Annotated in this window: 48 protein-coding genes and 2 riboswitches; of the genes, 2 read left to right on the forward strand and 46 right to left on the reverse strand. The window is 54.0% G+C overall.

The window, feature by feature from the left end; genetic code table 11:
- The 11 genes from D7Z26_RS20265 to D7Z26_RS20315 all read right to left on the reverse strand — a co-directional run.
- Nucleotides 1-1,469 (reverse strand): Ig-like domain-containing protein (locus D7Z26_RS20265; protein ID WP_199731749.1); only part of this gene is annotated, 1,469 nt, incomplete at its 3' end.
- Between the two features lie 1,098 nt (nt 1,470-2,567).
- The gene (locus tag D7Z26_RS20270) at nt 2,568-2,780 is read right to left on the reverse strand and encodes a hypothetical protein (RefSeq protein ID WP_120978859.1); all 213 of its coding nucleotides are present in this window, start codon (nt 2,778-2,780) and stop codon (nt 2,568-2,570) included.
- A 413-nt stretch (nt 2,781-3,193) separates the two neighbouring features.
- On the reverse strand, nt 3,194-4,765 hold the full coding sequence (rlmD, locus tag D7Z26_RS20275) for a 23S rRNA (uracil(1939)-C(5))-methyltransferase RlmD (RefSeq protein WP_233567079.1): 1,572 nt from the start codon (nt 4,763-4,765) through the stop codon (nt 3,194-3,196).
- A complete protein-coding gene (locus D7Z26_RS20280; RefSeq protein ID WP_233567080.1) occupies nt 4,762-5,712 on the reverse strand; it encodes a diacylglycerol kinase in 951 nt (316 codons plus the stop codon). Before D7Z26_RS20280 ends, rlmD begins: the two co-directional genes overlap by 4 nt.
- A gap of 23 nt (nt 5,713-5,735) precedes the next feature.
- A complete protein-coding gene (locus D7Z26_RS20285) occupies nt 5,736-6,530 on the reverse strand; it encodes a sirohydrochlorin chelatase (protein WP_120978862.1) in 795 nt (264 codons plus the stop codon).
- A gap of 173 nt (nt 6,531-6,703) precedes the next feature.
- Nucleotides 6,704-8,209, reverse strand: a complete 1,506-nt coding sequence (locus tag D7Z26_RS20290) for an ABC transporter substrate-binding protein (protein ID WP_120978863.1) — start codon at nt 8,207-8,209, stop codon at nt 6,704-6,706.
- Nucleotides 8,210-8,307: 98 nt separating this feature from the next.
- On the reverse strand, nt 8,308-9,234 hold the full coding sequence (locus tag D7Z26_RS20295) for a carbohydrate ABC transporter permease (RefSeq protein WP_120978864.1): 927 nt from the start codon (nt 9,232-9,234) through the stop codon (nt 8,308-8,310).
- A gap of 15 nt (nt 9,235-9,249) precedes the next feature.
- Complete coding sequence (locus D7Z26_RS20300; protein ID WP_120979110.1) at nt 9,250-10,236, reverse strand: ABC transporter permease; 987 nt, start codon at nt 10,234-10,236, stop codon at nt 9,250-9,252.
- A 155-nt stretch (nt 10,237-10,391) separates the two neighbouring features.
- Nucleotides 10,392-12,005 carry a response regulator transcription factor gene (locus tag D7Z26_RS20305; RefSeq protein ID WP_120978865.1) on the reverse strand — a complete coding sequence of 538 codons (1,614 nt, stop codon included), beginning with the start codon at nt 12,003-12,005 and terminating at the stop codon, nt 10,392-10,394.
- Nucleotides 12,006-12,031: 26 nt separating this feature from the next.
- Entirely contained in the window at nt 12,032-13,804 is a 1,773-nt protein-coding gene (locus tag D7Z26_RS20310; protein WP_120978866.1) for a cache domain-containing sensor histidine kinase, read from the reverse strand.
- A 170-nt stretch (nt 13,805-13,974) separates the two neighbouring features.
- A complete protein-coding gene (locus D7Z26_RS20315; RefSeq protein ID WP_120978867.1) occupies nt 13,975-14,295 on the reverse strand; it encodes a YerC/YecD family TrpR-related protein in 321 nt (106 codons plus the stop codon).
- Nucleotides 14,296-14,469: 174 nt separating this feature from the next.
- On the opposite strand from D7Z26_RS20315, the gene D7Z26_RS20320 reads away from it, so the two are divergent.
- The gene (locus tag D7Z26_RS20320; RefSeq protein ID WP_120978868.1) at nt 14,470-14,898 is read left to right on the forward strand and encodes a tyrosine protein kinase; all 429 of its coding nucleotides are present in this window, start codon (nt 14,470-14,472) and stop codon (nt 14,896-14,898) included.
- A 53-nt stretch (nt 14,899-14,951) separates the two neighbouring features.
- On the opposite strand, the gene D7Z26_RS20325 is transcribed toward D7Z26_RS20320, so the two are convergent.
- The 4 genes from D7Z26_RS20325 to D7Z26_RS20340 form a co-directional block, all read right to left on the reverse strand.
- Nucleotides 14,952-15,896 (reverse strand): DUF1861 family protein, encoded by a 945-nt coding sequence (locus tag D7Z26_RS20325; RefSeq protein ID WP_120978869.1) that lies wholly within the window; start codon nt 15,894-15,896, stop codon nt 14,952-14,954.
- Nucleotides 15,897-15,945: 49 nt separating this feature from the next.
- Nucleotides 15,946-16,947, reverse strand: a complete 1,002-nt coding sequence (locus tag D7Z26_RS20330; protein ID WP_120979111.1) for an inorganic phosphate transporter — start codon at nt 16,945-16,947, stop codon at nt 15,946-15,948.
- Nucleotides 16,948-16,977: 30 nt separating this feature from the next.
- A complete protein-coding gene (locus D7Z26_RS20335; protein WP_120978870.1) occupies nt 16,978-17,592 on the reverse strand; it encodes a DUF47 domain-containing protein in 615 nt (204 codons plus the stop codon).
- A gap of 189 nt (nt 17,593-17,781) precedes the next feature.
- Entirely contained in the window at nt 17,782-18,669 is an 888-nt protein-coding gene (locus D7Z26_RS20340; RefSeq protein WP_120978871.1) for a TetR/AcrR family transcriptional regulator, read from the reverse strand.
- A 156-nt stretch (nt 18,670-18,825) separates the two neighbouring features.
- Between D7Z26_RS20340 and D7Z26_RS20345 the strand changes: the two genes are divergently transcribed.
- Complete coding sequence (locus D7Z26_RS20345; protein ID WP_407643537.1) at nt 18,826-20,325, forward strand: DHA2 family efflux MFS transporter permease subunit; 1,500 nt, start codon at nt 18,826-18,828, stop codon at nt 20,323-20,325.
- Nucleotides 20,326-20,397: 72 nt separating this feature from the next.
- On the opposite strand, the gene D7Z26_RS20350 is transcribed toward D7Z26_RS20345, so the two are convergent.
- From D7Z26_RS20350 to D7Z26_RS20505, 31 genes are all read right to left on the reverse strand, one after another.
- A complete protein-coding gene (locus D7Z26_RS20350; RefSeq protein WP_120978872.1) occupies nt 20,398-21,474 on the reverse strand; it encodes a DUF3048 domain-containing protein in 1,077 nt (358 codons plus the stop codon).
- A 127-nt stretch (nt 21,475-21,601) separates the two neighbouring features.
- Nucleotides 21,602-22,423 carry an alpha/beta hydrolase family protein gene (locus D7Z26_RS20355; RefSeq protein ID WP_120979113.1) on the reverse strand — a complete coding sequence of 274 codons (822 nt, stop codon included), beginning with the start codon at nt 22,421-22,423 and terminating at the stop codon, nt 21,602-21,604.
- Nucleotides 22,424-22,795: 372 nt separating this feature from the next.
- Nucleotides 22,796-24,061 carry a phosphoribosylamine--glycine ligase gene (purD, locus tag D7Z26_RS20360; RefSeq protein ID WP_120978873.1) on the reverse strand — a complete coding sequence of 422 codons (1,266 nt, stop codon included), beginning with the start codon at nt 24,059-24,061 and terminating at the stop codon, nt 22,796-22,798.
- A gap of 181 nt (nt 24,062-24,242) precedes the next feature.
- Nucleotides 24,243-25,790 carry a bifunctional phosphoribosylaminoimidazolecarboxamide formyltransferase/IMP cyclohydrolase gene (gene purH / locus D7Z26_RS20365; protein WP_120978874.1) on the reverse strand — a complete coding sequence of 516 codons (1,548 nt, stop codon included), beginning with the start codon at nt 25,788-25,790 and terminating at the stop codon, nt 24,243-24,245.
- Between the two features lie 15 nt (nt 25,791-25,805).
- The gene (gene purN / locus D7Z26_RS20370) at nt 25,806-26,462 is read right to left on the reverse strand and encodes a phosphoribosylglycinamide formyltransferase (RefSeq protein WP_120978875.1); all 657 of its coding nucleotides are present in this window, start codon (nt 26,460-26,462) and stop codon (nt 25,806-25,808) included.
- Entirely contained in the window at nt 26,459-27,505 is a 1,047-nt protein-coding gene (purM, locus tag D7Z26_RS20375) for a phosphoribosylformylglycinamidine cyclo-ligase (protein WP_120978876.1), read from the reverse strand. Before purM ends, purN begins: the two co-directional genes overlap by 4 nt.
- Nucleotides 27,506-27,941: 436 nt before the next feature.
- Nucleotides 27,942-29,438, reverse strand: a complete 1,497-nt coding sequence (gene purF / locus D7Z26_RS20380; protein WP_120978877.1) for an amidophosphoribosyltransferase — start codon at nt 29,436-29,438, stop codon at nt 27,942-27,944.
- The gene (gene purL, locus D7Z26_RS20385; protein ID WP_120978878.1) at nt 29,435-31,690 is read right to left on the reverse strand and encodes a phosphoribosylformylglycinamidine synthase subunit PurL; all 2,256 of its coding nucleotides are present in this window, start codon (nt 31,688-31,690) and stop codon (nt 29,435-29,437) included. Before purL ends, purF begins: the two co-directional genes overlap by 4 nt.
- Nucleotides 31,668-32,360 carry a phosphoribosylformylglycinamidine synthase subunit PurQ gene (gene purQ / locus D7Z26_RS20390; RefSeq protein WP_120978879.1) on the reverse strand — a complete coding sequence of 231 codons (693 nt, stop codon included), beginning with the start codon at nt 32,358-32,360 and terminating at the stop codon, nt 31,668-31,670. The genes purL and purQ overlap by 23 nt, the downstream gene beginning before the upstream one ends.
- A gap of 7 nt (nt 32,361-32,367) precedes the next feature.
- Entirely contained in the window at nt 32,368-32,610 is a 243-nt protein-coding gene (gene purS / locus D7Z26_RS20395; RefSeq protein ID WP_120978880.1) for a phosphoribosylformylglycinamidine synthase subunit PurS, read from the reverse strand.
- Nucleotides 32,611-32,746: 136 nt separating this feature from the next.
- Nucleotides 32,747-33,649, reverse strand: coding sequence for a phosphoribosylaminoimidazolesuccinocarboxamide synthase (locus D7Z26_RS20400; RefSeq protein WP_120978881.1), 903 nt, complete (start codon nt 33,647-33,649; stop codon nt 32,747-32,749).
- Nucleotides 33,650-33,678: 29 nt separating this feature from the next.
- Nucleotides 33,679-34,974, reverse strand: a complete 1,296-nt coding sequence (gene purB / locus D7Z26_RS20405; protein WP_120978882.1) for an adenylosuccinate lyase — start codon at nt 34,972-34,974, stop codon at nt 33,679-33,681.
- A gap of 6 nt (nt 34,975-34,980) precedes the next feature.
- Nucleotides 34,981-36,237: a 5-(carboxyamino)imidazole ribonucleotide synthase gene (gene purK, locus D7Z26_RS20410; protein WP_120978883.1), complete on the reverse strand. Its 1,257-nt coding sequence runs from the start codon at nt 36,235-36,237 to the stop codon at nt 34,981-34,983.
- Complete coding sequence (gene purE, locus D7Z26_RS20415; RefSeq protein ID WP_120978884.1) at nt 36,234-36,722, reverse strand: 5-(carboxyamino)imidazole ribonucleotide mutase; 489 nt, start codon at nt 36,720-36,722, stop codon at nt 36,234-36,236. The genes purK and purE overlap by 4 nt, the downstream gene beginning before the upstream one ends.
- 181 nt (nt 36,723-36,903) lie before the next feature.
- A riboswitch (purine riboswitch) is annotated at nt 36,904-37,002 on the reverse strand.
- A gap of 257 nt (nt 37,003-37,259) precedes the next feature.
- Complete coding sequence (locus tag D7Z26_RS20420; protein ID WP_120979114.1) at nt 37,260-38,681, reverse strand: NAD-dependent malic enzyme; 1,422 nt, start codon at nt 38,679-38,681, stop codon at nt 37,260-37,262.
- 24 nt (nt 38,682-38,705) lie between these two features.
- On the reverse strand, nt 38,706-39,212 hold the full coding sequence (locus D7Z26_RS20425; protein WP_120978885.1) for a DUF2179 domain-containing protein: 507 nt from the start codon (nt 39,210-39,212) through the stop codon (nt 38,706-38,708).
- 76 nt (nt 39,213-39,288) lie between these two features.
- Nucleotides 39,289-40,404, reverse strand: a complete 1,116-nt coding sequence (locus D7Z26_RS20430; RefSeq protein WP_120978886.1) for a Zn-dependent alcohol dehydrogenase — start codon at nt 40,402-40,404, stop codon at nt 39,289-39,291.
- Nucleotides 40,405-40,425: 21 nt separating this feature from the next.
- Nucleotides 40,426-41,922: an aldehyde dehydrogenase family protein gene (locus D7Z26_RS20435; RefSeq protein WP_120978887.1), complete on the reverse strand. Its 1,497-nt coding sequence runs from the start codon at nt 41,920-41,922 to the stop codon at nt 40,426-40,428.
- 1 nt (nt 41,923) lies between these two features.
- A complete protein-coding gene (locus tag D7Z26_RS20440) occupies nt 41,924-43,246 on the reverse strand; it encodes a lyase family protein (RefSeq protein WP_120978888.1) in 1,323 nt (440 codons plus the stop codon).
- Between the two features lie 15 nt (nt 43,247-43,261).
- Nucleotides 43,262-44,215 carry an ABC transporter ATP-binding protein gene (locus tag D7Z26_RS20445; protein ID WP_120978889.1) on the reverse strand — a complete coding sequence of 318 codons (954 nt, stop codon included), beginning with the start codon at nt 44,213-44,215 and terminating at the stop codon, nt 43,262-43,264.
- A gap of 136 nt (nt 44,216-44,351) precedes the next feature.
- Nucleotides 44,352-45,272 carry an ABC transporter substrate-binding protein gene (locus D7Z26_RS20450; protein ID WP_120978890.1) on the reverse strand — a complete coding sequence of 307 codons (921 nt, stop codon included), beginning with the start codon at nt 45,270-45,272 and terminating at the stop codon, nt 44,352-44,354.
- Nucleotides 45,273-45,291: 19 nt separating this feature from the next.
- Nucleotides 45,292-45,930, reverse strand: a complete 639-nt coding sequence (locus D7Z26_RS20455; protein WP_120978891.1) for an ABC transporter permease — start codon at nt 45,928-45,930, stop codon at nt 45,292-45,294.
- Between the two features lie 14 nt (nt 45,931-45,944).
- Nucleotides 45,945-46,565: an ABC transporter permease gene (locus tag D7Z26_RS20460; protein ID WP_120978892.1), complete on the reverse strand. Its 621-nt coding sequence runs from the start codon at nt 46,563-46,565 to the stop codon at nt 45,945-45,947.
- A 312-nt stretch (nt 46,566-46,877) separates the two neighbouring features.
- Nucleotides 46,878-47,801 carry an ABC transporter substrate-binding protein gene (locus tag D7Z26_RS20470; protein ID WP_120978894.1) on the reverse strand — a complete coding sequence of 308 codons (924 nt, stop codon included), beginning with the start codon at nt 47,799-47,801 and terminating at the stop codon, nt 46,878-46,880.
- On the reverse strand, nt 47,798-49,072 hold the full coding sequence (locus D7Z26_RS20475) for a sigma-54-dependent transcriptional regulator (protein ID WP_120978895.1): 1,275 nt from the start codon (nt 49,070-49,072) through the stop codon (nt 47,798-47,800). The genes D7Z26_RS20470 and D7Z26_RS20475 overlap by 4 nt, the downstream gene beginning before the upstream one ends.
- A complete protein-coding gene (locus tag D7Z26_RS20480) occupies nt 49,069-51,129 on the reverse strand; it encodes a PAS domain-containing sensor histidine kinase (protein WP_147423880.1) in 2,061 nt (686 codons plus the stop codon). The genes D7Z26_RS20475 and D7Z26_RS20480 overlap by 4 nt, the downstream gene beginning before the upstream one ends.
- Before the next feature lie 107 nt (nt 51,130-51,236).
- Nucleotides 51,237-52,670, reverse strand: a complete 1,434-nt coding sequence (locus D7Z26_RS20485) for an FGGY-family carbohydrate kinase (RefSeq protein ID WP_120978897.1) — start codon at nt 52,668-52,670, stop codon at nt 51,237-51,239.
- A 13-nt stretch (nt 52,671-52,683) separates the two neighbouring features.
- Nucleotides 52,684-54,126 (reverse strand): FAD-binding oxidoreductase, encoded by a 1,443-nt coding sequence (locus D7Z26_RS20490; RefSeq protein WP_120978898.1) that lies wholly within the window; start codon nt 54,124-54,126, stop codon nt 52,684-52,686.
- Nucleotides 54,127-54,195: 69 nt separating this feature from the next.
- Entirely contained in the window at nt 54,196-54,972 is a 777-nt protein-coding gene (locus D7Z26_RS20495) for an SDR family oxidoreductase (RefSeq protein ID WP_199731751.1), read from the reverse strand.
- A gap of 199 nt (nt 54,973-55,171) precedes the next feature.
- Nucleotides 55,172-55,738, reverse strand: a complete 567-nt coding sequence (locus D7Z26_RS20500) for a glycerol-3-phosphate responsive antiterminator (RefSeq protein WP_120978899.1) — start codon at nt 55,736-55,738, stop codon at nt 55,172-55,174.
- A 187-nt stretch (nt 55,739-55,925) separates the two neighbouring features.
- Entirely contained in the window at nt 55,926-57,335 is a 1,410-nt protein-coding gene (locus D7Z26_RS20505) for an NCS2 family permease (protein WP_120978900.1), read from the reverse strand.
- Nucleotides 57,336-57,477: 142 nt separating this feature from the next.
- A riboswitch (purine riboswitch) is annotated at nt 57,478-57,578 on the reverse strand.
- Between the last annotated feature and the right edge of the window lie 93 nt (nt 57,579-57,671).

Here is a 57,671-nt window from a genome sequence, read left to right on the forward strand (position 1 = left end):
GTCACCGTTACGCTGTCAGTCGTATCCGTCGCCGTGTACGTCACCGCTTCCGCTTTCACGCTTGTCACCGTGAACGTCGCCACGCCGCTCGCGTTCGTCGTTCCTTGCGTCGTCGTTGTCGTCGAGCTGCCTGTTCCTTGTGCCAGACTCACCGCTTTACCGCTCACGGCGTTACCGTTCGCGTCCTTCAGCGTCACCGTCACAACCGCGCTGTCCGTTCCGTCCGCTGTTACGGTCGCTTTAGACGCCGTTATCGTAGATACCGATGCGCTGACTGCTCCCGGTACGAACGTCACGCTCGCCTTCTGTGTTACTGTCACGCTGTCCGCTGTTACGGCTGCTGTATACGTCACTGCCTCTGTCTTCGTACTCTTCACCGTAAACGTCGCCACACCGCTCGCGTTCGTTGTCCCTTGCGTCACGGTGATCGTCGAGCCGCCTGTTCCTTGCGTCAGGCTTACCGCTCGTCCGCTGATCAGGTTATCGTTGGCGTCCTTCAACGTCACCGTGATGACCGATGTATCCGTATCATCAGCAGCTACATTCGCCTTCGACGCCGTTACCGTCGATTTCGACGCGTTTGCCGCCCCCGGCTGGAACGTTACGATCGCCGTTGGTGTCACCGTTACGCTGTCAGTCGTATCCGTCGCCGTGTACGTCACCGCTTCCGCTTTCACGCTTGTCACCGTGAACGTCGCCACGCCGCTCGCGTTCGTCGTTCCTTGCGTCGTCGTTGTCGTCGAGCCGCCCGTGCCTTGTGCCAGACTCACCGCTTTACCGCTTATCGGATTGCTGTTTGCATCCTTTAGCGTCACCGTTACAACCGAGCTGTCCGTACCATCTGCTACCACTGTCGCTTTAGACGCCGTTACCGTCGATTTCGATGCGCTGACGGCTCCCGGTACGAACGTCACGCTCGCCTTCTGCGTTACTGTCACGCTGTCCGCTGTTACGGCTGCTGTATACGTCACCGATTCCGCCTTTGTACTCTTCACCGTAAACGTCGCCACGCCGCTCGCGTTCGTTGTCCCTTGCGTCGGCGTGATCGTCGAACTGCTGCCAGCGCTTGGCGTCAGGTCCACCACTTTGCCGCTGAGCGGGCCATCGTTTGCATCCTTAAGCGTTACCGTGATGACCGACGTATCCGATCCATCAGCAGCTACGCTTGCCTTTGACGCCGTTACCGTCGATTTTGACGCGCTTGGGGTAGAAGGTTGGAATGTCACGCTTGCCGTCTGCGACACCGTTACGCTATCCGCTGCTACCGATGCCGTGTATGTCACCGTTTCAGCTTGCGTGTTCTTCACTGTGAACGTCGCTACACCGCTCGCGTTCGTTGTCCCTTGCGTCGCTGTGATCGTCGAGCTGCCCGTTCCTTGCGACAAGTTCACTGTTTTCCCGCTGAGCAAACCACCGCTCGCGTCCTTCAGCGTCACTGTAATCGTCGATGAATCTATGCCGTCTGCCATTACTGTTGTCTTCGAGGGTGTAACACTCGATTGCAAAGCGTCCGTTTTAGAAGCAACTTCATTAAGAGTAGGATTGTTAAAAAAAATCTGAATTTGTTCTGAAGATTGTGCAACAGACCCGACTCCTGTAAGCAAAAACCTTGCTTTCTGCCCGGCTTTCCCGGCAACCGCACTTGTGACATTGATTTTCACAACATCGTTGAGACTAACGTTGTCCTGAAATCCTTGCAACACATACAGCGACGTATTCCCTAATTCATTTGTACGAGGCCAACCAGTATCACCATCTGCGAAAACAGGAATCTTACTGCCTTTATACTCATAAACATTTACAATCTTCTGAAGCGCATTGTTATTAGTGGAAATACCCGTAATTTTAAATTGCATCTCAACTTCATTTCCGGCGGCTGGATAACCTGCCGGAATATTATACTCCACAAAAACATGAAATTCCTTACCTTGACCGCCATCGAAGCCTACCCCGATATATGAATCATCATACCCGTAAGCGAAATCGTGCGAGGCAATAGCCGCAGGGCTTATGGGAGCAGCAAGCGCAGATGGAACGAATACAACTAAATTCGCTCCCAATAGAAATGCAAGAAATAATAAAGCCGCGCGTTTTAGTAACATCTGAAGTCCACCTTTTCAATATTCATTCGATTCCAAGCACATCTATGTAAACTTGTTGTTGATACACCTTTTTTCTGGCATAACATAGTCCAAGAGCCACGTTCCATTTACGTTAACGAATAAGTTACCCTCCGATTTTATCATGGTAGATGGGACCACTTTTGAATTACAAAGAAAACTTTAAGTTTGCGCCGATGGGCGAGCTGATCGCCGAGAACCGCAAGCCGAAAGAAGCGTAATATTCAATAAAGAAGCCCCCCAAGGAATCTCCGATTGCTTCGGGGGAGCTTCGATGTCGCGAACGCCGACTCTCGGGAACTGAACCTCTTGAGGATCATACGCTTAATTCTATTTGCGACGGATCGCGCGGTTAAACCAAATCCTCCTGCGCGTGGTTCGCGATGGTGATGTTCTCGCCATGAAATCCCGAGGAGGTGCCAAGCGTATACCAGCTGCCGTTCGCGCCTAAGCCGGTCGCGCCCCTCTCGCCGCGGTTGCCCGCGATAATCGCGTCTGTAGCATTCCCGGTAAGGCCGATGAAAGAGATGTTTCGCCCAAGATGCTGAGACCGATATTCGGAGCTTCAATTACGCCGCCTTCCCTATACGTCAAGTTCCGTCCAGTACACGCCGGGGGCAATGTATACGTCGCGCCCGTTGGCAGCGTCAGATCGCGCATTCACGCCATCCCCCCCCCCTAATTACAAATGTCGTCACATGCAATGATGCCTTGGACCCCATGACAGCTAGCTTTTCTTCGTCAAAAACCTACAAATCTTACTTCTAATTTATCATGGTAGATTGCTCCATATATGAAATGTAAAGAAAACTTTAAGTTCCCGCTTGCAATGCACCAAGGCAACCAGCATATATCTTGTCCCCTGATTCGTAACAATTCTCTCAGGAATGACGGGGTCAGTTTCGTGGGCCAGCCCAATCATAAGATAAACCATATGCAGAACAATCATCACGCTGATGGGGGGGCCTCTTAGCCTCCACTTCTTTCGTTCGATCCGGTTGGCGCATAACAAAGAAACCCAAATATTAAATACATTCGGGCTTCAATATACAGGTAAATGCGGCTCCTAACTACTACTTCCTTACAAGCGACACACAGCACTCCACATGCCCCGTATGAGGGAACATATCCACCGGCTGAACCTCGACCGTACGATAGCCTCCATTCTCGAGCAACCGCAAATCCCTAGCCAGAGTCGAAGGGTTACAAGAAACGTAGACGATCCGCTCCGGACGGAGCTCTAGCATCGTCTCCAACAAACGCGGGTCGCAGCCCTTGCGAGGAGGGTCGACGACGATGACGTCGGGCGACACGCCTTCCCGTTGCCACTTCGGCATCACGACTTCGGCTGGGCCGACGGCGAACTCGGCGTTCCGGATGCCGTTCAGCACGGCATTCCGACGCGCATCTTCGATGGCTTCGGGGACGATCTCGACCCCATACACGCGCGCAGCGTGGCGGGCGAGAAACAGCGAGATCGTGCCCGCTCCGCAATATGCGTCGACGACGGTTTCTTCGCCGGTCAGCGCCGCGTACTCGACGGCTTTGCCGTACAGCTTCACCGTTTGCTCCGGATTCACTTGGAAGAACGAGCGCGGAGAGATCGCGAACTGGATGCCGCCGATCTCGTCGTAGATGACTTCTTCTCCCCACAACACGCGCGTTTCTTCACCGAATACGACAGGTGTAATCGCCGTGTTTACGTTCTGGCAGATGCTTACGACACCCGGCACCGATTCGCGAATAAGCGAAACGAGCTCCAACCCGTGCGGAATATCACGACCGTTCGTGACGAGCACTACCATCCGATGCCCCGTCGTCCGGGCATGCCGAACGACGACGTGTCGCAGCAGACCGCGTCCGGTCTCGCGATTGTAGGCGGAGATCGCCAGCAATCTCGCAGCCTCTTTCACCGCGCGAACAAGTTCTTCGTTCTCTTCCTGCTGAATTAGACAACTATCCATCTCTACGATGTCGTTGCTTCCCATCTCGTAGAAACCGCCGACCAAACGGTCAGCGACGACTCCGATCGGCACTTGCGCTTTGTTCCGATACCGCCAGGGATCGCTCATGCCGATCGTGGGGTGAACGATTACGGCTGGACGTGCCGACTCCATAGATCCCGACTCTTCCGTCTTACCTGCCAAGCGCGTTTCTCCCTGAACAGAGAGCTTCCCGATCCGCGTCAGGTTGTCGACGACATGCTGCCTCTTCCACCGCAGTTGCGCCGCGTAATCCATATGCTGCAGTTGGCAACCTCCGCAGGAATCATAGATCGGGCAGGGAGGCTCCACCCGAATCGCGGTTTCCGATCCTCCGTCCACTATCTCGCGAACGACCTTCTCCATTCGCGCTTTCCCAAACGACTTGCCTATGCTAATGACGACCGCCTGCACCAGTTCCCCGGGTAGAGCGCCACGAACAAAAAGGGTATAGCCGTCGACGCGGCCTACCCCTTCTCCATCGTGCGTGAGCCCGACGATCTCGCAGGTTACTCGCTCCCCGGCGGAGACGGGTACCCCTTTCAGAGTCGTACGTTCATTCTCTCTCGAATTCTCGCTAGCTCTTGTATTCGATCTTCCATTAGATCCTGCCTTAGATCTTCCATTCGATTTCCCATTCAACCTCGACTTCACTCCGCTCATAACATCAACGCCCGATTCGGGCCGCCGTTTTTCCGATAGGACGATACGCCAAGCTCGTCTACGATGACCTGCAGATGCGCGGGCAAGATCGAGAATTCGCATGGCAGCGTCCCGCCGAATTCCCCGTCCAGATTCAACTGAACGCGGTCATTCGTCTCAACCACGATTCGCTTGCTCTGGAAATGAAGAAAGTGCTGATCGTTCGTGATCAGCTCGCCGCGCATGACCATCGTGGCGATGCGGAGAAACTCCGCCAAGTTACACTTGCGCAAGGCTAGCACGTCGAACACCCCGTCGCTCGTGCTGGCGTTCGGAGCAAGCCGATCGAATCCCGCCACGGAATTGCTGTTCGCGATCAAGAAAAGCATGAATTCCTCTTCGAATTCCCCGACGCCTTCCGCCGAGATTTTCATATGGGTTGGATGAAGACGCGTGATCTTCTCCAATCCCTTCATATAATAGGCAAGCTGTCCGACCATCGTCTTCAGCTTGCTCGGTACTTCATAGGTCAATTCGGTTAACGAGCCGCCGCCGGCGATGTTAATGAAGTAGCTGTCGTTCGCGCGGCCGACGTCCACCGGGGTCGTGAATCGCTTCGTGATCAGATCGCATGCGTGCTCCCACTTGCGCGGAATCCCATGCGCGCGCGCGAAATCGTTCGTCGTGCCAAGAGGCAGAATTCCTAGCGAAGGTCTGCGTTCGTGGCCGGCCATTCCGCTTACGATCTCGTTCAGCGTACCGTCCCCGCCCGCCGAAATGATCATGTCGAAACCGCGCTCGACGGCCTCCGAAGCGGCTTTCGTCGCGTCTCCCTTGCATTCCGTAGCATGACAAGACGTCTCGATGCCCCCGCGTTCCAACCGTTGCAGGATCGCCGATAACTTACGTTTGACTTCCTCGCGACCGGAAGTCGGGTTATAGATTAATCTAGCTCGAATCGTATCCAACCGAATCCCCTCTTCATCTCTGTTCAATCGCCTATGCCTTCCGACCATTCCCGCGCCTGCCGGACAATCCAATCCGCGACGCTAGGATGCGGCATAAGCGCGCTTCCCAAGTAACGGCATTCCTTCGCTAAGCCTGAGCTTTCCAACCGCTTAGGAACGACTTCCTTAGTAAAATAACCAACGCTTAAGAATAAGGCCATCACCAACACTTGACGGTCCGGATAGTCGGCCTTTAACAGCTCCAACTTCTTTTGTACCTGGTTCGGAAGCAAAAGTGCCGTTGAGCAGGCCTCATATCCTCCAACCTTCATTACCTCGAACGCGATTGCGTCAAGTCCCCGTTCCCAGGCTTCTCGGAAACCCGCCTCATCGCTCCCATGACCGACGAGGAGCACGCTTTCCCGAGACGTATCCACCGACATTTCATTTAATCTATCCAATACGATTGTTATTAACTCCGGAGCATCGTCCATTGGCTGACCATAAGTAAGCTTGAGCTTCCCGGATATCCGAAGCTTCTCTAGCTCCGTCTCCGTTCCGGGTTCCGGATAGGCTCCCAGCGCCCACCCGATCTCGTCCACATGCGTACTGCCCGACGATACGAACAGCGGCAACGCGAATACGTGCGTAACGCCTTCGTTGACCAGCCTGTCTAGGCCATCCTGAATGAGCCGACCTTCCACTAATTCAAGGAACGCGGCTTCGACGAGGATGGCGGATCCGAGTCTGACACGTACGGTCTCGATCGTCTCATCCACGAGAGTTACCCAGCCTGCGTCTTTTGATCCATGACTTATCACAAGAAGGCCTAGCTTCATGAACGAGCTTGCCCCTTTCAATGCCGTCTACTACACATCATCTTATCATGCTAGCGAAACGTAAAGCCAATGTCAACGCCGACAATCGTTCGAACAATTCGATTGCTCCGCCTAAAGAAAAGACCGTCAGACCAGAGGTCTGACGGTTGACTTACGATTGATTTAGAAGCGGATTATTTCTTCGCAGCCAAGAATGCGTTCAATTGTTTTTGTTTCTCTGCAAGCACTTTATCCAGTCCGTTCGCTTGCTCTTTTTTCTGGAATTCCGCCGCTTTGGACGGGTCGATCGATCCTGTCTCTAATCCGGCGATATATTTGCTGCGAACGGTAACGAGCGCGGCCACTTGCGATTTTACGGGTTGAGCGTTAAAAGTGAAGCCCAGTGCCGGAGACAATTTAGCGCCTCTGTTGAAGTTTTTGAATTGCGCCCATTTGTTCGAAGCTTCCGTATCCCATACGTAGTTCAGGAATTGGTTACCGAACATCCAAGTTGCGCCTGGGTTGTAGTTCGCTGCGCTTGGGCCTGCTTTGATGATCTCGCTGGACACTTTTACGTAGTGCTCGCCTTCGATACCGAAGTTGAGCAGGTTGTTCAAGTATTTGTCGGAGTGAAGCAAGTTAATGAACATCATGGCGCGAGCCGGATCTTTGGACGTCGAGGAAATACCGAGCATGGAACCCGCTGTTTCACCGGTCGATACGGTACGATCGGTCATGTTGATTTGTTTCAGCTTGCCTGCCAAACCTGCAGCAAGAGCTGTTTCGGCGTCTTTACCCGGTTTCAAGGAAGCGGTAATCATGAAGACATTGCCTTTTTTCAATGCGTCTTGACCGGACAATTGCGTTGTCGCCGCATCTTTGTTGATATAACCTTTTTTGAAGAATGAGCGCGTAAGAGCCAGTTGATCCATATACTGCTTGTCGTCGAATCTCGTAATGACTTTCGTGCTCGTGCCGTCTTTACGGATTAGACCTTCAATCGTCGTGTCGCCAAGGAAATCTTCTTGAATGAAATAGTGAGCGTTGAAGTTATCGCCGTCGCGAAGGAACAGCGGGGTCATTCCAGGTTGTTTCGCTTTAACCGTAGCCAGGATCGGATCGAGATCGGCGACTGTCTTAACGGCATTCAGCTTAGCGGTCAATCCAAGCTTGTCGGCGATGTCTTTGCGATAGATAACGCCGCCTTGCGCAGCCAGTTCTTTGTTCGTAGGTACGCCGTAGTTATGGCCGTTTACTTTGGCGCCCGCCAAGAAAGCAGGATCAAGGGATTTCGTGATATCTTTGCCGTATTGCGCCAGCAGGTTGCCTGCAGGACCGCTTGCATCGTCGAGCGCCAGGAACACGTTCTTGGCTACGTCGTTGGCATGGCCGTTCCATTGGGCCGTGAAAATAATGTCCATCGGCTCGCGGCTTGCTTTAAGCAGGTTCATTTTGCTGTCCCATTGTCCCCAATCGATCGGTTGCAGGTCGATGGTCGCATTGATTTTCGTTTTCAAGTACTCGTTAATTTTGGCTTCGATCTTAGCTTCGTCTTTCGCCGGTGTACCCGGATAGTAGAAAGATAATTTGTATTCCGGAAGCGAGGAAGCAGCGTTCGATACGGAAAACGTCGGTAGGAGCAAGGATGCTCCCATTATGACGGCCAAACTTTTTCTAAACTTGATTTTCCCTTTTAACATGCGGTATTGCCTCCCTTTTCAGATAGGTGCGAATGTATACTCAACCGGCCGGTAACCGGATCGAGCCGAACATAGTGTGACGCTAATCCCTCGGTTGGTTAGCCCTTGACCGCGCCGACCGTCAACCCTTTAACGAAAAAGCGTTGGAAGAACGGATAGGCGAATACGATAGGACCGATACCGACGACGGCCATGGCCATCGTTACCGTCTCCGTAGGTAGTTGGAAATCGGGATTCTGGGCCAGGATCGCCGAGTACGCCGTTGAGTTGGCGCTGAGGAACGTAATGTCCAATAGAGCCTTATACATTTTGAATTGGATGCTGACCAAGCTGTCTTGATTGATAAACAGCAAGCTCATAAACCAATCATTCCAGTAAAGGAGCGTACAGAAGAGACCGACGGTCGCGAGCACGGGCAACGAAAGCGGCAGCACGATCTGCAGGAATATCCGCCATTCTCCCGCGCCGTCGATTTTCGCCGATTCCATAAGAGCCGGGGGTACCGAATTGGTGAAGAAAGTACGCAGGATGAGAACATAGAAGGGTTGCACGAAGTACGGAATCATGAGTACCCAGATCGTATCCCGCAAATGAAAACCTTGCGTGTATAACAGATAGAAGGGAACCAATCCACTGTTGAACAGTAAGGTGAAGAACATGATGAAGGAGAAAATTTTGCGATGCTTGAAGTCCTGCCGGGAAATCGGATAGGCGTATAGGGCCATCGTGAGGAGCGCGATTAGCGTTCCGACAACCGTGACGAATATCGACACCCCGTAAGATCTTACGATGCTTACCCAGTCGCTTATTAAGAAGTCGTAAGCCCCTGTGCTGAACTTCTCGGGCCAGAACTTATAACCGTTAATCAATACCAACTTCTCGTCCGAGAAGCTGACCATGATGACGAGGATGAGCGGAAGCACGCAAATTGCCGTATAGATCCAGAAAAACCCGTTTATGAAGAAGTTGGAAATGCTCGATATTTCGTTCACGTTTTTACTTCGTTTTGCCGAAACTGTCGCCATGAATGCTCACCCCCCCTAGAACAATGCGTCATCTTTGCTGATTTTACGGATAAACAAGTTCGACATGAATACCAACACGAAACCTACGACTGCTTGATAGAGACCTGCCGCGGAGGACATCCCGATGTCGCCGCTTACGATGAAGCCTTGATACACGTAAGTATCGATGACGAGCGTCGTATCGTAGAGGATTCCCGAGTTGCGGGTCACTTGGAAGAACAAGCCGAAATCCGAGTAGAAAATACGGCCGATTTGCAATAACGTCAAAATAATAATGACCGGACGGATGAGCGGAATCGTGATACTCCAGATTTGACGCCATTTCGAAGCTCCGTCGATCGTTGCGGCTTCGAAGTACTCGTTATCGATTCCGATGATTGCCGCCAGGAACATAATCGCGTAATATCCGATATATTTCCAGGTGTTAACGAGCGGGAGAATGAACGGCCACCACTTCGACTCCGTATACCAATCGATCGGATTCAGCCCGAACCAAGGAAGAACGACCTTGTTAATAATCCCGATGTCCGAATTCAAGAAGGCATATACTAAGTAAGAAATGACGACCATCGACAGGAAATAGGGGAGGAACATCGTCGTTTGGTGAAACTTGGCCCACCGCCGGCTCCTCATCGCGTTGAACATGAGCGCCAACGCCACGCCGATCACGATGTTCAAGAAAATAAATACGGCGTTGTATCCGATCGTGTTTCTCGTAATCGTCCAAGCATCCGTCGTGCTGAACAAATAGTTGAAGTTCTCCCAGCCCACCCACTTGCTGTCCAGGAAGCTTTGGACAAAGCTGTTGGACGTATATTCGATCTGTTTGAATGCGATCAGCGAGCCGATCATCGGAAGATAGTTGTTCATGAGCAATACGATCAACGCGGGGGCCATCATAATATAGAAGCTTCCGAATCTCTTCCAATAGCCTAGATTTTGTTTCGCGCGCGATTTCGTTTTCGTTGCCTTAGAGGCAATCGCTTCCGTTGCAGGTGTCATCCCCATCACCATCCTTATCTCTCTTGTAGGTTAATTGTACCGGGGTGACGGGACTATGATCTATCTACTGCGGTGACCGAAATAGCACTCCTGTGACATTTTGGAAACCTATCAAGCTAATCTTTTTGGATGCAAAAACGGCTCTCGCGAGCCGCCTAATGCAAAATTTGATGTTTCTTGCGATATTCTTGGGGAGATAAACCCGTCATCTTCTTAAATAATTTAGCGAAATAGGAGAAATGCACGTAACCGACATCTTCCGCTATGTTGCTTACTTTATCGTTCGTTTCGACAAGGTATCGCTTGGCGCGATCGATGCGCAACTGGGCGATATAGTCCGATAAGGAGAAGCCGGTTTCTTTCCGGAACATCCTTGATAAATACGCCGGATTTCGGTAGATCGAATGGGCGATATCGTCCCGGGTCAGCTCCGTATGCAGATTGTCCTGAATAAACGTTTGTACCTTGGCAATGACCGCGGAAGTATCGCGATGGCGTTCCGCGAGCGCTTGCCCCATTTTCAGCACAATTTTCCCGGACCACGCCGCCAGTTGCAGCGCGGATCGCGGTATCTGGGCATCCTTCAATTCGTTCATGGAGAACACGTCATAGATGGAGAAACCCTTGCGATAGGCAGACTGGTAGAGCATGTGAAGAATCCCGTATTGAAATAGCTCCAACGCTTCGCGGCTTGCCGATTCGGCTTGCCAATTGTTCAACAATTCTTCGATACGCGAGACCAGCTCTTCATGTCCGCCGTTATCGAGTAGTGCTCCCCAGTCCGCGAAAGACGGAAGGGTGATTCCCATGCCGCTATTTGCCGATCCCTGTCCGGACAGCGTATCCAGCACGGACTGCGGCGCGGACACGTTGGCCCGTTCCATCTGTTGCAATCTCTCTATCGAGCCAGCAAGCTCGCCGATGTTCGTAGATTCACCTACGTAACAGGATACTCTGCAATGAAAATAACCGCTGCAGGCTTGTACATATTCCTGGCAACGCTGAAGCAATTCAGCACGGTTCGCTTGTTCGCCTTCCTTCATATAGAGCAGTACCATGTTAAGCTCGTTGCGATCTTGCAGCACCGTCCCCGGCCATTCGCTAAGGATCGTTTCCGCCGCCGCTTTCCGCAGGGCATACTCCATAATGCTCTCGTCCCGCGCATCCAATTCCATGTCCCATTGCTCGATGCTGAGCAAGACGGGAAGCAGATTGCTGTCGGCATCCAGAGGAATGTTATAGTATTCGAATTGCCGATTGAGCCGCTCGGGGGATAAGCGCACCCGTCCGGACAACAGCTCCTGCCAGAAACGTTCGACCAATATGGGCAATTGATCCGACCATTGCCTCCGGTTGACGTCCAGCAACTCCTCGAACATCATTTGCTCTTTTCTCATTCCGATCTCCGCGATGGCGCGCTTTACGATCGTTTTTAACGCGTCGTGATCGACCGGCTTCAAGACGTAATCGAAGCACCCGTTGTGTAGCGCCTCTTGCGCGTAATCGAACCTGGCATGACCCGTGAGGAAAACCGTTAACGTCTGCGGCCGATGATCCTTAATCCAACGCAGCAGTTCCAAGCCGTTCAGGCCGGGCATCTCGATATCGGAGATGACCAGATCCACGGGATGCTCTTCGAGCAGACGGGTAGCCTGGTTCACGTCCTCGGCCTCCAGAATTTCCTGAATCGGCAAGTCGCTCCAATCGATCCCCTGCGTAATGCCCTTAAGGGCGTATATTTCATCATCGACGACGAGTACTCTAACCATCGTAATCCTCCTTGGTCTGGCGATGTTTATGCTCCGATCTCGAAAGTGTTCGGGCGCTGGATCGGCAGGCGTACCTTTACGATCGCCCCGCCGGACTCTCCGTTTATGAAGGTAATTCCACCTTCTTCTCCGTACAGCATTCTAAATCGGCGAAGGATGTTCCAGATTCCGAGATGGTTCTCCCCCTCGTTCGCGAAATGCGTTCCGCTTCGCAAGTCGTCCAGGAACTCCTCCGGGAACCCGGGACCGTTGTCCGCGATCGTCAGGATAATGAACCGATCGGGCTCTTCCTCGTCATTGCCCGAAGCAATGCGAATATGAAAAGGCAACCCGTCTTGCACTTTTTTGTAGAATCCGTGAATGACGGAATTTTCGACGAAAGGCTGCAAGAGAAGCGGCGACAACTCCACCTGCAGATGCTCGGGAAGCACCTCGATGTCGTATTCCAGCTTCGTGACGTAACGTATTTTCTGGATCTCCAGATAATGCTCGATATGCCGAATCTCATCCTCGAGAGGCAATACCGTGCGATGTCCGAGCATCAGGAAGCGGAAATAATCGGCCAAGTGCAAGCTTAGCTTCTGCACCGACTTGAAGTCCTTTAACGCCGCGAGATTATAAATAATATTAAGGCTGTTCATATAGAAATGCGGATTGATCTGAATCTGCAAGTGCTTGTACTCCGCCTTCTGGACGCGAATCTGTTCCTCGTATACGTCGATCTTGAGCTTCTCGATCTGTTCGGCCATCAAGTTAAACGTTCCCGACATGAAGGCAAATTCGCTATTGTCCGTATTGATCGGCATCCGAACGTCGAATCGTCCTTGACCTAGCTTGCGCATTCCGCGTACGAGCCCAACCAAGGGTTTAAACATAACTCTCTGCAGGAATACCAAATACAAAGAAAGCACGATGGCAACGATTAACGGGATCCAGACGTAGAGCATCTTTTGGAAAAAAGGAAGGTTTTTTAAAATATACGTTTCGGGAATGACGATCATATAGTGGATATCCGAAATCCCGGACGGTTGCGTGATGACGAGATAATGATTTTTGTTCCACGACGTTCGCCCTTGTTTGGTCATCTCCACGATATCTTTGTGCACGACCGTTTCCTCGACGACCGGTAACGGCGAATTCGTCAGCGCGTTGCCCTCCGAATCGACGACGAACGTAGACCCTTCCGGTCCCACGTCGAACTTGCTTACCTCTTCGTTTAAACGATCGACTTGCACGAGTGCCCCCATATACACTCCGAAGCCTAAATCAACGGTTTTAATTAAATAATTGGTATCCTTGGGAATGGAGAAACGCTCCCAGCGTTGGGTTTCTTGCGGCAAATCCTTGGAGGCGAGCTTCGTGGTGTAATCTAGCAAGGCGGATTGAACTTCCGCGAAGTGAAAGCTATACTGCGTGGAGAAAAACATGTCGTCGTCTTTGCGGGAATAGACGAAAAAAGTGTCTACTTTATTATAATAACCGGTATCCTGCAGGAACCGCTGCGTCAGCACCATCTTGACCATCGTGTAATCGGAATCGTCTTCCGCTAAAGATAAAGCCTGCAAGGACTGAATGTCCGAATCGGTTCTCATCCGGTACAAATATCTCATCGTCTCCTGCAGAATGGCGTCGTTATTCCTCACCTGCTGCGCCATTAAGTTGTTATAGTGAAGCGATATTTGATCACGAACGACGTTTGTCGCATAAATATTGTTATAGATTAGAAATAGCACCATGGGCGCGATCATAAGCAGAAAACCAAATACGATCTTGAACCGTACAGACTGCCAAAACGACATGAATTCTCACCCTCGGAGCTAGTCTTCGTTCCGCTTTTAGCATACCGCACGCCAATGAAAGCGGCAACATAAATCCAATGCCCGACAACAAAGAAACCGGTCTCTCGGGGAGCCGGTTTCTCGAACTATGCTATCGTTACTAAATGTTAATCGCAATGCTAGGATAGAAACTACTCTACCTCGGCTACCGCTTCGTTGCCGAAACGGCCTAACCGTTCCAGCGACATCTTGTACCCGTCGTTGCCGTAATTCAAGCACCGTTTGACCCGGGAGATCGTTGCCGTGCTCGCTCCCGTTTCCGATTCGATCTGATTATACGTATGCCCTTTGCCGAGCATCCGCGCAACCTCGAGTCTTTGCGACAAGGACTGAATCTCATTCACCGTGCACAAGTCGTCGAAAAATACGTAACACTCCTCGACGTTCTTTAAGGTCAGAATCGCTTCGAATAGTTGATCTATCGATTTATCGTTAAGCTTTTTAAGTTGCATCAGGCCGCACCCTTTCACTCTCACGCTTTGGTTCCATTGTACTTCGTACCTGCCAATACTTCAAGCGTCACCGTATTCACGCATTACAGAAGTAAAATGTTTCTGGGCCCGGGCATTCGTCCACGCCCGATGCCCACGAATGTCATAAGCTAACATTAAAAAGGGTGTGACTCCATGAACGAATCGCAATCGCCCCCCATACGCAGTTGGACGTCAGACTTCGGACAGGATCAATTCCCGGGAATCGAAGACTCGTTCTCCGGTCCTCCCGCCGTCATAAATCCGACCGCAATCGTTCCCGCGCCAACGGCGACTCCTACGAAGGCCAAGGGGGGGCTCCCCTTTAACCTGACCAACCTCGGCGATCTGAAGGCGATGGTCGATCGCATGGGCGGCATCGAAGGGGTACTCTCGACGATGGGCAAAGTGCAGAAGTTCATGTCCACGATGCAACAGATAGCCCCCATGATCAAGTTATTCATGGGCAACAAAGGGAAAAAATCCGCGTCCGCCACCAAGAAGAGCCCGACCACGCGCAGGCGTAAGACGACTCGGCCGTCTGCAGGTAAAGGGCGTTCGAAGAAAAGCGGCAAACGTCGTTAACCGCGAAAACTGGCCTCAAGCAGCTTACGCTGCCTCAGGCCAGTTTTTGCTTTCTAGGACTCGTATTCCAAGAAAGGATCCGGGATGACGATCACGTGGGCTTCCGCATCGCTGACTCCCGTGTAGAGAGTAGCGGTGCCGTCTCCATGTCTCACGATTCCTCCGCTGAAGATAACGTCCTTCAAGTCAGCCCTCTTGGCGGGACCATCCGGAAACATGCTGCGAGTGGCGATCAGTTTTATGGGCGTATAGCGATCATTGTCGGGGTTGTAGGCGAATACCATGGGATAATAATGCCGAATGTTATTGTCTTCCATCCAGGCGATGTGCCCGAGTACGCCGATCGCGCCCCCCGCCAGCTGATGGGCTTCATTCGCCCCTCCCCACTCGTCGGGAAGGAATTGGTTCCGCAGCAGCTTCGCTCCCAAGATCGTCTCCTCCGTCAATTCCTCCAAAGTCTCGATCTCCGTATAACCGATGAGCGCGCGCGCCCCATCTACCATCATAGGCCTTGTAAACACGCCGATCCGGCCATTCTCGAGCCCAATCAAGCGAATGTCTTTCATCGTCAGCGGACCTTTGGCGAAAGGCTCCAGATCGTTCACGGAATGCCCGCGGTAAAATACGGTTCTCCAAGAAGTTACGTAGTGCGGATCGTCCCCGTCGAAATACACCTCGACGCCTCCGAATACGAGTTCCTCCCCGATAAAGGTGAAGAAAGGATCCTGCAGGGAGAATACGGGCGCGCCGTTGCGAGGCACCCATTCTCCATGGCGTTCGACGAAGAACACCACTTCCGACGATTCCTTATCGCGATCCTCTACCCTGCCGGCGATAACGGGTTCTCCATGATCCAGGAACGGAGCGCATATGTTGTAGACATCGCGCTTCCCTACCCCGGAGAACACGAGTCTAAGCCCTTCGAACTCATGAGACTTCGCCGTGAATTCCTTTAACAACTCGACACTCGATTTCGCCTGATCCGTATATGCAAGCATGTGTGTCCTCCAGACTAAATAGAGATGACGGCAACCTTAACTACCCGAATTAGTGGAGGAACAAACTTAAGACGTAATAAATGAGCATCGAGAGCACTCCGACGACCGGTATCGTAATCACCCAAGTCATGACGATCCGGCCGGCCATACTCCACTTTACTCCGGAAAATTTCTTGGCCGATCCGACACCCAGAATGGAGGACGTAATCGCGTGCGTCGTGCTGACCGGGAAATGGGACAACGTCGCCGACAAGATGACGGAAGCAGACCCTAGATCCGCCGAGAAGCCGCTCATCGGATCGATTTTGAATATTTTCGTGCCCATCGTTTTGATGATTTTCCATCCGCCGATCGATGTTCCGAGCGCCATGGCAAGCGCCGCGGACAGCTTAACCCAGAGAGGAATATCCAAGTCCGGCTGGATTTTGGCCGTAACCAGCGCCAGCGTAATGATTCCCATCGCTTTCTGCGCGTCGTTCGTGCCGTGGGTGAACGATTGGAACGCCGCCGTCAGCACTTGTCCGAAGCGGAATAATTTATTGACTTGATGCGGACTGGAGTTGGCGAACACCCGCTTCAGCACGAACATGATGCAATATCCCACGACGAATGCGATGATCGGAGACAGAATCAGCCATTTGATAATGGTCGTGAATCCCGAATAGTTAATTCCGTTCCATCCTTCCGATGCGATAGCCGCTCCCGCGAGGGCACCGATAATCGCATGCGAAGAGGAAGAAGGAATAGCCATCCACCAAGTAATCAAGTTCCAGAGGATTGCCGCGAGAAGAGTGGCGATGACGACCGTCAGTCCGTGCTGAAGCTTGAACGGGTCCGCGATCTTGCCGCCGATCGTCTTGGCGACTCCCGTGAACATAAGTGCGCCGACTAAGTTCATGACGGACGCTAGAATAATGGCGCGTCTTGGAGTCAGGGCGCGCGTCGAAACGGACGTCGCGATGGCGTTCGCCGTGTCGTGAAATCCGTTAATGAAATCGAATCCGAGTGCCAGCACAACGATAACGACGACTAGCCAGTGAGTATAATCCATGATATTCGTTTCCGTCCCCGCTTGCGCCAATCAAGAATTGCGCATAATTATGGATTGCAGCGTGTTGGCGACATCCTCGCAGGAGTCGGTCGTTTGCTCCAAACGCTCGTAGATTTCTTTATGTTTAATCAATTCGATCGGATCCTTCACGTTCTGGAACAGATGCTTGATGCCTTGGCGCATCAACTCGTCGCCTTCGTTCTCCAGTTCGTTGATCGTGACGCAATGCGGCTGCATCGCCAGCAATTTTTTCTGGGTCAGCAAATAGATCGCCGATTTGATTTCTTGCGCGCTGCGTCGCAGGCAATCGCCGAACTTGCGAATGAATGGATCGGCCTTCGTCACTTGGTACATCTCGAATCGCGAAGCGCAAGCTTCGATTCCGTCCAAGACGTCGTCCAGCTTCTTGATCAGCTCCATTATGTCCTCGCGCTCGATCGGCGTGATGAACGTCTTGTTGAGCTCCGTCAGAATAATATGAGTGCAATTGTCGCCTTTATGTTCGTATTCTTTCATTTCCTTGGCGAATGCGCTCACGTTCGGCAGATCTCCGTTCACCGCGACTGCGAAACGTTCGACCGTTTGGAGAATAATGTCTGCCATTTCCTCCAATGTCTTAAAAAAGATGTCTTTTTTCCGAAACACGGATAGCCCTTCTTTCCCATGTGTGTAGCTGATCGTTTTACATACCGTTAACATAGGGTTAATATCCCGTTAACTTACTTATTCTATCACAGCCCGGACGGGCTTTGTATAGCCCTCTTTTCCCGCATGTGACACTTTTTTTAAGTTTCACCTAGTTTCGGCAAACCTACTCCCTTATTATTGGAAACTTCATTCGGGAACTTGTATTTTGTACTTCTCCAATTGCTTGGCGATGCAAGCCAGAGGATACTCCGCGGCGAGAAACTGAATCAACGCCTGAAGGAGGACGGGCTTGGGCTCATCGCTGTCGAATTCCGTCTCCAGCAGCGTAACCGCGTTGTCCAATTCCGATTTCCGATGATGGGTGCACGGCAGCTCCTGAATCGTCGTTCTCATCGATTGCAATAAGCTCGTCCGATGCTCCGCGAACGTCGGCAGCGGATCCCCCGCTCCCGGGATGCAGAACTCCGCCATGATGGAATCGGGAAGTACGGTGGCAGGCTTCTTCAATCGAACGTAATTTGCTAGCTCCTCGACGCGATCGGCGATAAACGCCGAAACGTCGCGGATATTCAAGGGCTTGTTATCGAACACGACCAAGGACATGAACTCCTTCATAATGCCCGAATAGACGAATACCAACTCCCATATATTCGGCTCCACATCCTTGCCGAGGAATTTGAGCAAGCCGTCTTTGCAGGATACGAGCAACTTGGTACGCATCTGGTACATGAACGGCATGATCTTCTTCGACGTGTTGGATAATTGTTTGATTTCCCGCATGAAGAACTTGTTCTCCAAGAAAAAATCGAAATTGCACTCCGTTTCCCGAATGAAGGCTTCCCTGGGCGCGAGCGTTCCGTCTTGCCTGATCTGCTCCGCTGCTTCGAAAATCCGGTTCGATTGCGTCAAGAAAATCTCGATCAGTAGCTCTTCTTTGGACGGAAAAAACTTATATAAGGATCCTTTGGCAATACCGCAATCGTCGGCGATCTCCTGAATCGACGTCATGTCGTATCCCTTCTCGGAAAAAAACCTCGTTGCCGAATCCATGATCGTTTGTTTCAATAAGCTCAACCGAATCCCTCTTCTCAGAAATAAATTGACTTCTTCGAGAAAATCAGTAGAATGAGTTTTATCTCGCCGTGACCCACTGGTTTTTCAGAAAAACCCTAAGTCAATATTAGGGGTCTTATGCCTCATACGTCAAGAGAAAGAGGAAGGAACTAAACTATGTCTATGCAACAAGCCGCGTCCGTCTCGGCACCCGAAGCGGAATTCTCGATCAAGAAAATTATCGCGCCGCTCCTGGCCGTAATTATCGGGATGATCATGGTCATCCTCGACAGTACCGTCGTTAATGTCGCCATTCCTAATTTACAGTCTTACTTCAATACTTCGTTAAACGCGATCCAATGGACGATTACCGGATATACGCTCGCCCTGGCTGCCGTTATCCCGCTCGCCGGGTGGATGACCGATAGGTTCGGCTCCAAACGGATTTTCCTAATCACGATCGCCCTATTTACGCTTGGATCGGTATTATGCGCTTTGGCGCAGACCGCCGACCAACTCGTATTGTTCCGAGTTATTCAAGGAATCGGGGGCGGCATGGTATCCCCGATCGGGATGGCGATGATCTTCAAGCTGGCACCGCCCGAGAAAAGAGGCTCGGTCATGGGGATGCTCGGAATTCCGATGCTTCTAGCCCCGGCGGCCGGACCAATTCTGTCCGGTTGGTTAATCGGTCTGGCTACCTGGCACTGGATTTTCCTAATTAACTTGCCAATCGGAATTGCGGCTCTCATCGTCGGTTCTAAGTATTTACCTAAGGGCGATCGTCAGAAGACGCCTTCTCTGGACGTCCTAGGGATGATCCTCGCTCCGATTGCGTTCTCCATGCTCGCATACGGCGTCAGCGAGAGCCGCAACGGCTGGACCGAACGTTCGACGCTGACGGGACTGATCGTCGGAGGAGTCGCGCTCATCTTCTTTATTTTCGTCGAGCTTAACAGGAAACAACCGCTCTTGGAACTACGCGTGTTCGGATCATCCGATTTTGTCCGCGGGGTTGTCCTCACATGGATGTCCCAGGTGGCTTTAATGGGTTCCATTCTCATGGTTCCGTTGTACTTGCAGAACATTCTTCATTACACGCCGTTGAAGAGCGGTCTGACGACGCTCCCGATGGCGATCTGTTCCGCGGTATTCATGCCGATCGGCGGACGGTTGTTCGACAAAATCGGAGCGCGTCCTCTCGCCTTCGTCGGCCTAGGAATTATCTCCGGCGCTTTGTTCATTCTCTCGCAGATCGATACGGAAACGACGAGGACCATGATCATGTTCCCGCTCGGCATGATGGGCGCGGGCATGGGACTGTCGATGATGGCACTCAATACGCACGTGTTGAATTCCGCTCCGCGTAAGCTCGTCAGCCGCGTAACGCCTCTGACGACGGCGAGCCAGCAAGTCATCATGTCGTTCGCGATCGCGGGCATGACAGGATACTTGTCTTCGCGCATGACGCATCACATTACGGCTGGAGTAGATCCGGTCGCCGGCTCCACGGCCGCGTTCGGCGATACGTTCTTCCTTACCGCCAGCATCGCTTGCGTCGGCGTATTGGTCAGCTTGATTCTTCGCAAACCGAAGGTTAAGGACGAAGCTCCCGCACCGGGTGCGAAAGGCCAACCTGCCTCCGATGTCGATGCTTCCATGATGATTGGGCACTAAAGTAACGCAAAAAGGCTGTACCTATCGCCAGGTTCAATGGCGATAGGTACAGCCTTTTTTTCGAGTGCTCGTTTATTGATACGTAAGATGTTTTTCCATCGGCGATGAATTCGGGACGATGTGATAATAAGTCGTTCCCGGCAGAAACGGCAGTTCTTGACCGTCCTTCATGAGCCGGATAACGTCACCTTGCTTGCGTTGCCAAGTGCAAGGAATAACCTTGCCTTGCTGGAACAGCACGGCATCGCCTCCGCTGTCCAAGTCGACGACGAGACGTCCGTAGTCGTCCTTCGTCTCATGCTTGGTTGAGAGTACGACGAGGTTCGTCGCGGTTAATTGCTTGTCGTTGTTCTTGTCGACGTGCGGCTTTTCGTTGATGAAACGGTTATAAAGACCGGTCGCGCCGTCGTATGTATAGGAAACCTTGTAATCCCACAACATGAACTTGATATCGATCTTGGTCGCTGCGGCTGCGGTCGCAAGATCCGGGGGATTTCTAGAGAAAGACAACAACGGAACCGTCGCCGTATCTTTGTATTTGCGTTTGGCTGCTCCGGCGCGCAGTTGGTCAAGCGTTGTATATACGTTATGCGGAGCTTTGCGAGACTTGTCTCTATAGAAATAAGCGCCCGCGTTCGTAATCTCGTCGAGGTCTTCCTTGTGTTGGCGTTGCAGAATCGCGAATGCGTCGTTACTCGCTCCTACGTGCACGAGAACCCCGCTATAAAACTCGCCGACTTGAATAAAATAAGGTCGAATGCTGCGAACTGGTCCAATGGGATCGGCGAACTCCTTGCTCTGGAAAATCGCAACTAACCGGGTAATGCCGCCTTCCGCAAGCAATTCCCACACGGTGTCCGCCTGGGTAAGCCCCGATTGCGGCCTGGCCGGAGCCAGATTGTTGATCATAACCGCGAACGGTCGATTCGTTACTTCCTTCTCTACGGGTAAACCGGTTAAAGGCGCGAGGAATTCGGCGGTCGGCGTCTCTTCTCCGCTCGCAGTGGGCGAAGAATCGGCGGACGAAACGGCAGTCTCGACGGGAGGGATCGTTGCTTCCTTAGCCCCGCCGCCGCATGCGGTCAAGCCCGCGAGCGTAGCGGCAAGCGTCAATAGCATCGCAATGCGTAGTTTTGGCGTCAAGCTCATTCTCCCTTCGCATGGTTGAAGTTTAATCCCATTAAACCACACTTTGCTCACCGGGAAAAAGAGTCCAAGATCCCTTTTTTGGAAAAACCGCCGAGGCAATGGCCCCGGCGGTCGTTTTTCTTGTTGCTTAGATGCTCCAATGCTGCCAATCCTGTTGGCGCTTCTCGTGGCTGGCTAACCAGTCCAACGTCGATTGGAATAACTCGCCCTTGTGCGAGCCTTTCGAGTACGTATGGTCCGCTTGGAAAACGATATTTTTATCGCAACGCCCTTCTCCCCTGAGCCAGAACGTTTTTTCAAGTAAAAAGCTATAATCCGCCGGGATGACGTCGTCCGACGTTCCGTGCGCGATGAACACGTCCCCGTGAAATTTCTGCGCTTCCTGGAAAGGCTGGTGCTGCTGCAACGAGTCGAAAAATTCCGGTTTGAGCGGATATCCCATATAATCGGAGTATCCCTTCTTGATCGTCTCGTCGTAGACGCCGCGTCCGACGATTTTCACGATATCGTTGAACGGATGGGCAACTGGCGACCATAACGCGAGCGATTTGACCCTGCGATCCTTGGTCCCCGTCAGCAATGCGACCGCGCCGCCAAGACTATGTCCCAGCAACGTAACCCGAAGCGGATCGATGCAATCGAGGCTTAAGCCGTAATCCAATACGGAACGGGTTTGCGCGATCATCGAATCCAGGCCGTTCTCTCCGTAGATGCCTTCGCTCTCGCCGCAACCCGCATAATCGAAGCGAATGACGAGGAACCCTTGGCGCGCCAATTGCCGGCTAGCGAGCAGGAACAGCCGATCGACCCCGATCCGGTTTCCGATGAACCCATGGCAGATGACGACCAACGGCATTTTTCGTTCCGAGCAATGCCCTTCATTCGTAGGGTAGTGAATCGTAGCGGTCAGGGCGATATCCTCGTGCCGTATCGCGATTGGTTTTTCCATCGTCAAGCCCTCATTTCCTTTAATTCCGATATAATTAGTATGGATTAAATTTATCATCAATCCACCTTCGCTGTCAACCTGCAACAGGAAAAAAGGCTAATTTCGAGTGGGACATTTACATAGGACTAGATTAGCTTGGACATCCTATCCTTTATTGACACCAACTCGCCTAGAGGGTTAGGAGATGAACTCATGAAGGCTTTCATTCAATGGGTATCCGACCACTCCGCTATAGCTTTAGTAATCGTTGTAGCCGCGTTCGCTATCTGGTACATTTTCTCTCATCGCAAATCGCTTTTCTATAAAGAATAAGCCGCCGGTTTCCTCTTGATTGTTCGAGGGTGTCCGGCGGCTTTATTCTTGTATGAGCGGCTATAGCAATGCTTTGGCCGCGATATCCGTACGGTTTTGTTTGCCTTGGAAAACAATGTCGGCAGCAGCGTTGTAGGCGTTCGTCCGCGCTTCCGCGATTCCGGCGCCGCGACCGACGATGCCAAGCACGCGTCCGCCGTTCGTTACGACTTGCCCGTCCTTCAATGCGGTGCCAGCGTGGAACACCAACGCTCCCGGTACTTGAACCTCGTCCAGCCCGGAAATCGGCAGTCCTTTCGGATATGAGCCCGGATAGCCTTCGGAAGCTAGCACGACACAAACCGCGGCTTCATCGCTCCACTTCATCTCGATCTGTTCGAGGGTTCCGTCGATCGATGCGAGGAAAATCTCGAGCAAGTCCGTCTCCAATCGCGGAAGAACGACTTGCGTCTCCGGATCTCCGAAACGGGCATTGAATTCGATCGTCTTCGGACCATCCTTCGTGATCATAAGACCCGCGAACAACACGCCGCGGAACGGTCGGCCTTCCGATACCATCGCGCGGGCAGTCGGCTTGATGATCGTCTCGATCGCTTCGTCGATGATCGATTGCGCGATATGCGGCAGCGGGGAGTAGGTCCCCATTCCGCCGGTGTTCGGCCCTTTGTCGTTATCGAAAACTTGCTTATGGTCTTGCGCGGGCGACATCGGTTTGACGGTCTCGCCATCGACGAAAGCGAGGATAGACATCTCTTGGCCTTCGAGGAACTCCTCGATGACGACTTTGTCCCCCGCCGCTCCGAATGATTTGTCCACCATCGTCTCTGCGAGCGCTTTGTCTGCTTCCTCGCGCGTGAAGGCGACGGTTACGCCTTTCCCGGCCGCAAGTCCGTCGGCTTTGATCACGATCGGAAGCGATTGTTGCTTCAGGTATGCGGACGCCACTTCGTAATCGGTAAACGTCTCGTACTTCGCCGTCGGAATTTCGTATTTGCGTAGAAGGTCCTTCATGAAGATTTTGCTGCCTTCGATTTCCGCGGCATTCTTGCGCGGTCCGTATACCGGAATCGACGCGGCCTCGAATTCGTCGACGATACCCGCGGCCAGCGGATCATCCGGGCCGACGACGACGAGATCGATGGCGTTATCGCGCGCGAAACCCACGAGACGCTGGAACTCGAGCTCGCCGATATCTACGTTCTCCGCCAATTGCGCGGTTCCCGCGTTGCCCGGCGCGCAATAGATTTGTTTGATCTTCGCGCTTTTTTTCAGCGCCCAGATGATGGCGTGCTCTCGCCCGCCTCGTCCGATAACGAGAACCTTCATATGTGTTTACTCCTTCTTTTTGTTGTTGCCTTACTTGTGCAGCACTCACTCGTTTAGCACGCTGTCAGCGTACTGCACCAACATCCCTCTCACTGCAGCTTTCCGCTAAAATTACGGGTATGCCATATTCGCCATTCAAGGAAAATAGCGTTACCGCGTAACGCTATTTCCTCTGCAAATATTAGTGCTTGAAGTGACGGACGCCCGTCACGATCATTGCGATGCCGTTCGCGTTGGCAGCGGCGATCGACTCTGCGTCCTTGACGGAGCCGCCCGGCTGTATGATCGCGGTGATGCCTGCTTTAGCGGCAAGCTCGACCGTATCGCCCATCGGGAAGAACGCGTCGGATGCGAGGACGGAGCCTTTGGCTTTTTCGCCCGCTTGTTCGATCGCGATACGGGCAGCGCCCACGCGGTTCATCTGACCCGCGCCCACGCCGACCGTCATGCTGTCGCTAGCCAGCAGAATCGCATTAGACTTCACGTGCTTGACGACCTTCCAAGCGAACAACAATTGCTTGAGCTCATCTTCCGTGGGAGCGCGCTCGGTAACGACCTGGATATCCCCATCGCTCAGGCTGTGTACGTCGCTCTCTTGAACGAGCATGCCGCCCTCGACGCTCGTAACGAGCCATTCGGAGCTGCGCTCGGCAGCCGACGGCAAGTTCCCGATGCGAAGCAAGCGGATGTTCTTCTTGCGTTGCAAAATTTCGAGCGCTTCCGGCGTAAAGTCCGGAGCGATAATGATTTCAAGGAAAATCTCGGCCAGGCGAGCCGCCGTATCCGCGCCGATCGTCCGGTTCGCCGCGACGATGCCGCCGAAAATCGAAGTCGGATCGGATTCGTACGCTTTCACGTAAGCCTCGTCGATCGTCGAACCGATGCCTACGCCGCAAGGATTCATATGCTTAACCGCGACGACGGCCGGCTCGTCGAATTCCTTGACGATCGCGAGCGCGGCGTTGGCATCGCTAATATTGTTGTAGCTAAGTTCTTTGCCATGCAATTGCTCGGCGGAAGTGATGTTGCCGGCGGAAGATAACGGCTTGCGGTAGAAAGCCGCTTTCTGATGAGGATTCTCGCCGTAACGAAGCTCTTGAACTTTCTCGTAAGTAACCGTCAGGCTCTCCGGCAACGGATCGTTCAATTGCTTGGCGAAGTAATCGGAGATGAGCGCGTCGTAAGACGAAGTATGGCGGAACACTTTGGCCGCGAGACGTTTGCGGGTATCCAACGTCGTATCGCCGCCCGCGCGGATTTCTTCCAACACTTGCGCGTAATCGCCCGCGTCGACGACGACCGTCACGAATGCATGGTTTTTCGCCGCGGAACGAAGCATGGTCGGACCGCCGATGTCGATGTTCTCGATCGCGTCTTCGTAGGAAACGTCCGTTTTCGAAATCGTTTCTTTAAAAGGATACAGATTAACGACGACGAGATCGATGTAGTCGAGGTTCAGCTCTTGCATGCTCTTGATGTGCTCTTCGTCGTCGCGAATCGCCAGCAATCCGCTGTGAACCGCGGGATGCAGCGTTTTAACGCGTCCATCCAGAATTTCCGGGAAACCCGTCACCTCGGAAATGCCGATAACCGGTACGTTTTCTTTTTCCAACAACGATTTTGTTCCGCCTGTCGATATTACTTGCACGCCTTGCTGCGCGAGCTCACGGCACAATTCCACGATTCCGGTTTTGTCCGAGACGCTAACGAGCGCTCTTCTGATCGCCACGAATGAATCCTCCGTTCAATTGTTTATCGTTACTTTGCGTCCATCCAGGGATACCCGGCCATCGGCGATCCAGCCTACGACCTTAGGCAACAATTCGTACTCCACTCGCTGAATTCGCGCTCCGAGCGATTCCTGCGTATCTTCCCGTTCGATCTCCACCGCTTGCTGCGCGATAATCGGACCAGTGTCGGTGCCGCCGTCCACGAAGTGCACGGTCGCCCCGGTGATCTTAGCCCCGTACGCCAATGCTTGTCCAACCCCATCCATCCCCGGAAAAGCGGGAAGAAGCGCCGGGTGAACATTGATCATCCGACCGTAGAAAGGTTCTACGAGCACGCTCGTGACAAGGCGCATGTATCCCGCCATCACGACGAGATCGATGCCTCTCCGCTCCAACTCGGCGACGATCTCGGCCTCGTAAGCCTCCCGCGAAGGATATTGCTTCGGGGAGAAAACGTACTGCTCCACCTCGAATTGCTTAGCACGTTCCAACACGTAAGCCGACGGCTTATCGCATACTACGAGTTCGATCGTAGCATGAATGCTGCCATCCCGTATACGCTCGGCCAAAGCTTGAAAATTGCTTCCGCTGCCGGAAGCGAATACCGCTATTTTAAGCGGAGCGCCGGCGCGAACATCCGTCGAACCGCCGCCCCCGTTGCTTGCGATCATGGAAGCTCAACGCCTTCGAAGGTCACGATTCTGGAGCCTTCCGTAACCGTGCCGATGCGGTAAGCTTGCTCGCCTTGCTCCTTCGCCAGCGCCAACGCCTGCTCCGCTTGATCCGCGGAAACGACGAGCACCATGCCCACGCCCATATTAAACGTCGTGTACATGTCGCGATCCGTAATTCCGCCCGCTTGCTGCATCAAGCCGAAGATCGGCAGAACCGGCCAAGAGCCGCGGTTAATGTCCACGTTAACGTTATCCGGCAATACGCGCGGAATGTTCTCGATAAACCCGCCGCCCGTAATGTGCGCCATTCCTTTGACTTGGACTTTGTCCAACAATCTCAGGATTTGCTTCACGTAGATGCGAGTCGGCTCGATCAGCACGTCTCCGAGTGTCTTACCTTCCAACTCGGCAGGTTTGTCCGTTAGGGAGTAACCCTTTTGTTCCAATAGCAATTTGCGTACTAGCGAGAAGCCGTTGGAGTGAATGCCGCTCGAACCGAGTCCGATAACCGCGTCGCCCGCTTGGATCGTCGAACCGTCGATCGCTTTTTTACGATCGACGATGCCGACCGTGAAACCCGCGATGTCGTACTCGCCTTCGCTGTACATGCCCGGCATCTCGGCCGTTTCGCCGCCGATAAGCGCGCAACCGGCTTGAACGCAGCCTTCCGATACGCCTTTGACGATCGCTTCAATTTTCTCGGGAATGATTTTATCGCAAGCGAGGTAATCCAAGAAGAACAACGGCTCGGCGCCCGTAACGATCACGTCGTTCACGCACATCGCGACCGCGTCGATTCCGATCGTATCGTGTTTGTCCATCGCGAAAGCCAGCTTCAGCTTCGTGCCGACTCCGTCCGTTCCGCTAACGAGCACGGGCTCCTCGTATTTGTCTTTATTCAAGCCGAACAGTCCGCCGAAACCTCCGAGACCCGTCAATACTTCGGGGCGCATCGTCGTTTTGACGTGTTTTTTCATCCGTTCGACCGCTTCGTTACCTGCCGCGATATCGACTCCGGCTTCTTTGTACGCTTCGGACAATGGTTTCACTCCCAGTTCATCTTATTTGGTACCTTAATTGCCACATTCAACCGACTGCTATCTCGCACCGATTTTTCGCCGTTTCGACCAAAGCCACAACCCATTACCCACAACTCGTAACTCTCGACAGCCGTAGCCTACCTCACCGAGCCCGCCTGGACGGACCAACCTGCATTATGTACAGTTCATTTGCCCGGATCCGCCGATTTCGCTTGATTTACCTGCATTTTGTACAGTTGATTTGAGCCAATATGGCCATTTAGCCCATCAAGCCCGATTTCAACTGTACTTTTTACAGGTTGTTCACCCTAAGGAGCAATATCTTCGACTTCTACTGTACTTTTTGCAGGCAGCGAAAAAACCAAAGCAGATATAGGTTTAGGTGTAGGTGTCCGATGGAAAAGAGTATCGGCGAAACCTTCTACTTTAATGGCGCTCAGTCGCAGCTGCAGGAAGTCAGCTTCGCGTCCTCGAACTCGACCGGCGTCGGGTAGTCATTATTGAAGCAAGCCAGACACAGCCCGCGATTGTATTCGTCTTCGTGGCCGCCGACCGAATCGATCAAGCCGCGCTCGCTTAAGAAATAAAGCGAATCCGCGTTGATCGCCTTGCGAATTTCTTCGACAGTCTTGCTGGACGCGATCAAATCTCGCGGATCCGGCGTATCGATGCCGTAATAGCAAGGATTCATGAACGGAGGCGACGTGATGCGCACATGCACTTCTAATGCGCCCGCCTCGCGAAGCATGTTCACGATCCGGAGCGAAGTCGTGCCGCGCACGATCGAGTCGTCGATCATGACGACGCGTTTGCCTTCGACGACTTTACGAACGGCGGAGAGCTTCATCTTGACGCCCTTCTCGCGTAGCTCTTGAGAAGGCTGGATGAACGTCCGGCCGGTATATTTGTTTTTGATCAAACCAAGCTCGTAAGGGATGCCCGTCTGCTCCGCATATCCGATAGCGGCGGAGATCGAGGAATCCGGCACGCCGGTCACGATGTCCGCGTCGACGAAAGACTCCTGAGCAAGCGTCTGACCCATCCGCTTCCGCGAAGTGTGAAGGTTGACGCCGTAGATGTCGCTGTCCGGACGAGCGAAGTAGATGTACTCCATCGCGCATACGGCACGACGCTGCATCTGAGCGAACCGCTCCTCGCGCAGTCCATCCTTGTCCAACACTAGCAATTCGCCAGGCTGAACGTCGCGCTCGTATACCGCCCCAATCGTCTCCAAAGCGCAAGACTCCGAAGCGAAAATATACCCCTCGCCAAGACGTCCCATCACGAGAGGACGAAGACCGTGCGGATCACAAGCCGCTATGAGCGTGCCTTGCGTCTGGATCAGGAACGCGTAGCCCCCGATCAAACGAGAGAACGCGTCCTTCACCGCGTCGACGAGGTTTTTCGGCGAACGCGCGATCAGATGCGCGATAACCTCGGTATCGCTCGTCGTCTGGAAAATCGAGCCCGAATCCTCGAGCTCCTTGCGGATTCCCGGCTCATTGACTAAGTTCCCGTTCGTGCACACCGCGAGATCGCCCCCGCGGTACTTGAACACGAGCGGCTGCGCGTTCGCCAAGCGGCTTGCGCCAGCCGTCGAATAGCGCACGTGGCCGATGGCCTGATCGCCCGGCAAAGATTCCAGGCGGTCGCGGTCGAACACTTCTTTAACGAGACCCATTCCGCGATGATAGTGGAACGTACCGTCGTCGGACGTGCAGATGCCGCAGCTTTCTTCACCGCGATGCTGCAACGCATGCAAACCGTAGTAGCTCAGGTTGGCCGCGTCGGAATGACCGAACACTCCGAACACGCCGCACTCTTCCTTCACTTTGTCGAAAATAGAGTCGTTGCTGCTGTTGCCCTCGTTGTAATAATCCCCGGTCCAGAGCCGCGTCACGGCTGTCCCCCCATTCGCAACACTTGGTGTCATGCGCTCTTTCCGTTCATCCGGCTAGGAATGGCTTCTTTCCAGGCTTTGCGAAGCTGTTCGACAGAAGCGTCGATCGCATCGTGCCCGCCGATGTTGATTTTCAGGCGATCTCCGCCAACCGTGCCGAGACGCTGCAGAGGTACTCCAGCTAGCGTAATCGCAACGGCCAGTTTATCGGCAAGCTCGGGCTTCGCCGAAAGCAGGATGCGAGACTGCGATTCGCTGAACAAGGCGAGGTCCGGACGAAGGTTCGTCTCGAACGTAACCTCGGCGCCAAGTCCGCGACCGAAGCCCGCTTCCGCGATCGCCGCGGCCAGTCCGCCTTCGGACAAGTCGTGGGCCGAAGCGACAAGGCCTTGCTGGATCGCGCTAAGCACCGCTCCGTGCAGACGCTTTTCTACGGCCAGATCAAGCTCCGGAGGACGTCCTTCCGTTACGCCGTGAACCGCGTATTGGAACTCGCTTCCGCCGATTTCCGCTTTCGTCTCTCCTAATAGGAAGATAACGTCTCCGGCTTCTTTGAATTCTTGCGTCGTGATGTGATCCGTATCGTGAACGAGACCTACCATGCCGACGACCGGCGTCGGGTAGATCGCGCCTTTCGTGTTCTCGTTGTATAGCGATACATTACCGCCGATAACCGGCGTCTCGAACGCGCGGCAAGCTTCCGCCATGCCGTCGACTGCTTTTTCCATCTGCCAGAAAATTTCCGGCTTCTCCGGGCTACCGAAGTTCAAGTTATCCGTAATCGCCAGCGGCTCCGCACCGGAGCAAACGATGTTGCGTCCCGCCTCGGCTACCGCGATGCGACCGCCGACTTCCGGATCCAAATACACATACCTTCCGTTACAATCCGTCGTCATCGCAAGACCTTTGCGAGTTCCGCGAATCGTGACGACTGCCGCATCCGAACCCGGACGAACCGCCGTTTCCGTGCGAACCATGTAATCGTATTGGTTATAAACCCACTCTTTGCTCGCGAGCGACGGAGAACCGAGCACCTTGGTCAGCGCGTCGTTTAAGTCGAGCACTTGCTCGTAGCCGTTTGTATCGATGGAGCCGTTTTTCAGGTAGTATTCCGGAATCTGCGAAGGCTTCTCGTAGATCGGGCAATCGTCGACAAGCGCTTTAACTGGCATATCTCCGACCAACTCGCCTTTGTGGAACAACTTCAGCATGCCGTCGTCGGACACTTTGCCGACTTTGGCGCAATGCAATCCCCAACGGGCGAAAATCCCTTTCGCTTGCTCCTCGTGCTGAGGCTCGCAGACGAACAGCATCCGCTCTTGCGACTCGGACAACATCATTTCGTACGCCGTCATGCCTTCTTCGCGTTGCGGGACTTCGTCCAGATACAATTCCATGCCGTTGCCGGCTTTGCTCGCCATCTCCGCGCTGGAGCAAGTAAGGCCAGCCGCGCCCATATCTTGAATCCCGAGCACGATACCGGAGTCGATCAGCTCGAGCGTTGCTTCCATGACTAGCTTCTCCATGAACGGATCGCCGACTTGTACAGCCGAACGTTTCGCTTCGGATTCCGCGGACAGATCCTCGGACGCGAAAGTCGCGCCGTGAATGCCGTCCCGTCCCGTCGCAGGTCCCACGTAAAACACCGGGTTTCCGATGCCTTTGGCGACGCCGCGTTGGATTTTGTCGTGATCGATCAAGCCGACGCACATCGCGTTAACGAGCGGATTGCCTTCGTACGCTTCGTCGAACATGATTTCCCCGGCAACCGTCGGAATTCCGATGCAGTTCCCGTAACCCGCGATTCCGCTGACCACGTGCTCGAACAAGTAACGAGCCCGATCGCTTTCGAGACGGCCGAAACGCAAAGAGTTCAACAAAGCTACCGGACGAGCGCCCATCGAGAAAATATCGCGAATAATGCCGCCGACTCCCGTCGCTGCGCCTTGGTATGGCTCGACCGCGGACGGATGATTGTGGGATTCGATCTTGAACACGACCGCTTGGTTGTCGCCGATGTCGACGATGCCCGCGCCTTCGCCTGGTCCCATCAGAACTTTAGGTCCCGTGATCGGGAAACGTTTCAGTAGAGGCTTCGAGTTTTTGTACGCGCAGTGCTCGGACCACATTACGCTGAACACGCCGATCTCGGTATAGTTCGGTTGGCGTCCCATGAAGCCGCAGATGAGGTCGTACTCTTTGTCCGATACGCCGAATTGCTTATATATTTTCTGTTCCGCGATTTGTTCTACGGTTGGTTCCTTAGCGGATACTTGCTGCGCCATTACGTTCCCTCCAAGCGTTTAGTACGGACGTGAACATCTTAGCGCCGTCCGCGGAGCCGAGAATTTCCTTAACCGCGCGTTCCGGATGCGGCATCATGCCTACGACGTTGCCCGCTTCGTTGCAGACGCCGGCGATGTCGTCGACGGAGCCGTTCGGGTTGTCGCCCGCATAGCGGAAAACGATTTGATTGTTCGCTTTCAGAGCAGCCAACTGCTCGTCCTCGACGAAGTAGCTGCCTTCGCCGTGCGCGATCGGAATTTGGATGACTTCGCCTTGCGAGTAAGCGTTAGTGAAGCCGGTAGTCGCGTTCTCGACGACGAGGCCGACTTGGTGGCAACGGAATTTGAGCGAGTTGTTGCGGATGAGCGCCCCAGGCAGCAATCCGGCCTCTGTCAGAATCTGGAACCCGTTGCAGATTCCGAGGACGAACTTGCCGGCTTCCGCCGCTTTCTGAACTTCCGCCATGACGGGAGCGAATTGCGCGATCGCGCCGCAACGCAGGTAATCTCCATAAGAGAAACCGCCCGGCACGAGAATCGCGTCATACGCGGATAGGTCGGTAGCCGTGTGGAACACGTAATCTACGGATTCCCCTACCGTATCTTCTACCGCTTTGTAGCAGTCGATATCGCAGTTGGAGCCCGGAAAAACGATGACAGCGAATTTCATGAGCGCCTCAGCCCTCCAATTCGAAACGATAGTCTTCGACGACCGTGTTCGCCAGAAGCTTCTCGCACATCGTTTTGAGTTTCTCTTCCGCTTGCGCGCGGTCGTTCGTATCGAGATCGATCTCGAGGTATTTGCCGATTCTCACCTTGCCGACTTCGTTGAATCCAAGCGTATGCAGCGCTCCTTGCACCGCGTTCCCTTGAGGGTCGAGCACGTTCTGCTTAATCGTCACGTATACCTTTGCTTTCATGGGGGAGTTCCTCCTGATATGGGTGTGTGATGCGATTTATGAAAATGAAATTGTTAATGGATGAATGTTGAGACGTTGGATCGTTTAGACGAACATGTTGCGGTCAAAGCTTTCGGCTCATTAGAGGGCATTCCTTCTATGAGTTACCCGAGCCCGAGCGCTCCATTAGCCTGCGGGCGATGTCGCGATACCGGTCGGTCGTTGCTTCCACCACGGCCGTCGGCAGCGGAGGAGGCGGGCTGTTCTTGTCCCAATCCGAGTTGGACAAGTAGGCGCGAACCGGTTCCTTGTCCATGCTGTCGATCTCTACGTCCAGCTTGTAATTCTCTTTCGCCCAGAAACGCGAGGAATCCGGGGTAAACAATTCATCGATAAGTATGATTTCGCCGTCGATCAAACCGAATTCGAACTTGCAATCCGCAAGGATGATGCCGCGCTCGGAGCAATATTCGCGACCGAACTCGTACAGCTTCAGGCTGCGATCGCGCAACGCCGAAGCCAATTCCTCGCCGACGCGCCGAGCCATCTCCTCGAACGGGATGTCCTCGTCGTGACCGACGTCGTTCTTGCCCGCCGGCGTGAAAATCGGCTGCTCGAGCTTCGAGTTCTTATGCAAATCTGCTGGAAGCTTGATGCCGTTCACTTCGCCGCCAGCTTGATATTGCCGCCATCCGCCGCCCGTAATGTAGCCGCGCACGACGCATTCGATGTCGATCCGTTTCGCTTTGCGGCTTACCATGATGCGGCCGGCCAGCTTGTCCGGCTCGGACACGATATCGCCAAGCAGGGCAACGTCCGTGTGAACGACGTGATTCGGCTGAATGTCCGCCGTCTGCTCGAACCAGTACGCGCTCAAACCGTTCAGCACGCTGCCCTTGCCCGGAACCGGAGGATCCAGCACGTAGTCGAACGCGGAGATCCGGTCCGTTACGACGATAAGCAGATGTTCGCCGAGATCGTAGAGCTCCCGGACTTTGCCTTTATGAATCAAGGGGGCGTTAATCAGCCCTTCGGCCGTAGCCAAAGCTTGGGTAGTCATGTCTGCCTCCTAGCGGCGAATTGCCATCATTATTTCAAGCCCAACCGGTCGAAAATCGTATCCACGTGCTTCAAATGCCAAGTCGGATTAAAGGAATCCTCGATCTCTTCGGCGGACAGAACGTCCGTGATCTCGGGCGTCGAGCGCACGATATCGCGGAAATCGCGCTGTTCTTCCCACGCCTGCATGGCGCGAGGTTGAACCGTATCGTAGGCTTGCTCGCGGCTGAAGCCCTTGTCGATCAGCTTCGTCATGACGCGTCCGGAGAACGGAACGTTAAACGTCCGGCCCATGTTGCGCTTCATGTTCTCCGGGAACACCGTCAAGTTTTTCACGATGTTGCCGAACCGGTTCAGCATGTAATTGAGGAGCATCGTCGCATCCGGCAAAATGATCCGCTCGGCCGAGGAATGCGAAATATCGCGCTCATGCCACAGCGGCACGTTCTCGTACGCCGTCAGCATGTGGCCGCGAATAACGCGGGACAAGCCGCTCATGTTCTCGCAACCGATCGGGTTGCGTTTGTGCGGCATCGCCGACGAACCCTTCTGACCCTTGCCGAACGGCTCTTCGACTTCGCGGAATTCGCTCTTCTGCAAGCCGCGGATTTCGGTCGCGAACTTGTCGATCGACGTCGCGATCAGCGCCAGCGTCGCCATGTATTCCGCATGACGGTCGCGTTGCAGCGTCTGCGTGGAGATCGGCGCCGCCGTAATACCGAGCTTATTGCAGACGAACAGCTCGACCGCTGGATCGATGTTCGCGTAAGTGCCGACGGCTCCGGACATTTTGCCGAATTGGACGCCGTCCGCCGCGCGCTCGAACCGCTCGAGGTTACGTTTCATTTCCTCGTGCCACAGAGCCAACTTCAATCCGAAAGTGGTAGGCTCCGCATGAACGCCGTGCGTACGTCCCATCATCGGCGTGTCTTTATATTTAATCGCTTGATCGCGCAGGATGGCGATGAAGTTCTCGATATCCTTTTTCAAGATCGCGTTCGCTTGCAGCAACAAGTACCCCATCGCCGTGTCCACGACATCCGTGGAAGTCAGCCCGTAATGTACCCATTTGCGTTCGGCTCCGAGGCTTTCGGATACCGCACGCGTGAAAGCGATCACGTCATGACGGGTTTCCAATTCGATCTCGTTAATGCGGTCGATGTCGAACTTCGCGTTCTTGCGAAGCTCCACCGTGTCCTCGTGCGGAATGTGCCCTAACTCTGCCCATGCTTCGCAGGCGCAAAGCTCTACTTCCAGCCAGGCTTTGAATTTGTTCTCTTCGGTCCAGATCGCCCGCATCTCGGGGCGGCTATAACGTTCTAACATAGTTGATTAAACCCTCCAAATATTCGATTGGGCGATCCATTCCAATGCCGCGTCCACGTTCGGGGCGAGCACGTTTAGGTGTCCCATTTTACGCTTGAGTTTCGCTTCCGCTTTGCCGTACAAATGAACCTTTACTTCAATGCCTAGCTTAGCTGCGACCGGATCATGCTCCGCCATCCATGCGAGCAGCGGTTCCATATGCTCTCCGAGAATGTTCGCCATGACGACGGGCGTCAGCAGCGACGGATCGCCGAGAGGCAAATCGCAGATGGCCCGGATGTGCTGCTCGAACTGCGAAGTGCGGCAAGCCTCCATCGTATAGTGACCCGAATTGTGCGGCCTCGGAGCCAGTTCGTTGACGTACAGTTGCCCGTCGGCAGTCAAGAACAGTTCGACCGCGATCAGTCCCACGACGCCGAGCGTCTCCGCGATGGACACGGCCAGCTTCTCCGCCTCTGCTCGCACGCCGTCTCCGATTCGCGCCGGAACGATTGATAAGTGCAAAATATTATGAACGTGGATATTTTCCGCGGGCGGGAACGTTCTTACTTCTCCCGAAGGACTTCTCGCCGCGATCACGGATATTTCTTTGTCGAAAACGATGAATTTCTCCAATACCAATTGGGTCCCGCTACGGCTCGCTTCGTTCCACGCAGGCTCCAACTCGTCCGCCGAACGCAATACCCACTGGCCTTTGCCGTCGTATCCGCCCGTGGCGGTTTTCAAAACCGCGGGCAAACCAAGCAACTCGGCGGATTCGCGCAAGCTTGCCAAGCTCACGATCTCCGCATACGGAGCCACGCGCGCTCCGGCGGCTTCGATGGCTTGCTTCTCGCGGAGCCGATGCTGCGTCGTATAGAGCAGGGCACTCCCTTGCGGTACGTAGGACTCCGACTCCAGCATCGCCGCCACGTCCGCGTCCACGTTCTCGAATTCGTACGTAATGACGTCGGACCGATGTGCGAGTTCCCGGGCCGCCTCGGCGTCCGCATAATCGGCGACGATCTGCTCGGCCGTCTGGCCGCACGGCGAATCCGGCGTCGGGTCTAGCGTGACGAACCGGTAACCTAACCGATTGCCCGCGTGAGCCAGCATGCGTCCCAACTGCCCGCCGCCAAGAACTCCGATCGTCGAGCCCGGCACGATCTTACGCTTGCCGGTCGCCGGCGCCGCAGGAACCTCGCATCCGAAATCGTCGCATACCGCGCCTTCTCCGTCGAACAAGCTGATCAGCTTGTTCCCGACTTGTTCCCCGCCGCTCATAATGGCAACTCTCCGTTATCCAGCACGTCTTGCGTAATCCGTTCGCGACGTGCGGACAGCCTGCCCTGCACTTCGGGATCGAAGGCTCCGATCATCTGCGCGGCCAGAAGCCCCGCATTCGTCGCGCCGGCCGTGCCGATCGCCACCGTGGCGACGGGAATGCCTCCCGGCATCTGCACGATCGACAGCAACGAGTCTAACCCGTTCAACGCTTTCGATTGAACGGGTACCCCGATAACGGGCAATACGGTTTTGGCCGCAACCATGCCCGGCAGGTGCGCGGCACCTCCCGCTCCGGCGATAATGACCTTTAAGCCTCGCGAGACGGCGGATTCGGCGTATTCGAACATTAAATCCGGCGTACGATGCGCTGAAACGACCTTTTTCTCATACTCGATGCCCAATTCCTCCAGCACCTCGCACGCCTTCTTCATCGTTTCCCAATCCGACGTGCTTCCCATGATGACGCCGACACGTAAAGACATGATTACACCCTTCCCCCACTGCGATCTTGGCTTCCCATTCCGTCTCAGGAAACAAAAAAAGGTCGATGGGAATACGGTTAGTATTCCCCAATCGACCTTCAACTTCTCCGCTACGCATAAGCAACGCTATGCGCCGACAAGAGAAAGCCCGAACCGGTTAAGGTCCGCGCTTCGATATTGTGGTCGCTTGCGATTGCCGCGTAGTCCGGAAATTAGGGTTTCCGGGTAGAGACGTTCGGGCCGATTCCCGACTTATACGCGTTTACGATTATCTAACGATTACGAGTTAAATTGCTTTTATGAACGCTTCCCAGTGTACCTCAGACCCCTAATTTTGTCAATCAAAGACGAACGCTTACATGACATACAAATAATAATGTTCGGATTTTGACACATTATTGAGCGCAGTGTTTCTCATGGACGTCTTCATGGTCCGGCATTAGCGACCTTAACGGTTCGAAATCGGTAGAGAAGTCGCCCGACAAAAAAACCGCTCCGTCATGTGACGGAACGGAAGTTTTCGCTGACATGCTTTCCTTACCGGTATTCCTTCGGTATTCTTCTCGCAACGCCGCCGGCGATCGCCGCCCGGATGACGCGGTCGCGCAGCCGTTCCACGACGGACTGGTCGAAGACGCTCGGCACGATGTCGTACTTGCCGAGCTTGTCTTCCGTAATGACGGAAGCGATCGCCTCGGAAGCGGCTAGCTTCATTTCTTCCGTAATCGCTAGAGCCCTGCAATCGAGCGCCGCCCGAAAGATGCCCGGGAAGCAAAGCACGTTGTTGATCTGGTTCGGATAGTCCGAGCGTCCCGTCGCCACGACGGCGGCGATGTCGTCGATATCGGCGGGCAAGATTTCCGGCTCCGGATTCGCCATCGCGAATACGATCGGATTCGGCGCCATGCCGAGCACGTCTTGCCGGTTCAAAAGCTTGCCTCCGGATACTCCGATAAACACGTCCGCCCCTTGAAGGGCGTCTCTTAACGTGCCGGATCGTTTAAGAGGATTCGTATACGACGCGTACTTCGTCTTCACGGGATTGGAGTAGGTTTCCCCCTCGACCAGAATGCCTTCCCGGTCTACTCCGATCACTTCCTTGACTCCCGCCGACAGCAATATGTTCGTAATCGCCACGCCGGCCGCGCCGATGCCGCATACGACGACGGTGACGTCGGTTATCGCTTTGCCCGCGATCTTGAGCGCGTTGATCAAGCCGGCGTAAGCGACGACGGCCGTTCCGTGCTGATCGTCGTGGAAGACGGGAATGTCGAGCTCCGCGCGCAGCCGCTCCTCGATCTCGAAGCACCGCGGCGAAGAGATGTCCTCCAAGTTGATGCCCCCGAACGCGGGAGCGATCAGTTTGATCGTCCGGATAATCTCTTCCGTATCCGTCGTGTCGAGGCAGATCGGGAACGCATCCACGCCCGCGAACTGTTTGAACAGCATCGCTTTGCCTTCCATAACCGGCATTGCCGCCCTGGAGCCGATATTACCGAGACCTAGCACGGCCGAACCGTCGGAAATAACCGCGACCGTGTTCCGCTTGATCGTCAGCGAGAACGCCTTGTCCGGATCCTCGCGAATCGCCTCGCATACCCGCGCGACGTCCGGCGTATACACCCTGGACAAGTCGTCCCGGTTCTGGATCGTCACCTTCGGCGTTACTTCGATTTTACCGCCCAAGTGAAGCAGAAACGTGCGGTCGGACGTATTGACCACGCGTATGCCGGGAATCTTCTCGATCGCTTCCGTAATCGAACGAATCGCCGTCGCGTCCACGACGTTCACCGTCATATCGCGAATGCTTATTCCGTTGCCGATATGGATCGTATCTATCGCAATGATGTCGCCGCCAAGATTGGACACCATATTGGCGACCAATCCGAAGTTCATCCGGTCTCCGCCGATTTCAAGGCGAATGATGATACTTTTGCCCCCTAATTCCTGATGCCGCATACCCGTCACTCTATATCCCCCCTGTTATAACCGACGCGCGAGAAACCCGCCGTGAAACCCTTTCGGCTCGTAGCTGACGATAAACGCGTTCGGATCTTCCGCCAGAACGTCGCTATATAGCTGTTGTTGCCTTTTGCGCGCAAGAACGACGTTATGCACCCACCTGCGACCTTCCTTGCCTTCCCCGCTCCAGCTCGTGACGCCGTAGCCTTTGCTCCGCAGCACCGCGGAAAGCTCTTCGTGTTGTTCGTCGGTCGTCACCTGAACGGTAATATACCCGATGGCAAGCCTTTCTTCGAGCTTAACGCCAATCAACACGCCGACACCGTAGCTCAAACAATAGGCGAACAAATTGAGCGGCTTGTCGAGATTGTCGAGAACGAGCTTAAAGCCGACGACATAGATCCCGATTTCGATGGCGCTCATCATCGAAGCGATATATCGGACGCCCTTGACCATGAGGATAAATCGGACGGACAACATGCTGACATAAGTGATCTGCAACGCGATAATGGATAAAATGACTGTCAATTTCGCACCGCCTGTCGAATGTCGAAGGGCGTTGATGAACGGCCATCAACGCCCCTTGTCAAGATTAGCTGCGCGATCAGTTCCCGAACTCGACGACCGTCCGCCCGACGTTGACGCAGCATGGATCGTGGAACGCATCGAACGCTTGGTTGATGTCGCGCAGGGAAATCCGGTCCAAGATCAGCTCGTCGAGCTGGAACTTGCCGTCCAAATACGATTGCGCGATGATCGGAAAATCTCGGAACGGATGAACATCGCCGTAGAAGCTGCCTTTGAGTATTTTGCCTACGCGGTGGAATCCGCCGGCCGGAAGCGCCAGTTCCTTCTTCGGATTAAAAGCTCCGACGACGACCGTCGTGCCTCCTTTGCGCGTTCCTTTCCAAGCGGATTGAGCCGCCATCGTGTTCCCCGAGCAATCGATGGCGTAATGGACGCCGAAACCGCCGGTTAATTCCTTCAATGCTTCCGCCGCGTCGACTTCGCCGACGTTCACGACGTCCGTCGCGCCGAACTTCCGGGCGATCTCCAGGTTCTGGGCTTTCAGATCGCAAGCGATAATGCGGGCCGCGCCCGCGATTCTCGCGCCTTGGATCGCGTTCACGCCGACGCCTCCGATGCCGAATACGGCGACCGTGGAGCCTGGCTTCACTTGCGCCGCGCGTACCGCCGCGCCGTATCCCGTCGCAACGCCGCAGCCGATGAGGGAGGCTTGGGCCATCGGCATTTCGTCCGGCATTTTGACGCAGCTCATCTCCGGCACGACCGTATATTCCGCGAACGTGCTCAGCAAAGAATTATGGTACAACTGCCGTCCGTCTTGGCTAAGCCGTGACGTCCCGTCGAGCAGCGTCCCCGCGAACATCGGGCCGAAAGCGGACTCGCACAAATTCACTTGACCCGTCTGGCAAAACTCGCACGTACCGCAGAACGGCACCCAGCTAAGCGCCACTTTATCGCCGGGCTTCACCGTTCGCACGTTAAGCCCGACTTCGACGACGACGCCGGCTCCTTCATGCCCCAGAATCGTCGGAATCGGCGTCGTTTCGTCTTCCACGGCGTTCAAATCGCTATGGCAGACGCCCGTCGCCATGATTTTCACTAGCACCTCGCCCGCCTTCGGCTCCGCGAGCTCCACCTTTTCGATCGATAGCGGCTGTTTGATGCCTTTCATGACCGCTGCCAACATATCCATGTGCCGTTCCCCCTCGGTCGTTTAGTGCGCAATCCAGATTGCTTTCATTTTGGTATAGGACGCTAGGCTGTGGATGGCATATTCTTTGCCCCACCCGGATTGCTTAAAGCCGCCGAAAGGGCTCGCGAAGTCGTAGCAACCGTAGCGGTTCACGAACACTTGGCCCGCTTGAAGCTGCTTAGCTACCCGATGAGCACGCGCCACGTCGTTCGTCCACAATCCGGCAGCCAATCCGTATATGGAATCGTTAGCTCCCCGTACCGCTTCTTCTTCCGTGTCGAACGGAATAATGCAAAGCACCGGTCCGAAAATTTCCTCTTGGGCGATCGTCATGTCGTTCGTTACGTCGGCGAAAATCGTCGGACGAACGTAAAATCCTTTGGCGTTGTCCCCGTCCGTATCCCGGTAACCGCCGGCAACGATACGCGCGCCCTGCTCTTTGCCGATTTCAATGTAACGGAGAATGCTCTCCATGTGCGCCTGAGACACTTGCGGCCCTTGATGGCTCGAAGGATCGAACGGATCGCCGCACTTGTACGCTTCCGCGAACTTGGCGATACCCGCCACTACTTGATCGTAGACGGGACGTTGCGCGAACAGCCGCGTCGGCGCGCTGCACTTCTCCCCTTTGTGCGTGAACAAACCGTAGAAGGAGCGTTCGATGGCCGCTTCCAAGTTCGGCGCGTCCGCGAAAATAATGTTCGGAGATTTGCCTCCGAGCTCCAACGTTACCGTCTTGAGGTTGGAATTGGCGGAATCATGGACGAGCTTCTTCCCGACTTGCGTGCTTCCCGTGAATGAAACTTTATCGACGTCCATGTGCGTCGTAATGAAGGAACCGATACGCCCTTCGCCCAAGATCAGGTTGATGACGCCGTTCGGCAGGATGCCGGAATCGTGGATGATCTCGAACAGCCGGATCGCGGACAGCGAAGTAACGCTGGACGGCTTCAACACGACCGTATTACCCATAGCCAGCGCTGGCGCCAGCTTCCATACCGCCATGTCGATCGGGAAGTTCCACGGTACGATTTGGCCGCAGACGCCGACAGGATCGCGCGTCGTCCAACTCGTGAAGTTGCCTTCGACCGGGTTCACTTCTCCGTAGTACTTATCCGTCCAGCCCGCGTAATAGTCGAACAGGTCGGCGGCTTCCTCTACGTCGTCCAGGTAGGCTTCCCTGTAGAGCTTGCCGTTGTCGAGCGACTCCAACGTCGCGAGTTCATCTTGGTGCTCGCGGATCAGCGCCGCTATCCGGTGCATGCGGCGCGCCCGCTCTTTGCGGGACATGTCTTTCCATTCCCCGGCTTCGAAAGCGGCGCGCGCGGCCCGGACGGCCGCGTCGACGTCCGCTTCGGCAGCTCCGGCGAAAGCGCCGAGCACTTTGCCGTTCGCGGGATTGATCGTTTCCAACGTCCGGCCGGAGGATCCGGGCACCCAACTACCGCCGATATACAAGGATTTCGTTTCCTTCAACCATTCCGCAGCCCATTCCAACCGGTGCGCTTTGATCGTCATCTTAATCCGCCTCGCTTTCGTATCTCTTGCGTATCTCGTCTTTCGACTCGTTCTTCAGCCAGCGGCTCACTTGCGAATAGCCGTATTTCTCTTTCAGTTCGACGACGACGGGAATAAAGCAGCGCGATAGCTTCTCGCATCTTTCTTCGTTCGCCTCCGTGCCCTTCACGCATTTATCCGTAAATAAAGAGACGGCTCGCCGTAGCATGTTGAGCGAATCCAGCACGTTAAAACCGGCCAAGCCTTCCCAGACGTTCAAGTTTAGTTCCCCGTGCTCAAGCGAAGCCTGCACGGAGCGATCCAGCCCGATTACCTGGAAGCAGCATTGGATCAGCGTCTCCGGAACGACGGGGTTGATCTTGCCGGGGAAGAAAGAGGATCCCGCCTGTACGGCCGGAAGCTTCAACTCCCCGAATCCCGCTTCGGGTCCAGAGGATAGCAGACGGAAATCTTTGGCGAGCTTGATCAACAAGCCCGACAGCAATTGCAACTCCGAGGAGACGGCCGCCACGTCGTCCATGTTCATGGAAGCGTCGTACAAATTTTCCCGATGAATCAAAGATAAACCGGTTACTTCGTTCAGGGCGCCGATAATTTGCTCGCGATAAGCGGGCGCGGCCCCGACGCCCGATCCGATGACGGTGCCGCCCAGGTTCACGGCCGTGAGCGCGAGCGTCGCTTGGCTTAGTCCCCGCAATCTTCGGCGAATGCCATGCTCGTAACCGGCGAACAACGTCCCCAGCGAATCCTGCATGCCGTCCTGAAGGCACGTCCTCGTAATCGTACGAACTCCCGCGAACGCGCGGCTCTTCGATTCCAATGCGTTAGCCAACAGCTCGAGCTCCGCTTCCAGCGCGGCGCTTACTCGGACAATCGAGATTCTAAGCGCCGTATGGCAAGCATCCGAAGTCGATTGTGACGCGTTCACGTGATCGTTCGGATGCACGGGGTTGTATTCGCCCCATTCGCCTCCGAGCAATTCGTTCGCCAAGTTCGCGACCACTTCGTTCATGTTCATATTGCTGCCGATGCATCCTCCGCCGTGGTAAGGATCGACGATAAAATGTTCGTTATGGCAACCTTGCTCGACTTCCTCGCAAGCCTGCTCGATCGCCTGGGAAACCGAACGCGGAAGGATTCCCGCCCGTTCGTTCGCTCTCGCGGCTGCCTTCTTCACATCGGCCAGCGAAGAAATATATTCCGGGTAAGCATTCAGCTTGCGACCGGAGAAACTCATGTTCTCGACGCTTCTTAACGTCTGAATGCCATAGAGGGCTCCCTCCGGCAGTTCGACCTTGCCGAATGCGTCTTCTTCGAACCGCATCACGCTAATCGCTCCTTATTGCGCCAATTTCGTCAGAATGCGATCCATCGTTACGGTACCGATCCGCTTGTTATTCGAATCCACGACCGCAAAAGCCTTATGTTGTTCTTCGACCATCCGGTTGAATACCAGCTTCAAATCGTCCGTTAAAGTTACGCCGTCGGCGGTTGCGGCAACCTCGTCCAGGGAATCGGCCGAGTAGATGTCCTCTACCTTCAAGAAACCCATCTTGCGGTAGACGTCCCGTTCTCCGACGAGTTTCCGGATAAAGTCGTTGGCAGGATTCGTGACGATATCGTAAGGCGTCGCGAACTGGACGACTTTGCCCGCTTGCATGACGATGATCCGATCCGCCAAACGCAGCGCTTCGTCCACGTCGTGCGTAACGAACAGGATCGTTTTCTTAAGCAGCCTCTGTAAACGGTGAAGCTCATCTTGAAGGCTTGACCGCGTAATCGCGTCGATCGCTCCGAACGGTTCATCCATGAGCAGTACGTTCGGATCCGCCGCCATGGCGCGGGCGATTCCGACGCGCTGTTGCTGGCCGCCTGACAACTGGTTCGGACGACGCTTCCGGTACGTTCTCGGATCGAGATGCACCATCTCCAGCAGTTCGTCGGTCCGTTTGTCGATTTTCTCTTCCGGCCACTTCAGCAGCCGCGGCACGACAGCGATATTCGATTCGATCGTCATATGAGGAAACAAACCGTTCTGCTGGATGACGTATCCGATCCCCCGACGTAACTGCTCGGTCTGGACCTTGCGAATGTCGACGCCGTCGACCTCGATCGTTCCCGACGTCGTATCGTAGAGCCTATTCACCATCTTAAGCAGGGTCGTCTTGCCGCACCCCGACGGGCCCAGGAAAACAATGAATTCGCCCGAATTGATTTCCAGTGAAATATTGTCGACCGCCGGGGCAGCGGTATTCGAATATTGCTTCACCACGTTTTTGAAGACGATGCCCATCTCCGGTTCCCCCTCTAATCGGAAGTTAAATTCGTATCGTTATTGAAAAGAGCGGACCGAAGGCTCGATTGAGCCCCGGTCCAATGGCCGTAAATTAACAACGGGTTCTGGTCTTTGACTTCGATACTCCGATTGGCTATTCCTTGATGAGTTTATTGTCGACGAGGAATTGTTTCGCCACGTCTTCGATTTCTTTTTTATCCGGACCGTCGACTTTCCAGTTCATCGTCTGAACAGCGGCATCGGTCAGCAGGGGAGCAAGCGCGTCCAACCTGTCTTTGATTTTAGGCTCGGCGTCCAGCTTCTCTTTGCGGATAAGCGGAGCTACGTTATAGACCGGGAAGAAACCTACGTCGTCCTTCAGCAATTGCAAGCCCATGCCCGCGATTTGACCGTCGGTTCCGACGGAAACCGTCACGTCCGATTCGTTGTTCTCGAGCGGCTTGTAGCGCAGACTGTAATCGATTTGGAATTGCTTCTTGAACTTGAAGCCGCCTTTATCCGCGAATACTTTTTGCAAGCCCGGGATTCCGTCTTCGCGGACATCGAATTCCTGCGGGTAGGACAAAACGAGATCTTGGCTGTGCGCGGCGAGATCGGAATACGTTAGAATGCCGTATTTCTCGGCCGTTTCCTTTTTCATCGCGAAGCCGTACGTCGCGTTCTCCGAAGCCGGGTTCAGCCATTCCAGGTTCCACTTTTTGAAGCCTTCGCGAACTTTCTCCAACGCTTTGGCCGAATCCTTCTCCGGTTCCTTCTGCTCCAGCATAACGCCGAGCCCGGTACCCGTGTATTCCGGATAGAGGTCGAGATCGCCTTTTTTGAGCGCTTCGAACGTCGGCGCCGTGCCGCCGAGGCTAAGCTGGCGTTTCACTTTGATGCCCATGTCTTCGAGAATAAGCGCATACATTTCGCCGATCAGGTTGTTTTCCGTGTTGTCCTTCGAGCCGACCGTGATCGTGAGATCCGATTTGCTTGTTTTGTCTTTTCCGCATGCGGCCAGCGTCGTCGCCAACGCGACAACAACCAGCAAGGATAACCAAGAACGTTTTTTCATCTACAATCTCTCCCTTTTCTCAGTGCGAATAGTTTGTTTTGCGTTGCAACAGGCTGAACGCGATCTCGCTCAGAATCGCCAGCATGGCGACGGGAACGGCTCCGATCAGCAAGTAGCTCTTGGACATCATGCTTACTCCGTTAATGATGTAGCTGCCGAGTCCCCCTCCGCCGATCAGCACCGCAAGCGTGGCGCTTGCGATAATCTCGACCGAAGCGGTTCGGATACCGGCCAACATGACCGGCAAGGCCAGAGGAAGCTCGACCTTCCAGATCGTCTGCATCGGCGTCATTCCCATCCCGTAGGCGGCTTCCTTCACCGCGGGGTTGATTTCCCTAAAGGCGATGTAGGTGTTGATGAGAATGGGCGGCCCCGCGAGAAGCGTGAGCGCCGCGGCCGCCGGGGCGAACCCGACGCCGAGCAGCGGCATGGCCAGCGCAAGAACGGCCAAGCTCGGGATGACCCGGAAAATGTTGATCGCGTTGATGATGTAGTTCGCGATTTTCAGCCTTCTCGAGATCCAGATGCCGAGCGGAATGCAGACAAGCATCGCCAGGATCATCGAGAAGGAGCTTAACCATACGTGCGTTTTCAAGTTTGCGAAGAATACGGGGGAGTTTCCTTCGAAATACTCGCGAATCTGATCGATGACTTTCATGGATCACACCTCCGTTAAGCCGTTCTCGGACTGAAGATTTTTTCGACGATCCGGAACAGCAGGTCGGCCCCGATCGCCAAGAGCGCGATGGTGACCGTCCCGGCAACGATTTTCCCGGTATGATCGTGATTCAGTCCTTGGTAGATCAACCGGCCTAACCCCCCCGCTCCAATCCATGCCGCGACCGTTCCGATCGAGATAATCGACACCGTCGCGACCCGGATGCCGGCGAGCACGACAGGCACGGCCAGCGGCACTTCGATTCGGAAGACGATTTGCCGTTTGCTCATTCCCATCCCCTTCGCCGCCTCGATCATCATCGGATCGATGCCTTGGATCGCGGCGACTACGTTGCGAACGAGAATCATCTGGGCGTAGGCTACCAGTCCGATCATCGCGGTCGTTTTGCCGAGGCCTGTATAGGGAATGAGCGCGGCGTACAGAGCCATGCTGGGAATCGTGTATATGATGCCGAGAACGCTCGTTACCGGCGCTTGCAGCTTCCGGTATTTGGCGATCACGAATCCGAGTGGCAAAGCGATGCACAGGGCGATCAACAAGGAAGTGAACGTCAAGCGCACATGCTCCCAGAAAAACGGCATCACCTTATCCGGATGGTCGAATAAATAACTCATGTGAACTCACCCGCAAACTCTTCGTAATTGGCAATCCGTACCTCGTATTCCGATCCCGGCCCGTTGACATACGGACAATCGCTATTCATTTGCTCACCTCGCTTGTTGCTTACGAATCCCATTATGAAGCCGAAGAGAGCGCTTGCACAGGTGCCGACCTGTGCAAAGTTCACGCAAATGGGTGTAAAAAAATTGGGCAATCGCCCCTCTTTACGAAAGCGCATTCATCTGGTATGAATGCGCTTCCCATCTTGCCCGGTCGACAAATAAACCCGGATCGATTGATCCGGGTTCGCGGCGCGGCTTAAGGGCTTACGATTGAAGCAAATGGTTTTTGATCAGAAAATCGCGCGAGGTTTTCGTAATATCCTTCTGCAAAATATCGACCTGGTACATCAGAGAGAGCATGTTCTCGTTCGTAATATACGGCGTCAATCGCTCGAGCGTCCTCGCGATATCCGGATAACGCTTTAGCGTCGTTTCCAGGATGACCGGCGCTGCGTCGTAAGGAGGGAACACCTTGCGGTCGTCCTCCAGCAGGATCAGGTCGTTTTTTTTGATGCGGGGGTCGGAAGCCATCCCGACGGCTACGTCCACCCGTCCGTCCTTGACGGTTTGCGTCAACAAATCTGACTCGATCGCGACGACCTGGGAAGCGGACAGCGAGAACTCGTAGACGTGTTTCAGTCGTTCGAGACCGTCCTCGCGCCCCAAGTACTCGTTATTCGTAGCGAACTTCATCTTCGGATTCTTGGTTCGGATGTAATTCGCCAAATCGCTGATTTTATAAATGTGCAGTTGCTCCGAAATGTCCTTACGCATCAGGAGAGCCCAACTGCTGTTAAACGAGCTTTTAGGCAGCCAGACGATTCCTTTCTTCGCGTCTTCCAACGAAACCTCGCGATAGGACTCTTCCGGATTGTACAACGGAGATCGCTTGTGATAATAAATTCTGGCGGTCGACGTATATTCCCAGTACAAATCGGCGACCCTCGCTTCCATCGCCGTCCGTACCGCCTGGCTGTCCAGGAAAACCATCTCGTTGACCTTGTAGCCTTCGTCCTTCAACAGCAGGGCGCTCATCTTCATGAGCAAATACTGTTCGGTAAGCGATTTGGATCCGAGGGTGATCGTCCCGCGAATGTTCGGAGGGGCCGATTCGTAGGGCTGCGCAGGTTCGGAACGGCAAGCAACGAGAGACAGACAGAAGACGAGCGGCAGTAACAACCGCATCATCGGCTTATCCTCTTCATTTTATAAATCAACGCGTTTCGGGAAATGCCGAGAAGCTCGGCAGCTTTGCTCTGGTTTCCTCCCGTCTTGTCGAGGGCATCGACGATCATTCTTTCTTCGACTTCCTCCAGCACGTCGTACAATCGGCCCTGAAGGGCGATATCCTCTTTCGACTTCATCGCCTTCCGAAGAACGGATTCGGGCAAATCGTTGATTTCGAGCGCGCCGTTGACCTTGAGCAGGTGCATCCGTTCGATCAAGTTCATCAGTTCGCTGATATTCCCTTGCCAAGGGAGTCCGACGAACAGTTGCAACAGCTCGTCGGAGATCGCGAGCGGCTTTTCGTATTTTTCGTTCAACTGGTCCAGCTTATATTGCACGAGAAGCGGAATATCCTCGCGGCGTTCCCTAAGCGAAGGAATTTCCACCTCGACCAGGTTCAAGCGGTAATACAAATCATCCCGAAACCGGCCTTCCTTCACGAGCGCAAGAAGCGACTGGCTTGAGGAGGTAATCAGACGGACGTTAACCATGCGGATTTCGTTGGTGTCGGGGCATATAATCCGGTTCTCTTCTATCAATCGAAGCAAATGGGCTTGAACAAGAGGCGTAAGGCTGCCGATTTCGTCCAGGAACAACGTGCCCCCGTCGGCCGCCTTCGCCTTGCCGGATGCTCCGAACAATTCCTTTTCGAGCAGCTTCTCCGGCATCGAGGCGCAATTCAAGCTCAAGAAAGGCTGATTCCGGTTCCTGCTGCGATCGTGCACCCATTTGGCCAGCGTCGTTTTTCCCGAGCCTCTCTCGCCGTAAAGCAACACCGGAGCATCCGTGCTCGCGATGCGGTCCAGCAATTCTCGCACCGTTTGCATGTTAGGACTCTTGAAGACGACGCCGCCCGTCACGTCGTCGAGCGACTGATAGGATTCCCTGACGATATCCGCCAGTTGTTTCAGATCGAACGGCTTATTCAAGTAATCCGAAGCGCCCAGCTTCATCGCCAATACGGCGTTTTCTACGTTGCCGTATGCCGTGAGCATATATACTCTCGTTCGCGGCGACAGCTCCTTGATTTTTTTCAGAACCTCCAGGCCGGTCATGTCCGTCAGCATGAAATCAAGGATGACCACTCGTATGGGATGCTGTTGAAGCTTGCGTATGGCCGCTTTTCCGTCGTATGCCTCATAGGTTACGTAACCTTCGCGCTTCAGCTTCAACGCAATGTTGCGGCATAGCTTGATTTCGTCGTCCACGATCATTATGCCCGGCGTCGTCATTCGTGCTCCTCCTTCGTCTTCCTGGGAAATCGGCACCTGACCGTCGTTCCCTTATTCGGTTCGCTGTAGATGTCCATGCTTCCCCCATGCTCCGTCATAATGTCCCTTGCGATCGATAAACCAAGACCGCTGCCTTGCTCCTTCGTAGAGAAGAAGGGATTGAACAACCAACGTAAATGCTCTTCCGATATGCCTTCGCCTTCGTCCGCGATTTCCGTCCATACTTCTCGCTCGGTCGATCCGATCCGGATAACGATCTTGCCGCCTTCCGGCATCGCTTCCATGCTATTGACGATCAGGTTCAGGAACACCTGAATCAGTTTGTTCGTGTTTCCTTCGATGACCGGAACGTCCGATTCGAACTCCCGTTTGATCTCGATTTTCTTTTCGTTGAATTTGATGCGCAACAAGTGGAGCACGCGGTCGAGTAGCCGGTCCAAATGGGCAGGCCCTGCTTTCTCTTGCTTCGTTCTAGCCAACGTCAGAAATTCGTTCACGATGGACGTCATCCGGCCGATCTCGCCGTCGATGTCGTTAACGAGCGTCGGAACCCACTCCGAATCGGGGCTCAGCTCCAACTCCTCCTTCAGCAGTTCGGAAGAGCTGGACAGAACGGCCAGCGGATTTTTGAGCTCGTGCGCGATGCCCGTCGTAATCTGGCCGATCAACGCCAATTGCTCGCTTTGTTTTACGTGGGCTTCCAGCATCCGAATCTGGGAAATATCCTGAACGACGGCGAGTACCCCGTCATAGAACGAAGCGCTGACGACCTTCAGTATTCGCGAGGCGCCGTCCGCGCCGGTCCATGTCGCTTCTTGCTCCTCGGCACGCATCGTAAGGAAGTCATACGCCGGTAGCTCCGACAGCCGTTTGCCTTCCCATTCCGACTCCGACGACCCGAACATATTGACCCACTTCCGGTTGACGCGGGTCACCTCGCCTCGTCCGTTTATCGTTATCAAAGCGTAAGGTATCCCCTCGATAATTTCCTGCTGGAAGCGATGGGAACGGTTGACGCGCTCGCTCATGTCCTGGAGCGCCCTGATCAGTTCCCCGATCTCGTCCTTGCGTTTCATTAACGGTTCGGGAAGCGATGCTTGTGCCTTCTGGCTTTGGATTCGCTGGGCGAACTTCGTCAACCTGAGGATCGGCACGATGATTTGCCTGCCCCCGATCAGAATCAAACAAATTATAAAGGCGAAGAAGCAGAGATAGCTATATGTGAGTGCCGTCGAAAGCGTTTGCACGGGCGCGAAAGCGAATCTCTCCGGAACGCCGAGCGCGAGCCCCCAGTTTTCGCGCATTGTCTGATAAGTCATGACGCTTTGCGTGCCCCGGTACGCTTCCTGAACCGATCCGGAATCTCCCCGGAGGAGCAGCTTGACGATCGGTTCTCCGGAGAAGTCGAGGTTCCAATCGTCGTCCGCGGTCGATGCGATGACGCGGCCCTCATCGTCGATCATGAAGCCGAAGCCTTCGCGAGTCTCGCTCGTGCTACGCAAAATATTCGATAGAAAGTTACGGCTGAGTTCGGCGACGAGCGCGCCTTGGAAGCGGCGATCGTCATAGAAGACGGGTATAGCGACCGTTACGGATTTCTCCGAACGTACGTTAGAGATGAGTCCCGACACGACGTACGTATAGCTCCACTTAACATGATCGAATTTCGGGTATTCGAAATCGACGCCTTCGATTTGCGGTCGGAATGGCGCCTCGAATTTCATTCGCTTGTCGGTATCCAGGAAATAGATCGACTGGATGATCGTGCTCTTGGAAATCGCTTGTTTCGCTCGCGCATAGGCCGCCGGGAGATCCAGTGCATGCTGGTCCGACAAACCGGCCACGAGTTGAAGCTGGGATACGACGTCGTTGATCTCGCTGTTCATCCGGTTGACGATCAGCTCGGCCATGATTTCGTTGTTCTCGATAATGTTGCGCTGCATGACCTTCTCGGAATAACGAACGATTCCCTGATGGATGGCCAGCGTCGGAAAAACGAGAACGAGGATGAAGACGAGCAAGTATTTACGGGTCATTTTCATACGTGCATTGTACACCTCGCGACTCCTATTAGACAACTGCCGTAATCATCCCTGTTCGCCCCGGATACGGACAACGAACAATCCCCCCGGTTGCGGCTTCGGGAGGATTATCGTCGTTTGCTTCAACCGAAAATCGGATAAGACTTCTTCAGAACTTCGTCCGTGTAAGTCGTCAAATGGCGATACACTTCATCGTTCATTTTACGATACAGCGACGTATGCTCAGGATCGGGCAGAAAAGTATCCCGGACATTCACCATTTGTTTAATCGCTGTCTCGTAATTGTCATAAGCGCCTAGAGCGACCGCGACGCATATGGCGGCGCCGAGGCTTGCGGAGCCCGTTACGATGTTCCTGGAAGTTGGAATGCCGAACACGTCGGCGAAAATTTGCATGAAGAGGGAACTGTTCGAGCCGCCGCCCGAGATAATGAGACGATCCAAACGGATATCGAGTTCTTGAGTCATCGCATCCGCGTGATTTTTAATCGTCAGCGCGATCCCTTCCAAAATGGAGCGATACATATGAGCACCCGTATGCCGCCCGTCGAAGCCGATCATTAGCCCCTTCTTGAACGGCTCGTTCGCCGAAGCCAGCCAATCCATTACCGTCATCAAGCCGTTACTGCCGGCCGGAACCTTCTCGGCTTCCCGGTTCAAATACTCTTCCGCGATCATGCCTAACGCTTTCGCCTTCAACGCGATTTCGTCGCCCAACAGCTTCTCGAACCAACTGACCGTCCACATTCCCCTTCGGATGCCATTGCTTTCATAGAGATAACCGTTAGGCAAGGAAGCGAAATTCACCCAAAAGTTTTTCGCGTCTTTCGGATTAGTAGGCCCGTGAACCATGGCGGCAATGTACGTGCCCAACGACACGAGCGCGGTATTGCCGCTTAGTGATCCGGCTCCCAAAGCCTCTACCGCTTTATCGTTCGCCGACGCGATGACGGGAAGTCCTTCCGGAAACCCGGTCGCCCGAGCCGCTTCCGCGCACACGCTTCCGAGTATCGTACCCGGCATATGCAAATCGAACAGCATGTCGCGCGGGATGTTTTTGCTTCTGATAATCTCTTCGTCTTCGCTCCACTGCCAAGTATCCGTGTCGATCGGCCACTGGCCTTGATAATTCGCGGCGGTATCGTTAAACCGGCCGGTAAACCGATGAGTCATGTAGCCGGTCGTCGTGGTGACGTATTTGACGTTATCGTTCTCGTGCTCGTATGGCTTGGAGACTCGGACATCCATCCAGCTCATGACGGGAGATGCGAGCGTTCCGTCGGCTTGCAGCAGCACCCGGCAGAAACGGATCGTGCATAGCCCCATCCCGATGATATCCTCGGGTTTGCCGGGGAAACGAGCCATCGCTTCCCGGCTCGCGACGACGATCGAATCCCACAGGTCGTCGTCCGGATGCTCTACGTAACCAGGCTTCCGCATAATCATCGGTTTGAGCGGCTGCTTTCCTTCGCTGACGATATTTCCCTTAAGATCGAAGATGACGACCTTCGAGCTTTGGGAGCCCCCATCCACGCCGATTATATATTTGTTTTCCATGTCATCCGTCCGTTCATTTGATCGGAATAATCGTTCCCGCGTTCATAATGCCTTTCGGATCGAACGCTTTTTTGAGCGTGTCCAGCACGTAGTAGGAAGAACCGTACTCCTGCTCGATGAAATGAGATCTGTATTTGCCGACTCCGTGGTGGTGGCACATGGAGCCGCCCGCCTTCAGCGTCTCTTCGACGATGATATCTTGAATCGGCATGTGATATTTGGTAATTTCCTGTTCCGGTCGAATATCGACGAGATTGTAATAGTAGACGAAATACATGTTCGTTCCGTTCAAATAGCTATGGGAGGAATGTCCGCCCAACAACGTGAGATCGGGAATTTCCTTGCGAATGCGGGCGATGCTGTTCTCGTAAATCGCATTGATGATGTCCCAGTTGCCGGATACTTCCGTCGTGAAACCGAGATTTTGCGTTTCGCGGATTTCGACGCGCTCTTCGGCGACCTTCTTCGGATCCCAGTTGAGATGGTCGAACCATTCCTGGATGTATCTCGTTTCAACGGGCTTACACTCTTCGTGCTTCTCGATGATCTCCGTAATGGCCGCGGCCGTCGCCTCCGCGATCGCCTTCGGACCTTCCGCCATGAAAATCAGGACGCAACGTCCTCCCGAGAAACGCGAGAAATGATAAGCGCCGTCTTCCGGATCGTACAGGCGAGCTACGGATGGACGGTAGCCGTTCACCATCACTTCGCGCAGAACCTCGAAGCCGGTTTTCATGTTATCGAGCGTGTAGCCGATGAGGATATTGTTTTCCGGCATGTACTTGAAGATTTTGACGGTCACTTCCGTAATATAGCACAACGCGCCTTCGTTGCCGATGATGACGTGGCGAATGTCCGGGCCCGCGGCTCTGCGGGGCACGTTCTTGATCCGCGTCGTTTCGCCGTTCGGGAACACGGCTTCCAGACCGACGACCATATCCTCGATTCCGCCGTACAGCGTCGAGAATTGTCCGATGCTCCGCGTCGCGACGAGACCGCCCATTTGGGCAAGCGGTTTCGATTGCGGAGAATGTCCAGTCGTATAGCCTTGGGCGCGCAACTCGTTTTCCAAACGCTCCAGATTTACGCCGCACTGCGCGGTAACCAGCATATTGTACGTATCGATTTTGATGATCTCGTTCATGCCGGAGCCGTCGATGACGACCGAATCTTTGACTGCCGTTTCCAGACCGCCTTCCGTGGCCGATCCGCCCGTTCTCGGAACCGCGTTCAAGTTGTTGTCGTTCATGAACTTCAGCACTTTGGCTACTTCTTCCGTGCTTTTGACTTTGACGACCGCCGCCGGAATCGGACGGGTGAATACGCCGCAGATGCTCTCGTATTTGCGGAAGCGGTCGATGCTGCTTTCCTTCAGGACGTTCTCGTCCGTAATGACGCGCTCCTTGCCGACGATGCCGATCAAATGATTTACGATTTCGTTTCTGGAAAGACTCATATTTGCCATTCTCCTTTTTTCGTTAACGATAGTTGATGACGCTGGATGAAAACCGTAAAGGATTATCGGTTAACGGACGAGATATCCTCCGTCTACTACGAGCAAGTGGCCGTTCACGTAATCGGACGCCCTGCTGGCCAAGTACACAGTCGCCCCCATCAAATCGAGCGATTCGCCCCAACGGTTCGCCGGTATGTGATCCAACACCCGTTTGTTGGTTTCCGGGTTGCTTCGCGTCTGGAGCGTAATGTCCGTCGCGTAATAGCCCGGGGCGATGCCGTTGACCTGAATATTGTATTGCGCTAGCTCGTCGCAATACGCTTTCGTGAAACCCGCCAGGCCGTGCTTGGTTGCGGCATAAGCCGGAGACCATTGCCCGCCGAGGTACGAGAATAAGGAACAAATGTTGATAATTTTACCGCTCCGTTGCGGAATCATTTGCTTCGATGCCTCGTAACTGAGTTCGAATGCCGCCGTCAGGTTGACCGCGATCATCGGATCCCATTGCTCCCGGCCGAATTCTTCGACCGGAGCCAATTTGCATATGCCCGCGCTGTTCACCAGAATGTCGACCGAACCGAAAGCTTCGGCGCAGCCGTCGATAATGCGCTTCGCCGTGCCCTTCTCGGTAATGTCGGCTTTCATGAACGCCATGCGGACGCCTTCGGCTTCGATCAACTTCCGCGTCGTGCCGTCGTCTTCCATCAGGCTCGGGACGAATATATTGGCGCCGGCTTTAGCGAGCGCGAGCGCGAACGTCTGCCCCAGTCCCGTGTTTCCTCCCGTGACGATGGCGTTCTTGCCTTTCAGAGAGAAAAAATCCATCGAAAAATCCGTTACTGCCATATCGCTGCCCCCTCGGTCAAAGTTCTTATTCCATGTTTCCTCGCGAATGGTCGCCTAAACGTAAAAAAGGAGAGAGAAAAGCAAATTTCCACAGAATTCTCCTGTAGAAAATTACTTTTCTCTCTCCGCTAGTAATTTAATTTCAATTTAGCTTACGCTCGGCGTTTTGTCAATTCGAAATTCGAAAACGGTTACATCGTCACATCGACCACACGCTGACGTTCGTCGACGAGATCGCCGTAGCTCCCGCTTTTAATGCGGCTACGACATCTTCTTTATCGCAGACGAGCCCGCCCGCGATGATCGGGATATTAACCATCTCCGCGACCCAAGAAATAACCTTGGGCATCCCGCCCGGCAACGTTTCGATGCAATCCGGTTGCGAGATCTGGATTTGCTTCTCTATGTTGCGGAAGGAGAACGAGTCGATCAGGAAGAGCCTGTGAATCGTAAGCAGCCCTTGAGCTTTGGCCGCTTTGATCATCGCCGCTTTGGAGCTGAGAATGCCGTCCGCTTCGGTATGATGCTTCATGAATTCGACGACGATTTCCTTGCTTGAAAAGCCTTCGATGAGATCGACGTTGACGAATACGATTTTACCGTCATCCTTCAGCTTCTTTACGATATTCGCGACGTTCATCACGTTTCCGTACAAGACGAACACGATCCTGCTCTCGTTGGCCGCGACCGATTTTAGTCCTTCGTCGTCCTTGATTCCCGGAATAACGGGGTTCTCTTCCAATATTTTATAAAATGCTCGGCTCATATGCTCCTCCATGGAAGTACTTTTGTTCACCTTACGAACTGATTATACCATCAAGGTCACGATCGATCAGCTAGCGACGATTTGCCGAACCTTCAATCAAATTAAAACCCCGCCCCACCTCCGTCGATCCGGAAGTGAAACGGGGTTGATTTATGCCATGAACCTTTCGGTCCATTAATGCTGCAGCTTAGCCTTGCGAGCCGATAAAGGCGTAACGCGCGACGACCAAGATCGCCAGAATCCACATGAGCCAGTGGACTTTATGTTTGCCTTTCCCGAATGCGTTAGCAAGTCCCGCGAGCACAACGTAAGTAACGATACCGAACGAGATACCATTGGCGATGTTGTACGTGAACGGCATCAAGATGATCGTTAAGTACGACGGAATTGCGATCGTATAATCTTCGAAGTCGATATTCTTGATGGATTGCAGCATCAACAAACCAACGATAATCAGGGCTGCAGCCGTTGCGGAACCCGGGATCAGATTCACGAGCGGAGCCAGGAACAAGGAAAGCAAGAAGAGTACGCCCGTCGATACCGCAGTCAAACCCGTACGACCGCCTTCCGCGACGCCTGCTGCGCTTTCGACGTATGCCGTTGTCGTGCTAGTACCGAGTAACGCCCCGCCGCTTACCGCAACGGCATCGACGAGCATTGCTTTGCCGACGCGCTTGTTGCCCTCGACCGGATCTTTCATCAAGCCTGCACGGTTAGCAGTACCGACCAATGTGCCGAAAGTATCGAACAATTCTACGAACGTGAACGTAACGACGATGGAGATTAATCCGGTTTGCATGACGCCGTCCCAATCGAAATTCGCGAACGCGACTTGGCTCAGATCCGGCATCCATGGCGTAACGTCCGTATTGATCGTCGTCGGAACGTAAGTCGAACCGAAAATGATACCGATCAGAGTCGTTCCGAGAATTCCGAACAGAATCGCTCCTTTAACGCGAAGAACCATAAGAACCGAAATAATGACCAAACCGATTAATACGAGCTGAACGTTATGATTTTCCAACGAGCCCATATGGAATATCGTTTCGAAGAACGCGACGTCGGTGAACTTGCCTTTGGAAATATCGCTGACGGATTCTACTCCGACGGTCAGCAATCCGCTGTTCTTTAATCCGATAATCGCGATGAATAGACCGATACCGACCGTAATTGCGTGTTTCAAGCTGTCCGGCATCGCGACGAGCAGCATCTGGCGAATTTTCGTAATCGTGAGAAGAATAAAAATCAAACCTGAAATAAAGACGGCCGTCAAAGCGATTTCGAAAGTAATCGGTTTGCCCGTTGCCGAAGAGCTCAGGATAACGGATGCGAAATACGCGTTAAGTCCCATGCCGGGTGCCAACGCAACAGGGAAGTTCACGAACAACCCCATCAAAATCGTGAAAATACCTGCAGCCAACGCGGTTGCCAAGAAAATCGGGTACCATTCCCCGCCTGTCGCTCCCGAACCGAACGCGCTAAGCGTATTCGGGTTAACCGCCAAAATGTACGCCATCGTCATAAATGTAGTTAAACCAGCCATGATCTCCGTGCGTACGTTCGTTCCCAGTTCTTTTAGCTTAAAGAAACGTTCCATGTTCCCATAAACTCTCCCTTCAGTGTTTAGATGAATGTGGAAAACCAAGTCAAAACATACAAAAAACCTAGAAGAAGACTCTTCTAGGTTCCGCACAACCGGGAAGAAAACAATGCAAACGAGGAGCGCGCGCTTCCCCTTGCAATGAATTTTCCCTTTCCGTAGACAGATCATTTGCGGTGACCTCGTAGAGACTCCCGGGCCGATTCCCGGGATTATACGAAAAGTTATTCAGTTGTTATGTCAAAACTTATTCTAGGTGCTAGTACCTAGTCTGTCAACGGTTATTTACGAATATTCGACCCGAGGCATCAGAAATATGTTCGGGATTTACGG

This window comes from Cohnella endophytica (assembly GCF_003628305.1).
GTDB classification, from domain to species: domain Bacteria; phylum Bacillota; class Bacilli; order Paenibacillales; family Paenibacillaceae; genus Cohnella; species Cohnella endophytica.

Coding starts and splice junctions, on each gene's coding strand:
- D7Z26_RS20440 (WP_120978888.1), bottom strand. CDS start 43,246: ATGCGGTTCGAAGAAGACGCATTCGGCAAGGTCGAACTGCCGGAGGGA.
- D7Z26_RS20310 (WP_120978866.1), bottom strand. CDS start 13,804: ATGTCGTTTTGGCAGTCTGTACGGTTCAAGATCGTATTTGGTTTTCTG.
- D7Z26_RS20270 (WP_120978859.1), bottom strand. CDS start 2,780: ATGCGCGATCTGACGCTGCCAACGGGCGCGACGTATACATTGCCCCCG.
- D7Z26_RS20445 (WP_120978889.1), bottom strand. CDS start 44,215: ATGGGCATCGTCTTCAAAAACGTGGTGAAGCAATATTCGAATACCGCT.
- D7Z26_RS20315 (WP_120978867.1), bottom strand. CDS start 14,295: ATGCAACTTAAAAAGCTTAACGATAAATCGATAGATCAACTATTCGAA.
- purE (WP_120978884.1), bottom strand. CDS start 36,722: ATGTCTTTACGTGTCGGCGTCATCATGGGAAGCACGTCGGATTGGGAA.
- D7Z26_RS20495 (WP_199731751.1), bottom strand. CDS start 54,972: ATGGCAGTAACGGATTTTTCGATGGATTTTTTCTCTCTGAAAGGCAAG.
- D7Z26_RS20420 (WP_120979114.1), bottom strand. CDS start 38,681: ATGCGGCATCAGGAATTAGGGGGCAAAAGTATCATCATTCGCCTTGAA.
- D7Z26_RS20430 (WP_120978886.1), bottom strand. CDS start 40,404: ATGGATATGTTGGCAGCGGTCATGAAAGGCATCAAACAGCCGCTATCG.
- purS (WP_120978880.1), bottom strand. CDS start 32,610: ATGAAAGCAAAGGTATACGTGACGATTAAGCAGAACGTGCTCGACCCT.
- D7Z26_RS20505 (WP_120978900.1), bottom strand. CDS start 57,335: ATGGAACGTTTCTTTAAGCTAAAAGAACTGGGAACGAACGTACGCACG.
- D7Z26_RS20460 (WP_120978892.1), bottom strand. CDS start 46,565: ATGAGTTATTTATTCGACCATCCGGATAAGGTGATGCCGTTTTTCTGG.
- D7Z26_RS20450 (WP_120978890.1), bottom strand. CDS start 45,272: ATGAAAAAACGTTCTTGGTTATCCTTGCTGGTTGTTGTCGCGTTGGCG.
- D7Z26_RS20400 (WP_120978881.1), bottom strand. CDS start 33,649: ATGACTACCCAAGCTTTGGCTACGGCCGAAGGGCTGATTAACGCCCCC.
- D7Z26_RS20500 (WP_120978899.1), bottom strand. CDS start 55,738: ATGAGCCGAGCATTTTATAAAATATTGGAAGAGAACCCCGTTATTCCG.
- D7Z26_RS20435 (WP_120978887.1), bottom strand. CDS start 41,922: ATGACGATCAAAGCGCACCGGTTGGAATGGGCTGCGGAATGGTTGAAG.
- D7Z26_RS20350 (WP_120978872.1), bottom strand. CDS start 21,474: ATGAGCTTGACGCCAAAACTACGCATTGCGATGCTATTGACGCTTGCC.
- D7Z26_RS20470 (WP_120978894.1), bottom strand. CDS start 47,801: ATGATGCGGTTGTTACTGCCGCTCGTCTTCTGTCTGTCTCTCGTTGCT.
- D7Z26_RS20320 (WP_120978868.1), top strand. CDS start 14,470: ATGAACGAATCGCAATCGCCCCCCATACGCAGTTGGACGTCAGACTTC.
- D7Z26_RS20330 (WP_120979111.1), bottom strand. CDS start 16,947: ATGGATTATACTCACTGGCTAGTCGTCGTTATCGTTGTGCTGGCACTC.
- D7Z26_RS20285 (WP_120978862.1), bottom strand. CDS start 6,530: ATGAAGCTAGGCCTTCTTGTGATAAGTCATGGATCAAAAGACGCAGGC.
- purL (WP_120978878.1), bottom strand. CDS start 31,690: ATGGCGCAGCAAGTATCCGCTAAGGAACCAACCGTAGAACAAATCGCG.
- purB (WP_120978882.1), bottom strand. CDS start 34,974: ATGTTAGAACGTTATAGCCGCCCCGAGATGCGGGCGATCTGGACCGAA.
- D7Z26_RS20325 (WP_120978869.1), bottom strand. CDS start 15,896: ATGCTTGCATATACGGATCAGGCGAAATCGAGTGTCGAGTTGTTAAAG.
- D7Z26_RS20305 (WP_120978865.1), bottom strand. CDS start 12,005: ATGGTTAGAGTACTCGTCGTCGATGATGAAATATACGCCCTTAAGGGC.
- rlmD (WP_233567079.1), bottom strand. CDS start 4,765: ATGAGCGGAGTGAAGTCGAGGTTGAATGGGAAATCGAATGGAAGATCT.
- purN (WP_120978875.1), bottom strand. CDS start 26,462: ATGATCGCAAGCAACGGGGGCGGCGGTTCGACGGATGTTCGCGCCGGC.
- D7Z26_RS20295 (WP_120978864.1), bottom strand. CDS start 9,234: ATGGCGACAGTTTCGGCAAAACGAAGTAAAAACGTGAACGAAATATCG.
- D7Z26_RS20290 (WP_120978863.1), bottom strand. CDS start 8,209: ATGTTAAAAGGGAAAATCAAGTTTAGAAAAAGTTTGGCCGTCATAATG.
- D7Z26_RS20300 (WP_120979110.1), bottom strand. CDS start 10,236: ATGACACCTGCAACGGAAGCGATTGCCTCTAAGGCAACGAAAACGAAA.
- D7Z26_RS20490 (WP_120978898.1), bottom strand. CDS start 54,126: ATGAGTCTTTCCAGAAACGAAATCGTAAATCATTTGATCGGCATCGTC.
- D7Z26_RS20355 (WP_120979113.1), bottom strand. CDS start 22,423: ATGGAAAAACCAATCGCGATACGGCACGAGGATATCGCCCTGACCGCT.
- purF (WP_120978877.1), bottom strand. CDS start 29,438: ATGACACCAAGTGTTGCGAATGGGGGGACAGCCGTGACGCGGCTCTGG.
- purD (WP_120978873.1), bottom strand. CDS start 24,061: ATGAAGGTTCTCGTTATCGGACGAGGCGGGCGAGAGCACGCCATCATC.
- D7Z26_RS20485 (WP_120978897.1), bottom strand. CDS start 52,670: ATGGAAAACAAATATATAATCGGCGTGGATGGGGGCTCCCAAAGCTCG.
- D7Z26_RS20345 (WP_407643537.1), top strand. CDS start 18,826: ATGTCTATGCAACAAGCCGCGTCCGTCTCGGCACCCGAAGCGGAATTC.
- D7Z26_RS20455 (WP_120978891.1), bottom strand. CDS start 45,930: ATGAAAGTCATCGATCAGATTCGCGAGTATTTCGAAGGAAACTCCCCC.
- purK (WP_120978883.1), bottom strand. CDS start 36,237: ATGAGCGGCGGGGAACAAGTCGGGAACAAGCTGATCAGCTTGTTCGAC.
- purQ (WP_120978879.1), bottom strand. CDS start 32,360: ATGAAATTCGCTGTCATCGTTTTTCCGGGCTCCAACTGCGATATCGAC.
- D7Z26_RS20475 (WP_120978895.1), bottom strand. CDS start 49,072: ATGACGACGCCGGGCATAATGATCGTGGACGACGAAATCAAGCTATGC.